The following is a 57,671-nucleotide window of genomic DNA, read 5'->3' on the forward strand; positions in this document are numbered from 1 at the left end:
ATGATTTATGAAAGAGGTCTATTATATTGATGTAATTTTTCTTGAGCTTTTTAAAGGTTGTGTTCATACAGTTTAATACCGTAAGTAATAGTGCCAATAATTAAAGTGTCCAACTTGCTGCAACAAAGGTTGCAGTCGGTTTGTTAATATAATGATTGATGTTTTTATCCTGAACGTATAATTGTTAGTTTTTTTATTTGAATGCAGATTGCATTTAATAAATCAATGGATTACCTCCTAAAAAGAAACCGCTGACTGGCAGCGGTTTTTTGAAAAAATTTATGAAAGGGAAATTTTATAAGCCCTGCTTAGCCTGCATTAACAAATCGAAGTTATATAGGCGTTTGTCAGTATCATAGATGTCACAAGTAAAAATAAACTCATCTACATCATATTTGGCTAAAAGTGCTTCCAGTCCGGCCTTGACTGTTTCCTTGGAACCGACCTGAGCCATGGCAAAGAAATTATCAACGGACATTTTTTCAGGTGGTGACCAGAGTCCTTCCATTGAATCAATAGGTGCTTTCAGTTTCAGGCTTTGACCACGAATCAGGGAAAGTACACGCTGGTAGGCGCTGGTTGCCAGATATTGAGCTTCTTCATCCGTATCTGCGACACAGGTCGGTACGCCCATAGAAACATAAGGACGATCCAGGTATTCAGACGGTTCAAAGTTTTCACGATATAACTGAATAGCCTGGCCCAGCATACGTGGGGCAAAATGCGAAGCAAAGGAATACGGCAGGCCAAGTTTCGCTGCCAACTGAGCACTAAACAGGCTAGAACCAAGCAGCCAAACCGGAACATGAGTACTTTGACCCGGAGTAGCTACAATACGTTGGCCCGGAATCGGATCTTTAAAGTACTGCAAAATCTCTAGTACATCTTGAGGGAACTGGTCTTCAGTTTCCTGACGACCGCGACGCAAAGCACGCATAGTCATCTGATCGGTGCCGGGTGCACGGCCCAGACCAAGTTCAACACGCTCAGGATATAAAGTCGCTAAAGTACCAAACTGCTCAGCTACGACTAAAGGTGCATGATTCGGCAACATGATGCCACCTGAGCCTAAAGTTAAGGTTTTGGTATTTGCCAGTAAATAGCCAAGCAGGACAGCGGTTGCTGAACTGGCAATACCATCCATATTATGATGCTCGGCTAACCACATGCGGCGGTAACCCAGCTTTTCTGCGGTTTGTGCCAGTTCCAGAGCATGTTGCAGGGAGAATTGAATGGTTTTATCGTCACGAACAGGAACCAGTTCAAGAATGGAGAACTGAGTATCGTTAAGCGTACGCATAATATTACTCTTTATTTGACATGACTAAGAGCATACGATGTTCAACCGAATTTGTATATCGAAAAAAAACGATATAAGTGTAAACGAAATGTATAGGCAAAAAAATAAGCATCCGAAGATGCTTAAAAGAGGGAAGGTTGTAAAAGAGATTAAGCTTTGTATTGAACGATTAACGACGGCCACGGTTGTTATAGCGGTAGTCGTTATAACGGTAATTACGTGAGGAATTATAACGGCGGTCATAGCGGTCATCATAACGACGGTCTTCACTTACTTTCTTGCCAAGTGCAGAACCACCCGCAGAACCCAATGCTGCACCAATCAGGCCACCATTGTTACCACCCATATTTTTACCTACGGCATAACCTGCACCGCCACCCAGTGCGCCACCGATAATGGCACCGTTGCGGTCACGTTTATTCGCTGAAATGGCTGCACCTGCACCACCACCGATTGCAGAACCGATTGTTGCACCAGTTGTGCCACCAACTCTATTACCTACTGCAGCACCAACTACCCCACCAAGTGCAGAAGCAAGAGCAGTATTCGTTGTATTACCCGCATTCGCTGCTGTCATACCCATGCCCATAGCTGAGGTAGCAACAACCGCGATTATTAGAGATTTGTAGTTCATGAGTACACCTTTTATATATATAGCTGTATTTGTCTATGAGTTAAATTTAATCTAGCAAGAGCGAAATAGCATGGAGAGTCTGTAGACGAAATGTATTTTTTCTTTCCTTAATTTATTCATAATTACTAAACAATATTTTTCAAGTATTACAATTGGTTAGACTCATTTGGAAGCAATTAAAAAAGCACCCGAAGGTGCTTTTTATGTCGAATGTAAGATGCGATTGAGACACTATAAGCGCTGAATTAACGGTAACGTTTTTTCCAATGTTTCGCACGTTTTTCAGCTCGACGGTCTGCTGTTTTGTCTTTGGCAATTTTATTACCTAAAGCTGCACCACCTGCTGCCCCTAACGCAGAACCAATGTAACCACCGTTGGAGCCACCCATGCTTTTACCTACGGTATAACCAGCACCGCCACCTAAAGCACCACCAATGGCAGACTCAGTACGGTTTTTCTTGTTACTTGCTACAGCTGCACCACCAGCACCGCCAAGAGCTGCACCAATTGTTGCACCTGTGTTGCCCCCCATGTTTTTACCCAAAGCTGTACCAGCCACACTACCTAATGCACTTGCAGCAGCAACACGAGCAGTGCTGTCGGCATGAGCATTAACGGTCATCATTGACCCTGCGGCTAAAGCGGTACTTAATAAAACTGCGCTCAGTTTCATGCTGGAACTCCATATCCGTGATCGGATTATATTGTGTATCGATGGCGGAAAATGTAACAAAAAATCGTCATTACATTGTGAAGAAAGATCTCCATATTTAGATGCTTTATTTGCGAGTTTGTAAAATAAGTAAAGAATGCGGATTAAATTGATTAAAAAAGAGGCGTTAGGTTGATTTTAATCGTATGGAAGTTAATTATCTGGATGCTTTAGCCGCAGAAAGCTTGTACTGAATAAAGATGTTCTTTATGCCTGAGAATCGTTAAACTAGGCACAATTTTTGATTTCGCTGTGCTAAGACCTTTATTTAGCTATAGCCTTAGTTTGAGATACTTTAAAAAATGAAAGAATCGTTACGTTTACGATTAGACCAGCTCTCCGACCGTCACGAAGAACTCACTGCCTTATTAGCAGATGCGGAAGTCATTTCAGATAATAAACGCTTTCGCCAGCTTTCCCGCGAGCACAATGATCTGACCGAAATTACTGAAGTATGGACCAAATATAAACAGGCTGAAGAAGATATCGAGACTGCTCAAGCCATGCTGAGCGATCCTGACTTTAAAGAAATGGCTCAGGAAGAGATCAAGGAAAATAAAGCCCTGATCGAACAGCTGGAAGCAGATCTGAACATTTTGATGATTCCGAAAGATCCGAATGATGCGAACTCGGCTTATTTGGAAATCCGTGCAGGAACCGGTGGTGACGAAGCAGCGATCTTCTCGGGTGACTTGTTCCGTATGTATAGTAAATATGCAGAGAGTCAGGGCTGGCGTATCGAAATCCTGTCCGAAAATGAAGGTGAACACGGCGGTTATAAAGAAGTGATCTGCCTGGTCAATGGTGAAGGTGTCTATGGTCGTCTGAAATTCGAAAGTGGCGCACACCGTGTACAACGTGTCCCAGCAACAGAATCCCAAGGCCGTGTACATACTTCAGCATGTACAGTCGCGATTCTTCCTGAGGTTGATGTGGATACTTCAGTTGACATTAACCCATCGGATTTGCGTATTGATACCTATCGTGCATCAGGTGCCGGTGGTCAGCACATTAACAAAACCGATTCTGCGGTACGTATTACCCATATTCCAACGGGGACTGTGGTGGAATGTCAGGATGAGCGTTCACAGCATAAGAACAAGGCTAAAGCGATGGCGCTTCTGGTGTCACGTCTGGAAAATGCCAAACGTGCAGCTGCAGATGCGGCAACGTCGGAAATGCGCCGTGACCTGGTGGGTTCGGGTGACCGTTCAGAACGTATCCGGACTTATAACTATCCACAGGGTCGTATGACTGATCATCGTATTAACCTGACTTTATATAAACTGGATGCCGTGATGGAAGGTGATTTGACAGAACTGTTAGATAGCCTGCACCGTGAATATCAGGCCGATCAGCTTGCCATGCTCGCACAGCAGAATGGTGGATAATGAATATTTTACAAGCACTGGCTTTGCGTGGTGAACCAGAGAGCTATGAACGTCAGGAAAATGCCTGGTTGCTGGAACACATTACCAAGATTGATTCTTTTGATCTGGTTATGAAAAAGGATCAGGAACTGACGCCTGAACAGGAACAGGCTTATGTTGATGGTCTGGCGCGCATTGCTGCGGGTGAGCCATTGGCTTATGTGACTGGTTCACAACCGTTCTGGACACTGGATCTGAAAGTCACCAAAGACACGTTGGTGCCACGTCCCGATACAGAAGTACTGGTTGAAACTGTACTTAAGCTGGACTTGCCTGAAGATGCCCGTGTGGTCGATCTGGGGACAGGTACTGGCGCGATTGCCTTATCCTTGGCTTCGGAACGTCCAGCGTGGTCTGTGACTGCAACGGATATTTATGAACCGACTTTAGAGGTGGCCAAGTTTAATGCTGAACAGCATGACTTGTTGCAGGTACAGTTCGTATTGGGTTCATGGTTCAAACCATTGGGGCGTCAGTTCTTTGATGTGATTGTTTCCAATCCACCGTATATTGATGCAGCCGATGAGCATATGCATGATCTGGCGACTGAACCAAAACGTGCTTTAGTAGCAGACAATAACGGTTTGGCTGATTTAGAGCAGATCATCGCTCAAGGCAAAAAACACCTGACTGTGAATGGTTGGGTAGTGCTTGAACATGGTTATGATCAGGGGGATGCAGTCCGTCATCTATTTACCCAGGCTGGTTATAAACAGGTGCGTACTGTTAAAGATTATGGCGGTAATGACCGAGTGACCTTGGCTCAGTGGCCACATTGATTTCCCAAATCTTATTTTTAATAAAAAAGCGACCCTCAAGGTCGCTTTTTTAGTTTCAGGATTTTTTGATGACATCGCGCCAGCGCAGCAGACGATGTTCAAACAACTTCATAATACTGTCAGTAATCTTACCCAACACTGCCAGTAGAATAATGGCAATAATTACAATATCCGGTCGAGAGGTCTCCCGGCCATCACTGAGTAAATAGCCAATTCCTTGAGTCGCTGCAATCAGTTCTGCTGCAATCATAAACATCCAGGACAAGCTTAAGCTGTTTCTTAAACCTGTGAGAATTCCCGGTGATGCCGCAGGTAACACAATCTGATGAATCTGTTGCCAATATTTCAGCCGGTAGACTCTGGCCACTTCAATCAGCTTGCGATCCACGCCCTGAATGGCAGCAACGGTATTGGTATAAGTAGGGAAGAAGGCACCAATTGCAATCAAGGTAATCTTGGAGCCTTCATCAATGCCTAACCATAGTAACAAAAGTGGAATCCAGGCCAAACTCGGAATAGATTTGATTGCAGAAAATGTTGGTTCCAGGAAGTCTTCGGCATGACGATTTAACCCGACTAAGATCGCAAAAACTAAGCCCAAGCCACTCCCAATGCCAAAGCCTAAAAAGACACGCCAGCTACTTGCCCAGAGATGCTGCCATAGATCACCTTCAGCCAGTTCGGTCAGCGACTGCCATAAACTGCTGGGTGCAGGCAGTAAATAAGGCTCAATTACACCATTGCGAACCAGAATTTCACATAACAAGATCAGGATCACCGGAATGGTGGTCCCTTTCAGCAGACGAATACCACGGGGAAGGGCAACAGATTTAGGTTGATCTGCCTTCACAAGTTGTTCGGAGATAGTGTTTGGTGCAGACATTACTTCTTAACAACCTTTTGCGCATATTTGCTATCAAAGAGCTGAGTTACGACCTGATTGACATTGGTGCCTTTACGTACCAAATCTTCTTCAGTCAGAATAGAACCTGCTTTTTGTAATGCAGCAATATGTTTTGCTGTTGGAATGTTTTGATCCAGATTGGTACGGCTTAGCTGTAATTTCGCCACTTCAATTGGCAGTTTGGCTTCACGAGCTAACAGTTCAGCCAGCTTATCCGGATTGGCTTTGGCCCATTTACGCGCCTGTTCATAGACTTTAATGACTGCATCAACGGCTTCAGGACTTTGCTGGGCGAAGTTTTCTTTAATACTGAGTACACTATATGAGTTAAAGCCGACATTGCGATACAGCAATTTCGCACCCGACTGCACCTGCGCAGAAGCCATCAACGGATCAAGACCCGCCCAAGCATCGACCTGTTTACGCTCTAAAGCTATTTTTCCATCTGGGTGTTGCAGGTGTACCAGCTCAACATCACGTTTACCTAAGCCGACGGTATCTAAAGCCTGTAGCGTAAACAGGAATGGATCGGTGCCTTTGGTGGCAGCAATTTTCTTGCCTTTTAAATCCTTGAGAGATTTGATATTGGAATCTTTGTTAATGACCAGCGCGGTCCATTCAGGCTGGCTTTGAACATAAACCGTTTTAATTGGGCTGCCATTGGCACGACTAAGTACTGCCGCTAAACCTGCGGTTGAAGCAAAATCTGTACTACCACTGTTCAGATATTCAAGCGAGCGATTACTGCCTTGGCTAAATACCCATTTAATTTTGGTTTTAGGCAGTGCTTTTTCCAGTAGTTTTTGCTCCTTAACCACCAAGCTGGTAGGCGCATAATAAGCATAATCCAGTTTTAATTCGCTTGGAATTGCCGCGACTGTCAACCCGCTCACTAGAGAGATAGAAATAGTAATTAAGCCTAATTTTGTTGTTGCTAAAGTTTTTTTCATGAGGAGCTCTAATTTATTTAGGAAATTTTCGACATAAATAGCGGTAAATGAATAAACAGACAAAAAAGAAAAACAGATAATCAAATCAACAAATAAAATATAAAGGTGTGAATTTTAATAAGTTATTGTTTATAATTAATTTAATTGTAATGAAGGTGATTTTTCTAGACTTAGCTGAAATTTCTACAAGATTATGGCTGGATTTGATAAGCAAATATTTTTAAATCTCATTGCATTGATTCTGCACAGGATAAACCTCTATAAAAAAGCGACCCTCAAGGTCGCTTTTTTATTTATATTTTTACATTGGATAATCTTGTAGACAGTCAGAAACTTCAACCTGATCCAGTGTATTGGTTTCCATTGCCAGACATAGGGTTACCACTTTCAATGTGTCTGCAATGAACTGCTCATCTTTCAGTGCAATCCCTTGTTTCAGGCTTTCAATACGTTCAGCAGAGATTTCAAGTGCCGCCGCTGCGTCAAGAACATCAATACGATTGAGGAAAGTCACCACTGCATCTTTCAAAGCTGAATCAGATGCGTTCAAAATCCCTTGATTGAGCTGTTCAGAAAGAAGGTCCGCAGAATGAAATAAAGCATTAGAGAAGTTTTGAACCAGGTTTTGGCCAAGAACATCAGTCATGTTTAACATAAGAGTACCTTAAGTAGGGAGAGGAATGAGCAACTAAATAGATGCATCAAATTGTGTGAAAAATAATCTAAATTAACGATAAATACAAAGGTATTGGGATGACCGTAGAGTCTCATTTTATTTGATGATATAGCTTGAAAACCAGATGTTCTGCAAAATTAAAAACTTAAATAGAAAAAGCTGATATTAATTGTTTTTAAGTCTAATAGAATATATTTAATTGATAATTAAACTGCTGCGGTCATAGTTTGATTTGCTTCCTATTTGGGCAAAGATTAGTCTAAGAAAAATTCAAAATGACATGGATGAGCTATGAATATTCAAAATAAAGTCTTTGTAGTGACGGGTGGAGCTTCAGGACTCGGTGCCGAAACATCACGCTATCTGGTGGAGCAGGGCGCTCAAGTCGTACTGGTCGATATGAATCTTGAACTTGGGCAGAGTCTCGCACAAGAACTTGGGGAACAGGCGCAATTCCAGCAATTAGATGTGACTGATGAAACAGCTGCCAGTGAATTTTTTAAGATATTAGAACAGACGCATGGGCAACTCAATGGATTGGTAAACTGCGCCGGTATTGCGCCGTCTGCTAAAGTACTTGGTCGTGATGGATTTCATGACTTGGCGATGTTCCAGCGTGTGCTGAATATCAATGTCACGGGCACCTTTAATATGCTGCGCTATGCTGCTGAGCTAATTTCGAAATATGAATTAAAACAGGGCGAAGAGGAACGTGGTGTGATCATCAATACCGCCTCTGTAGCTGCATTCGATGGACAGATTGGACAGGCTGCTTATTCCGCATCTAAAGGGGCAGTAGTTGCCATGACTTTACCACTGGCACGTGAACTCGCTAAAAATTCGATTCGTGTCATGACGATTGCTCCAGGAATTATGGAAACACCGATGCTAAAAGGTTTACCGCAGAATATACAGGATTCTCTTGGGCAGATGGTACCGTTTCCTCCACGTTTAGCTAAGCCATCTGAGTATGCAAAATTAGTCGGGCATATTCTTGAAAATACCTATCTGAATGGTGAAGTCATTCGTTTAGATGGCGCAATCCGGATGGCAGCAAAATAGCCTAAGCTATATTGATTCCTTAAGTTACCGTTTAATGTTGATCCTAAAATCATTGTAATGGATTAAAAGAAATTCAAACTTTTTTTCGAAATGTGAGCTTCTACTAAACTAAAAATATACTTTCAACATGCAAAAATTTAGCCTCTTAGATAAGAGGCTAAATAATAAATAAATTTGCTTTAATTTTTATAATTGTACTTTTGCATGATCAGTATCTGGCTCTTCAGGCTTGCCAGTAATATTGCCTTTTAAGACTTTCAGTAGATGAGTAACTTTATTGTCCTTCACATTCCAGTACTCTGCGCTGACTGCTTTGGCAATAAGCACACGTACACTCGGATCATCCTTGCCTTCGAACCAGTTTTCTGCCCAAGGGTTCCATAATTCTTCAATCAGGATACGGTCGGTACTGATTTCGCCATGAGCACTGATAGAGACATAGATATCATCTGATGGTTTGGCAAAGGATAAACCAAGATGCTGACGACCTGCATTAATTGCTTGGACAATATCATTGGTGTCTTTCATGATGAAATACAGATTCTGACTTTCATGCATTTTTTCTGAATTAAGCATAGTCATTGGCTGGGAGTGAATTTCTTGAGTTTCAGCTTGATGGCTGATCATAGTGAAACGTACATCTTTGATGAGTTCCCATAATTTTTCACGGTCATTGTGTTCTGAATATTGTTCTGTCATATGCTGCTCCATATTCTTGTTAAAGGTTAAATTTGGATAACGTTAAGCAGCTTAATCATATTTATAGCAGGATGCTGTAACTCTCACTGAACTCGTACATTTACATACTTAAATTGAGAAGAGCACTACACGAATTACCATTAAACAGGTTTTAGTTACAGCACAGTAAAAATTATCCGATAAATTTTTTAGATAGAAGCTAATAAGAGATTTGGAGCAAGCAAGGTCTAAAAATAATGATAAATTCTGCAACCTCATTGTAATTTAAATTAATTAGTTAATTTTGATATTGCATTGTAATTACAAATAATGGACGTTTTTGAGTGTTTCAAAATAAATACCTGATTTTATATTTTTCAAAAAGAGACTTTTAGCTAGTTTAAGTACTCATTCTTTAAGAAAGCATCAACCGAATTTTTGAAGCAAATAAACAGAAAAGGAGATCCGGATTAAGAATTCTGTCGATCCTATATAAAACCTAATTTAGGAAGAATGCAATATCTTTGGGGTCAATATAGTGCAGGGATTTTTGTTTTCCATTGACCATAAGAACGGCACAAAGATTTTGACCACAGAGAATTTTATAGGCTTCCTGATTTTCTTGAGATTTAAGTTGAACTTTTCTTAATTTTTCTGAGTAATTCATTAAATCATTTTGAGCACGTTGCTTTGCTTCAGTTTCGATATAAGATAAATATTTTACTGAGCCTAACAATAAGACCAGAATAAAGTAGGAGGCAAAAAGCTTACGATTAAATTGTCTTTCATTTTCTAATTTAAAAGAGCTGTTATGGATCACTGGTCTATGCTTTGTATCCGTATGAATAGCGACCCTTAAATTTTATAATTTTTTATGGAACCATATATTGCCTCCAAAATTATTAAAGATGGAAGGTACAGCAATAAAAAGTACAAATAAAGCCAAAGTAAAATACAGTGTATGAACAAGGCTCTTTAAAAAGCCATAATACAATTTATCTTGAACGGTAAGATTTAGTACAGTAATGTCGGCGCCAAATATACTGATATAACCTGCAAGAAATACCTGAGCTACAAGATAAAGTAGTGCAGTTAAAGCAGTAATGATCAAGGCAGCATCTAATGAAAAATTAAATTTCATTTTATCTAAGTTATTTTTGTTGAATGCTTTATTAAATGTTATTCATTATTTTAAATCAACAAGATGGATTGAAATTATAGATTCATCTTTTAAAGAACACGGACGGTATAGTGGTAGACGCTTTAAACACTGAATTCGAACTCACCGATGCGGAAATGCATTTGTATGCACGTCAAATCCTGTTAGAAGGCTGGGACATCGAAGCACAGGAAAAACTAAAATTTTCCGATATTTGTATTATTGGCTGTGGGGGAATTGGCTGCGCACTCGCGGAGTTGCTTGCCCGTGCAGGTGTGGGAAAAATTACCCTGATTGATCCGGACACGATTGAGATCAGTAATCTGCAGCGTCAACTCGCATTTACCCCACAAGATGTTGGCTTTTATAAAGCAGAAACGCTAGCGAAACGTTTGCAACAGATTAATCCGTATGTGCAAATTGAATATTATAATCAGGCAATATCTATCGATAATGCACAAGTCCTGATTCAGCACCAAGATTTGGTTTTGGATGGATGTGATCAATTTGAAACCCGTTATCTGGTGAATCAAACCTGCCGACAGTTTGATGTAGCATTGATCAGCGCCTCTGCGATTGGTCTACAAGGCCAACTGTTTATGGTGGAAGGTGATTCTGCCTGCTATAACTGCCTGTTCCCGCAAGAAGATCAAACTGATACAGCCATGCGCTGTGCGGATTCTGGTGTGCTGGCGACAACACCGAATGTCATGGCAAGTCTGCAAGCACATCATGCTTTGCTTTATCTGGGGCTTGGAAAAATGCCATTGCGACAAAAACTGCTGTTATGGGATGGTCAGAGTATGCAGCAACGTATTCTCAAATTTGAGAAAGATACGAATTGTCTAATTTGTCAGGCAAGATAGAACAGATCAGCCTGAATATTTGTTACACTCGAGAAAATTTGAAATTACGCTGACATTATGAAAAATAATATCTTCCTGGATGGTTTGCGTTCTGTGGCACGTGTCGGTGAAACCGCCGTCATTGCTGCACGTGCAGGCATCAAGTATGCGACTGAAAAACCAAGTAATGCTAAACTGATGCGTGAAACCTTTGAATCCTTAGGTTCAACATATATTAAATTAGGGCAGTTTATTGCCTCTACACCCTCTTTATTTCCTCGTGAATTTGTCGAGGAATTTCAGGGTTGTCTAGATCAAACCCCAAGCCTGCCATTTAGCTATGTACAGCAGGTGCTGGCATCTGAGTTTGAAGGCCGTAATCTGGATGAAATCTTTGCCTCGATCGAGGAAACGCCATTGGCTTCAGCATCTATTGCACAAGTACATGCTGCCAAACTGGTTTCTGGCGAAGATGTGGTGATTAAGGTACAAAAGCCAGGTGTAGAAACCATTCTTTATACGGATCTGAACGTACTACATTGGGCAACCAAGCTGCTTGAAAAAGCCGTGCCAAAAGTGAAATTTGCATCTTTGGCAGATATCGTTGAAGAAATTAAAACACGTATGGTGCGTGAAGTTGACTTTATTGAAGAAGCTAAAAATCTGGATGACTTCGTTAATTATCTGAATGTCACCAATAATCATGCAGCGACAGCACCAAAAGTCTATCATCAGTATTCCACGCGTCGTGTACTGACCATGCAGCGTTTGTATGGCGTGTCATTGACCGATTTTGATGTAGTGAAGAAAGTGGCTAAAGATCCTTCTCAGGTGCTGATTACTGCAATGAATACTTGGTTTGGCAGCCTGATGATGTGTGAAAGTTTCCATGCAGACTTGCATGCCGGTAATCTGATGCTACTCGAAGATGGCCGTGTTGGTTTTATCGATTTTGGTATTGTCGGTCAGCTGAATCCGGAAGTCTGGACAGCATGTATGGCCTTTATGGATGCACTGCAAAATACCAATTATGATCTGATGGCAGAAAACATGCTGAAAATGGGCATGACTGCAGTTGCCATTGACACGAAAGTATTGGCCGCAGATCTTGAGCGTTTATTTAGTGGTGTAATTATGGCAGATCCACAAGAATTGCTAAGTTCCAATCCAAGTGACCTTAATGATGTCATGATGGATATGGTCGCCGTTGGTGAACGTCATGGCATTCGCTTCCCGCGTGACTTCGCCTTGCTGTTCAAGCAAATGCTGTATTTCGACCGTTTCATGCGTATCCTTGCGCCATATACCGATATCTATGCGGATCAGCGCTTACAGATGATTCAGACAATTGACCCGAATTTATTGTTGAAGCATTAATTCTAAAAGATGAATTCCTCCCAACCTCCCTTTGAAAAAGGGAGGAGCTACACGCTCATAAAAATACTTCGAGATGTAGAATTCCCTCTTTCATAAAGAGGGACTTAGGGAGATTATTGAAGTGATTTTAAAACTCCTGAGCAGAAATATGGACGCAATTATCATTGAAGGTTTGAAGGTTGAAACAGTAATTGGCTGTTTTGACTGGGAACGTCAGATTATTCAGCCTTTAATGCTGGACTTGGCTATTCAGACAGATTTGGAACAGGCATCCAATTCTGATGCCTTGGCAGATACACTAAATTACGCCGAGATCTGTGAAATTTCCGCACAGGTAATTCAGCAGGCACAGCCAGAATTGATTGAACATGCAGCAAAGTTAGTGCTAAACGCACTTTTTACTACCTTTACAGCAATTGAATCGATTAAGATTACTATTCGTAAGCCTGCCATTATCGCGCAAGCCAATTCTGTAGGGATACGTCTTGAACGCCACCGAAACGATATTCGCCTTAGCACTGGCGAGTAATTGTCATCCTCAGCAACATTTTCAAGCTGCACAACAATGCATTTCTACTTGGGGAGAAGTTCAATTCTCTCCCATCTATATTATTCCGTGTCGTGACGGGATTGGTGAGAATTACTGGAATTCAGCATGTCTATTACAGGTTGAAATGACAGTTGAAGAAATGCTTCAGCAGCTTAAACAGATGGAAGTGGATTCAGGACGAGTGCGTCCCTCACATCAGATCAGCTTGGATATCGATCTGATTGCCTGGGGCAGTGATTTAAGTCAAATGCAGTTTAATCCAAAAAAGTTACCGTTGGCTTTAGATGTCAAAATTCCAATGCATGAGATCTGGTCACATCCGGCATTCGAATATGACCATCAACTACATTACCCACAGGTTAAACTTAACGCAGTGCTATAAATCCTGATGCTAAACCTTGTGCAAAATAGGGTTTAGAAAGAGGAGTGGAAGCATATGCTGGTATATTAAACGAAGTTTTTTCTAGGGTTAAACCTTTAGCAGTTGTGCTGATGTGTAGCACATGTTTTGTCGGTCTAAAACGGAGTTGCAATCAGATTAGTCCCTTATAAAGCAAAAGATAAATGGTTTCATAAATTAGAAAATTGTCAGATATATATGCTGGGTTAACAACTGTCCGAAGAGAAGTGCGATGGTGATATTGGCTATATGTATGAACTGAAAATTAAACCGGAACGGATCAAATTCAATTAGTATGACATGAGACCTAGACGGGCAGGTTTATAATTTAAGCTTGGCTAATCAACGCATTTTTTATATTAAATAACAAGAATTGACTAAAACTGGTTAAAGAAAAGCGCGCCGATTATTTTTTCTTGTTATAAAAAATAATCAGTAGTACAGTAATGATCGCTAATATGACAAGAATTATAACTGTTTCCATAACATGACCTTAATGAATATTTTTATTTAAGCTTTTAAATTAGCCATAAAAGGATGGGAATGACCAGCAACCTTATCTATTTTATTAGCACTCCCGGAAAAAACAGGATATTTAAAGATAGTAAAATTATAACATCTATTATCAACCCTCTTCTTTAAGAAAATGTGACGGTCTATGAAGAGGTGAGCTAGAAACTCGCTTATCTATATGACCTATAAACGAATAACAGAGCTTAACTTTTTATATTTGTTACTAAAATTACCAATACAAATAATAATTTAGAGCAAATTTATTGTTGAGCTGGCGTCACGATAAAGAGAATAATCATGAAAGAAAAAAATGCAACTTATCCATGCTTGGTATGTGGAAAATATTATTCCTTAAAAAATCTTACCCCGATGGGAACGGTGAGAAAAGTCATTACCGAAGAGATTGCTAAAGATATTCCAGACTGGTCACCTGACCATTATATTTGCCAGACAGACTTGACCAAATATCGCATACAGTATGTTCATGCATTGTTAAAGTCTGAAAAGGGTGAAGTCACTAATCTTGAATATGAAGTGATCAAGAGCATGCGCCATCATGAGCTGATTACCAAAGATGTAGAAGCCTCCCTGGAGCAAAAGTGGACTTTTGGTGAAAGATTGGCTGATAAAATTGCTTCTTTTGGTGGAAACTGGTCATTTCTGATCTGTTTTACTATTTTTATTACCCTCTGGATCGGAATAAATACGATGGTTATCGTAACCAAACCGGTTGATCCTTATCCCTTTATTCTTTTAAATCTGATACTTTCCTGTATTGCAGCGATTCAGGCGCCGGTCATTATGATGAGCCAAAATCGGCAAGAAGCCAAAGACAGATTGCGTTCCCAAAATGATTATCAAATCAACCTCAAAGCTGAACTTGAAATCCAGCATTTACATGAAAAACTCGATCATCTTCTTCAGCATCAGTGGGAAAGACTGGCCCAGATACAGGAAATACAACTCGATCTGCTTTCCGAGATGAGTAAGAAGTATTGAGTATAGGAGCCTAAAACCTTTGTAGTATTTACTTGATTGAATATGCATAAAAAAAGCCCACATCAGTGTGGGCTTGTTTAGCTAAGAGCTTAAATATAATAACTGGTCTTGGTCATTAATTTAGAAATGCCGGTCATGGCAATTTTGACCGGTAAAGGCAGATCTACACCACCCGCTGCTAATGCTGTATCACGGTGATGCAATTCATCTTCATTCATCTGTTCCAGAATACGGCGTGAACGCTCGTCATGCGGTGGTAACTGACTGATATGGTGTTGCAAATGCAGGCTGACCTGACGTTCTGTTTCAGCAACAAAACCAAGGCTGTATTTGTCGCCAGCAATTCCGGCAATGGCACCCATACCAAAAGAAAGACCGTACCAAACCGGATTCAGCAAGCTGGTATGACTCTCTAATTCTTTTAAACGATCTTCACACCAGGCCAGATGATCCTGTTCCTCAATTGCTGCCTGTTCCATTTCACGACGGACATTTGGCAGTTTGGCGGTCATCGCTTGACCATGATAAAGCGCCTGTGCACAGACTTCACCACTGTGATTCACCCGCATCAGACCCGCAACATGACGAGCATCAGAAACTGCTAGTTGGCTATCAGTATTTTCAGCAGGATTAGTGCGCTGTGCAGAAGTCGTACCTGGGACAAGACTACGTAATGCCTGGTCAAAAGAATGAATGAGCTTATCGACACCTGTAAATTGACGCATGCATTAATCCTCCAATGATGTTTGTGCAGAGTTGATCATCGGTTTAAGGCGCAGTAATAACCATAAGGTAAATATGCCGCTTAAGACCGCTGTAATACAGAAAAGTATTTTAAGATCAAACTTTAAGACACTTAAAATGATAATCGAAAATATAGCAGAAGATACCATGAAAACAGCATTCAGAATGTTATTTGCTGCAACCACCCGCGCACGATGTGAGCGGGGAGAATGTGCCTGCATCATGGCATACAGTGGAACAATATAAAAACCACCACTGATACCCAATAAGGTCACGGCAAACATGACATGGTAATAGCTCCCGCCCTGACGGAATACATCTGCCAGACCCAGCAGTTCGCCAGTACGCTCAGGTATAAATGCCATGCTGACAGCCAGATAAATGGCAAAGACCGTCAGTCCAACTGCACCAATTGGCACCATACGAATGTTAACTTCAGTCCCACCCAGTCTACGGCACAGATAAGATCCCAAGCCAATCCCGATCGAGAAGAAAGTCAGCAGTAAACTTGCAACATTTTCAGAAGCATGCAGGTTCTGCAGGGTCAGTTGTGGAATCTGGGTTAAATAGGTCGCGCCGTAGAACCAGTACCAAGAGTTGCCAAGCAGAATCAGAAAGATCAAAGGCAGGCTTTTAGCATATTTCAGGGTTTGAAAACTGGTACGGAAAAAGTTCCAGTCAATTTGAATATCAGGTGCAGGAATGCTTTGCTTTAAAATAAAGCGGCTTGATAAATAACCGAGGATGGCAATAACCACTACGGTTAAGCTAATCCAGAGTAAATTACCGTCAGAGGCTGCAATCACCGCACCCCCCAGAATCATACCGAACAGGATCGCCAGGGAAGTTCCAGACTGAAATAATGCATTACCAGACATTAATTCCTCTTTCTTCAGCACTTCTGGCAAAATTGCATATTTAATCGGACCAAAGAAAGTCGATTGCGTCCCCATTAAGAACAGCGCAAACAGTAGAATCCATAGATTACCCATCAGGAAACCGATAGTACCGAGAATCATCACCACGATTTCCAGGATCTTTAAATAACGAATCAATTGGGAACGTTCATATTTATCGGCAATTTGTCCGGCAGTCGCAGAAAAAATAAAATAGGGCAAAATAAAGAGTAATGCAGCGAGATTATTTAAGGTGCTAATGCCCGCGCTTTGCTGAATCCATCCATAGGTAATGACCAGTAATAATGCCTGTTTAAATACATTATCATTTAACGCCCCGAAGAATTGCGTCAAAAACATGGGTAAAAAGCGACGAGAGCTTAACAAATGTTCGTTATTGTTCATATTGGACGTGCTACATTAAGATTTATTAAGAAATGTCAGTGATGCGTGAACATCTTGAAAAATCATGTAAGATACCTTTGACCAAGGAAATGGCAAAATCCTATAGATTCAAGTTTCTTAGCTTATATTTTTCGGTCAAATAATCAATTAAAGAATGTATTTGTTTAGAGTTTGCTATGCCTGCAAAAATAAAATTTAAAGAAACGATACTGAATCAGAGCATGAGTCCACTCATATCTGCACCTACAGGCAGTTGCCTGTGCATGAGTATTTTCTTAATGATGTTGGCCCAACATGGCATGGCACAAACTCCAGAAACGGAAACTCCCGTGGCAGTTTCACAGGCAGAAATGATTGATGAACTGTCTAAGCAGGCGGTGCAACAGGGGGTAGCTAATTCCGAAGACGAAGCTGCCGAGAAAATTGAACAGGCTTTGCAGCCAGAAAATGAAATAGACAGCCTGGAAATGCTGCAACAGCAGGAACAGCAAGGCGCACAGCTGGATGTATTTAAGCCGATCGAATTTGAAGACCTAGAAGAATTGCCGGTTCAGCCGATTGATCAGGCGATGGCTGATGAAATTTACCGTGTGGCTGAGCAAGCCAAGCAGGAAGCACAAAGCTATCGCCAGACCCAGCAGACAGAAACCGTGGTTGCTGATATCAGCCAGCAGGAACTGGTGGAAATCAATCAGGCGCCAGTCAATGTTGATCAGCTGATGCAAAGTATTCAGTCTGACAGCCAGATTATTGTGCAGGCGAATGAAACAGGCAGTACCTTGCCGGAAATTTCTCCGCAGCAACTTACGCCGGCAGATGACAAGAAACCGAATATTTTTAAACGACTCTTTTATAAAATCCGTCCGCCACGCCAGATCATGACAGCTAGTGTGCCGCGGATTGATGCAGACGTGGTTATACGTAATGGTGAAAGCAGTACTCAAACGAGCAATGGATTAAGTTCGGCTGCACGTATACAGGCCTATGAAAACCTGGCAGAGAATATTGAAAATAAACTGTCGAGTTTCACTCAGGAATCCTTTAGCGATTTCCCATCCGCATTGCCACAATTGCGTAGTCTGTCTAACCAGGCTGCTCAGGCAGTTGGCTTCTATAATACCGAATTCCGTTTTGAAAAACTTTCTGAATCACGCGTCAGGGTGCATGTGACTCCGAATGAGCCAGTCATTATTCAAAGCCAGAACCTGGAATTTACCGGTGCTGGTGCTGAGCAACCACAGTTCCAGGTCATTAGTGTATTACCAGATCAGGAAGTGGGTGATGTGTTTAATCATGGTGAATATGAAAAAACCAAGGAACGTATAGTCGAAGCAGCGAGTAATAACGGCTACTTCGATGCGCACTGGCGGCTGCATGATGTCAAGGTCGCACAGCCACAGAATACGGCAGAAGTAAATCTGCGTTATGAAACTGGCGATCCTTATAAACTTGGACCGGTGACCTTCCGGATGAGTGATCCGGATGAGGAATTCCCGCTAGATCCAGATATCTTGCAAAGTCTGGTGCCTTGGGAAGATGGTGCCGATTACCGTTTCTGGCGGGTAAACACACTAGCCAATAACCTGACCAACTCACGATATTTTAACTATACCCTGGTTGATGCGGTGAAACCGGACCCAGTTGAAGCGGAACTTGAACTGGCACCTGATCTGCAGTTGCTGGTCGATCAGCAAAAAATCTCTGAAGGGGTTTTGGCCCAGGAGAAAAAAGCCGAGGCTTCTTCCAGGGAAGTTACCCAAAACGTGGTTGATGAAAGCCAGTTTGCTGGTAGCCGTGAGGAAGAAAACCCGGATGTACGCGCCATGCGTACTGCGCAGGAAACCAAGGCCAATGAGCAGGAACGTTTAAAAGCCCAGGCACGTGAAGAGAAAGAGATTCCGGTGATTGTGACTTTGAATGCTGACAAGAAAAACAGCGCTGAAGTCGGTCTAGGTTATGGAACCGATACCGGGACACGTCTACGGGGTCAGTACCGCCGTGCCATCGTTAACAAACGTGGCCATTCTTTTGATGCCAACCTCGAGCTTTCAGGAATCCGTCAGTCTATTGATGGCCGCTATAATATTCCGTATAAACACCCGCTCAATGATTACATCAGTATTGTCGGTGGTTATGAGCGTGAAGAACGTGATGATGTTGCACAAGGCGATGGACTCTTGATCGAATCTGCCGTAATTGGTGCCGATCGTTATATTAAAAATCCACGAGGAAGCTGGCAGCATACTTATGGCGTGCGTTACCGTCTGGATCAATTGACTCAGGATGGTACTGTGAATGCTGATGATATTCCGGATGCATTCCTGGTCAGTACTGCAGAAACCCAAGAGTCTTTATTATTCGGTTATGAAATTGCTCGTACTACCAGTGACCGTCGGGTAAACCCGACCAAAGGCTTTAGACAGACCTACAAGATTGAACTGGGAAGTGAGGCACTGTTGTCCGATGCAGATATGGCGATTGCCAATGCTGGCTGGCGCTTTATCTATTCACTGGGTGAAAATGCTGATCATCAGTTTGTCGGTCGTGCCGATGCAGGCTATATTTTTACTGAAGATTTTACCAAAGTACCGTATAACTTAAGATATTTCACTGGCGGTGACCAAAGTATTCGTGGTTTTGATTATAAGAGTCTGTCACCAGAAATCGATGGCTTTAAAGTAGGTGGACAGGCCCTGGCCATTGGTTCCTTGGAATATAATTATCAATTCAGGGAAGGCTGGCGTGCGGCAGTATTTGCAGATGCCGGAAATGCCTATGACAAGGACTTTAGTAATCCGACTGAATATGGGGTAGGTCTCGGCGTGCGTTGGGCATCGCCGATTGGTCCGATTCGTATTGATGTGGCCTCAGGCATTTCGGATGATAACCATCCAATCCGCGTGCATTTCTTTATTGGCTCACAGCTATAAAATAAACTGATTAAAAATTTTAGATATTTGGGAAGAACATGGTCGAGAACCAGCAACCACAAGAAGTAGAGCCGGAAAATACACCTTTACCTAAAAAGCGCCGTATTTTAAGAAGCATCTTACTGTCGGTGCTGTTTTCTATTCTGTTTTTACTCGCGGCATTGGCGATCATGTTCTCGACGGATCGTGGCAGCAAGTTTTTACTGGATCAGGTACTGCAACGTCAGCAGATTATTCATTATGAATATGAAGGCGGTAATCTGTGGCGCGGGATTATTGTGCGCAATGTGCTGGTGACGCTCAAATCGGTTGATGTCAAAATTGACCGTGCCGATGTCATTCTAGGCTGGCGGGCAATTCTCAAACGGGAAATTCATTTAAATAATGCAGATATGCGCAATCTGCAGGTCATTAGCAAGAATCCGCCAAGTGATAAGCCGTTTTCTTATAATGATATCCGTTTGCCATTTGTATTGCGGGTCGATCATCTGGATCTGGATCACCTGCTAATTAAAACACACAGTTCCTCAGTTGATTTTTATGATGTGGTGATTAATGAGGGACTTTGGTCGGGAACCAAGCTGACCTTCGAAAATTCGCGCATGAATATGGGCTATCTGTATGTTTATGATGCCACGGGTGATATGGACTTCCATGGTAAATATCCACTGAATGCGACCGGCGTACTGAATATTCCATCATTAAATAATAGTCTGAATATTCGTGATATTCGTGTAGCAGCCCGAGGTACCTTAGAGACTATTGAAGCCGGTGTTGCCACCTATACGCCAGACTTGCTGACTGGCTGGGCCGTGATTCATCCGATGAATTCACATGTGCCGATGTTTGGTAAACTTAAATTTGAGCAGTATCACTGGCCAATATTGGAAGATCAGAAACTATTCTCCAAAGATGGTATGGCGGAATTTAATGGCGATATCAAAAAACTGAATATTAATCTTAATACAGACCTGAGCGGCAAGGATATTCCGGAAGGCCAGTACAATGCCATGATGCATACAGATCTGGTCAATCAGTTGAATATTACTGACTTTAATGGACAATTAATGAAAGGTTCAGTCAGTCTGGCAGGTATGGTCGGCTGGCATGATCAGGTGACCTGGGATGTGTCTGGCCGTGTGAATCGTCTTAACCCTAAAGATAAAGTGATTCCGCAGGTCGTGCAGGACTTTCTGCCACCAAGTCTGGATGGAAATATTGCTTCTAAAGGGACATTGGAAAAAGGTTTACACCTGACAGCGCTGGTTGATTTCGATCGTTATGAAACCTGGAACATCAAGCTAGATCAGAACGAAGCGAAAAATAAAAAAGCCCAGCCGATGCTGATGAATGTGGCATGGAAGAATATCGACCGTGCAGCGCCTTATGTAGGCTGGTTAAAGAGCGAATCCGGAGATGTAAATCTGGCGCTAACTGAAGGTCAGCAGGACATCTTTGTGGCAACGCAGGTGGCTGCCCATGAGCAGGGTATGCTGCCAACAGGTATGTATCAGGCGAAACTGAATCTGAAGAATAACATTCTCAAAGTGCCAAGCTTTAGTTATGCTGCGCAAAGTGGTGGCCTCACCGGTAACGCCGTAGTAGAACTGCCGGATAAAAAACGCCAGTTAAAATGGAGCGCTGTGCTAAATGCCAAGGATCTGAATACGCAGGCACTGGCAGCAGCATCACCAGTCGATCGCCTCAATGGCCGCGTTACAGCGAGTGGTTATGCCAAGCCAAATCAGCAGATTATCAACTTAAAAGCGATCGATCTGACAGGACGCCTTGCTGGTCAAAATGAAACAGTGCGACTGACCGGTAGCAGTACGGCAGCATTGTTATTCCATGATGAAAAACGGGGCGGTGGCTTCAAGGGCTATGCAGTAAATTATGATGGCAATTTAAATGCCAGCCAGTTCGCTGCAAGTAAAGGTCTACTCAAATTCAAGGTATCCGGTACACCTGAATTATTGAAAATCAATGAATTCAGACATGATGGTATTGCAGGGAAGATCAATGCCAGTGGTCTGGTGAATCTGGCGAATGGTTTTGGCTGGGATATTAATGCTTCACTGGTTCGCTTTAAGCCACAATATTTTGCTTCCAGTGTCAAAGGTGAGCTATCGGGAAATGTGAAAACCCGTGGCGTATGGTCAGATGCGTTGAAACGTATTCAGATTGAACGTCTTAATCTTGCCGGAATACTGAATAACAAGCCGGTACGTGGTACAGGTAATCTGTCGATGATTATTGATAACAAACAGAGCGGATTTGTACCACAGCAGTTTGAAGCCAATAATCTGTTCCTGTCTTATGCCAGTAACCAGATTCAGGCAACCGGTAATGCACAGAATCTTCAACTCAAGGTGAATGCGCCAGCGCTCTATGAGTTATATCCGGGACTGCGTGGTCGTGCATACGGTTATATCAATATGCAGGCGCAGCCACGTTTGCGTGCTTCAACCAACCTGGCGGTTGATGATTTTGCCTTTAATAATCTGTTTAGCGTGCAGAAAATCCGGGTACAAGGCCAGTTGCCGACTTCACAAAGCACACCAACCTTGCTCACTGCAACCATGGATAACCTGCGTAGTGGTAATCGTCAGATTACCCGCGGTGAAATATCTCTAGCTGGGACACGTGCAGCGCATATCTTAAAAGTTCAGGCAGAAAACAAACTGTCCAAGTTCTATGTACAGTTGGCCGGTGGTTTTAATGCGCAAAATAACTGGCTGGGGCAGATTCAAAATGGTGATTTCGATTCCCTGCGTACGCGTCTGGTACAGCGTCAGAATGCCTCTGTAATCTATAACACAGCACAGTCAGATCTGTTTGTCGGTGCGCATTGCTGGATGAGCCAGCAAAGTCAGTTGTGCTTTGACCGGCCAATACGTGTCAACAAGACACGTGGTAGTGTCTCATTCCAGACCCAGAACCTGGATCTGAATGATTTCAGTGCGTTCATGCCTGAAGGGCTGGCAATTACCGGTAAGGTCAATGGCTACGCGCGTGCAACATGGGCGCAAGGTGCGAAACCGAAGATTGATGCCCGACTTGTCACCCGAAATGGTGTGGTGGGGCTAGCTGCTGAAGATCCGCAATATCTAGGGCAGACTCTGAAATATGATGAAGTCGGATTGGTCGCGAAAAGTGTTGCAGATGGCTTGCAAATTCGTCTGGATGTGAAAACACCGGATATCGGAACGGGATATGCCAATGTCATTATTGATCCATATCGTGACAGTAAACCGATGCGTGGTGAAGTCGCTTTTAACGAAGTACAGCTAAAAGTATTCAAGCCACTTATTCAGGATGTGCGTACGCTGGAAGGCACCTTATCTTATGCGGGTAAGATCGGCGGTACACTAACCCAGCCATTATTAAACGGTGAGATTCGCGTAAAAGATGGGGCGATCAGTATGATTTCCCTGCCAGTGAATCTGACCAATGTGCAACTGTATTCATCTGTACGTCAGGATTCTGCGACAATTAATGGTGCATTTAACAGTGGTCGTGGTGTAGGCCGCTTGACTGGTTCGGTGGACTGGAAAAACGATCCACGTGTTCAGTTACGTCTCAAAGGTGAAAATCTGCTGATACGCCAGGCACCACTGATTACAGCTGTCGTCACGCCAGATTTGGCTTTGGACCTTTATCCATTTAACAAGAAACTCAGTCTGAATGGTTCAATAGAAGTTCCACGTGCTTTGATTTCTATGCCGGAAGCGTCTAAACCAGTTGTTAATATTTCTTCAGATGTCCGTATTGTACAGGAAGGTCAGGATCAGCTGGCAATTCTAAAATCAGCACGTCCATGGGATATTCGTGCTGATGTTGCGGTGTCACTGGGTAACCAGGTGATCTTCCAGGGCTTTGATAGCCGTATTCCATTGATTGGACGGGTCAACCTGTCTCAACGTGGTCTGGAAACAGCGATGCGTGCCAATGGTGCGATTGGTGTGTCCCAGCGGGTAAAAATCGAAGCGTATGGTCAAAGTCTGGATCTGAACCGTGCCATTGCCCGTTTTAACGGTCCATTGTCTAATCCGACCCTGGATATTGATGCCAACAAATCTGTACAGGGTAGTGTCGTAGGTGTGCGGGTTACCGGTACAGCTTCAAGTCCTGCTATTCAGGTGTATAACGATGCCGGCTTATCAGAACAGGAAGCATTAAATGCCTTGATTACCGGCCGGATCAATGAAGGTAGTTCAGCATTAAGCCAGTCTGAAAGTTTCAGGTCTGATGTTAACAATACCATTGCCGCTGCGGGGATCAGTTTGGGTCTAGGTGGTACCCGCGCATTGACCAACCAGATTGGTCGTACTTTTGGTTTAAGTGGTCTGGCATTGGATGCACAGGGTACAGGCGATGATACCCAGGTATCAGTTACCGGTTATATTACGCCAGACCTGTATATTCGCTATGGTGTAGGTGTCTTTACCCCCGTGAATAAACTGACTTTGCGTTATCAGATGAATCAGCGTCTATATCTGGAAGCGAGTCAGTCTCTCGAACGAGCCATCGACTTGTTCTATAACTGGCGTTTCTAAAAGAAAAAAAGCCCTTCAAGTGAGGGCTTTTTTTAATTGTGGAGTTGAAGCAACTCTTGTCTTTTTAAAATGATAAAGATGTATAACATTTCTAGCCTTGATGTTGGGTTCCAATCTGTCATATCTATGGGTTAAGCATATTGAGTAAAGGAACACATATGACCAATCTATCAGAGCAATCAGATAAAGATGTTACGCCACATAAAGAATCCAACGATGACAAGGGCAATCAGGCTTCTTATAAGAATGTTAAGCCTGAGAAAAAACCCAATGCAGAACCTGAAAATCCGCTAAGAGAGCAAAAATAGACTGTTCTCATCTAAAAAAGCCTTCTTCATGAAGGCTTTTTATATTCGAAAAATAGCCTAAGTTATATTTTAAACCTTATTACTTGCTCTAAAAAATAAACATAATAGGAGATAAAACTTAAATTTTATTCCTTAAAAGTGTCATCTAATGCTTGCTGTACTGCATCGACACGTGTTTTACAGGCTTTATAGGCTGCCATGGATTCCTCAACAATCTTCATCAGATTATCAATATCCGGTTCCTGCTGGGCATCCAATAATTCCGCATTTCGTTTCAGAATTTCATAGCCTTCTTTAAAACTTAAAGTATTGTCATTATTCATGTGGATTTACCTGTGTGATATTGGCTACAAAAGTTCCATCCTGCATTTCGACCTGAACTTCACTTTCAAGTTCATGGACTGAACGCACAGCATGACCTTGTTGACGGACGATGGCATAGCCTTTGGAAAGTACTGTTTTCGGATTCTGGATCAGCGTTTCACGTAACAAGGCTTCAATCTGTTGTTGTGCAATTCGGGTTTGCTGGCGGGCCAAATTGCTGATATTAGATTTCAATTGAGTAACTTCTTTGAAAGCATCCGAGACTTTGGCATTGGCAATACTTTGAATCAATGTCATCAATTGATCATTCTGGTTTTGATAGGCCTGAATCTGCTGCCGGGAACTACGCTGAATAATTTGCAGATTGGTAATGACATCCTGCACACGCTCCACAATGTGATTGCGAATCCCAGCGATGACTTTACTCGGGGTATCATAGGAACGGTGTGCAATTTCATCCAGAATGGTCCTGTCTTTTTCATGACCAATACCAACCCAGATTGGCACACTACGTTTACACAGTAGGGCAGCCAGTTCATAGTCATTCAGGTAAGCCAGATCATTGACCGCACCACCACCGCGGATAATCACGATTAAATCAGGCGCCGTTGTGTAATCTTCTGCCCACTGTTTCAGCGCTTGTGCCAGGCTTTGGCGAATACTTTGCGGTGCAGTATTTCCCTGAAAAGTCGCCGAGTGATAAACAAACTCGCATACCTGTGCATCCGCTAGTGCATCTGCATCCTTTTTAAAGTCACCTAAACCAGCAGCATTTTCAGGAGCAATCACCAGAATCCGGTTTAGGTCGAATGGTGTTGGTAATTGCCGGTTGCGTTCAATCAAGCCTTCTGCCGTGAGTCGTTGTACGATTTCCTGATAACGTCGGGCGATATCACCGAGGGTATAACTGGAATCCATTTCAACGATATTCAGGGAAAAGCCATATTGCGGATCAAAACTGGCTTTGACCTTAATCAGAACATTTAAATCACGACTTAACTCAATCCCAGTTTCCCGTTCAAACGGGGTCACAATTTTCTGTGCAGCAAATTTCCAGATGGTGGCACGGCAACTGGCAATCACCTGATCATTGTCAGGATCTTTTTCTGCCAGTTCTAGATAGTAATGACCTGCCTTGATATTCAGGTTGCGTATCTCTGCCTTGACCCATACCGGTATATCGAAGGTGAGTTTAATCACCTCCTGCACGGTAGAGAGATATTCCTTGAGCGAGAATTGGGGATCTTGCATAGCCGCAGAAAAGTTTAAAATTCAAGCAAATTTTAGCTTAAACCTGCATATCACTCAAACCAGATTACTAAGTATTCTTGTGGCTTAATTGCAGCAGGGCAATATAAAAGCATCATGATTTATCGCTGATAGTAGCTTCAGCATTGATTTACATACATTTAGATAAACTTTCTTGAGTATGACTATGTTAAATTAAGTCGGAATGGTCCTTTAGAAGAAGATCGCCAATGAAAAGAATCATGTATCTGGGCATGTTGATCGCCGTATTAACAGGATGTACAGCACAGCAGCCAAGAGAAACACCGCGTATTGGTATGCCGAATCCTGCCAGTGCCTATTGTGTGGATCAAGGTGGGAAGCTTGATATCCATAATGAAGTAGATGGTCAGGTGGCCTATTGTCATCTGCCAGATGGTAAAGTGGTGGAGGAGTGGGCATTGTATCGTAGCAATCAGGACATCTGCCTGTCTGAAGCAGCACATAGTCTGATCGGCCAGTCTGGTCTGAGTGAGGCGCAAATCAAAGCCAAAACCAAAGCTAAGATTGTGCGTATGATACAACCGGGACAAGCAGTGACTATGGATTTCCGTGAAGACCGTGTTACGGTCACCGTAGATCCAAAAACTGGAAAAATTGTTCAGTCCAGCTGCGGCTAAATCATTTTGACAACAAAGCCCTGTAGAGGGCTTTTTTGTTGCAGCCGGACTTGGCAAATTAAATGACAAATACGCTGTGATCTTTTATATTGCCCTGCGTAAGGAGAAGTTCATGAAAAAGTTATTTGCTTTATCTGTTTTGGTGGCTTTGGCTGGCTGTGCCGAAAAGAAACCACTCACCCCTGAAGAGCAGTGGCAAGGTTATTGTCGTAGTGTGGGCAATGCTGCACGCAGTATCATGCTGGACCGTCAAAATGGCATTGAGAAAGAAAAAGCTGTTGAACATGCCAGCAAGGTTGAAGATGAAACTACCAAAGCATTCGTCATGACCATTATTGATGACGTTTATAAAATGCCATTGGATGAAATCACCAAAGATGTGAAAGAATCGCGTGAAAAAATCCGTGCTGAATATACTGAAAAATGTATTGCGACACCGCATGACGAATTGCCAGATTATAAACCGTTCTAAGGAACGGTTTTTTTATAGCTTTGCCATATTCAAATTATTTTATGCAAGCGTGAAGAAGTTATTTATCTAATACTAATTTCTTATAAAAATAGCCTAAGCTTTTTGTACAATTTGTGACAAATTCTAAATCTAAAATATAGCAATACTTATCTAAATATCGAATAATGAAAATATCTCCAAAATAATTAAAAAGGAGCAACATTATGAACGTTGTGGGATATTTACATCACGCAGATCTGTTGCTTGAAGATGAACAGGGCATGGCGATCATTGGTGGTGGAAACTACGTGCTAAGCGTTGGTGATAAAGTCAGTTTAAAACGTATTCTCGATCAAAATAAAAAACTCTATCTGGTCGATATTTCCTTTGCCAGTAATAATCATAACGGCACCTACGAAGACCAATGTGTACTCAAATTTGAAGGCTGTCGTGATGCATTTAACCAATATTTGAGCACAAGCACAGTACACTAAGGTGGAGTATCTTTTTTCTTATAACTCAGGCAACATTCGTGTTGCCTTTTTTATAAGTGAAATTCAGCTAAAAGTGCTCAATTAGAGCTTAATTTATGCAAGAAAACAGATTTTTGATTATCAAATAATCATTATGCACATCATTTATTTACAAAATAATGAGCATCACAAAGAAACACTTTACTTGCATTAACTTTTAACTGGAATTTTAGTAAAATTTGAGAGTCCATATTATTTGTGAAGCTTTATAAAGTAGGAATTCACAGATAATTTTTTAAAAAAGAGGAATAAACCGTGCTAGAAGCTTACCGCCAACACGTTGAAGAACGTGCCGCACTCGGAGTCCCACCGAAGCCACTTGACGATGCTCAAACTGCTGCATTAGTTGAATTATTAAAAAATCCACCAGCGGGTGAAGAAGCATACCTAGTTGACTTGCTTGAAAACCGTGTTCCTGCAGGTGTTGACCAAGCTGCATACGTAAAAGCTGCGTTCTTAGCTGCATTGGCAAAAGGCGAAGCGACTTCTCCACTAGTTTCTAAAGAACGTGCGGTTTACTTACTGGGCACTATGCTTGGTGGTTATAACGTTGCTCCTTTAGTAGAACTTTTAGACGACGCTGCACTAGGTGAACTTGCTGCAGAAGCGTTGAAGAAAACTCTTCTTGTATTTGATGCGTTCCATGACGTTGCCGACAAAGCACGTGCAGGCAATGCAAACGCGAAAGCAGTTCTTCAATCTTGGGCTGACGCTGAATGGTTCACAAACCGTAAAGACGTTCCTGAAGAAATCAAACTGACAGTTTTCAAAGTAACTGGCGAAACGAATACTGATGACCTGTCTCCAGCACAAGACGCATGGAGCCGTCCAGACATTCCATTGCACGCAAATGCAATGTTGAAAAACGTACGTGATGGCATCAACCCAGAAGTTCCTGGTGAAGTTGGTCCATTAAACCAGATCAAAGAACTGATCGCGAAAGGTAACCAGGTTGCTTACGTAGGTGACGTTGTTGGTACAGGTTCTTCTCGTAAGTCTGCTACTAACTCTGTACTTTGGTTCTTCGGTGACGAAATTCCGCACATTCCGAACAAGAAAGAAGGCGGTTACTGCTTAGGTTCTAAAATTGCTCCGATTTTCTTCAACACCATGGAAGACGCTGGTGCATTACCAGTTGAAATCGATGTAGCAAACATGAACATGGGCGATGAAATCACCCTGAAGATCGACAAAGCTGCTGCTAAAGTAACTGCGTTCAAAGACGGTGCTCAAATCGCTGAAGCTGAACTGAAAACTCCAGTACTTCTAGACGAAGTTCGCGCTGGCGGCCGTATCAACCTGATCATTGGTCGTGGTTTGACTACTAAAGCACGTGAAGAATTAGGTCTTCCTGTTTCTACATTGTTCCGTACACCAGTACAACCTGCTGCAACTGGCAAAGGCTTCACCCTTGCTCAGAAGATGGTTGGTCGCGCTTGTGGTCTTCCAGAAGGTCAAGGTGTTGTTCCAGGTACTTACTGTGAACCACGTATGACTACTGTTGGTTCTCAAGATACAACTGGTCCAATGACTCGTGACGAACTTAAAGATCTTGCTTGCCTAGGCTTCTCTGCTGACCTAGTAATGCAATCTTTCTGTCACACAGCTGCGTATCCAAAACCAGTTGACGTTCAAATGCAACATACGCTTCCTGATTTCATCATGAACCGTGGTGGTGTTTCTCTACGTCCAGGTGACGGTATTATCCACTCTTGGTTAAACCGTATGCTTCTTCCAGATACAGTAGGTACTGGTGGTGACTCGCATACTCGTTTCCCAATTGGTATTTCATTCCCAGCGGGTTCTGGTCTGGTAGCGTTTGCTGCAGCAACTGGTGTTATGCCACTTGACATGCCAGAGTCTGTTCTTGTGAAGTTCAAAGGTAAAATGCAACCTGGTATCACGCTTCGTGACCTAGTACATGCGATTCCTTACGTAGCGATCCAAGAAGGTGACCTGACTGTAGAGAAGAAAGGTAAGAAAAACATCTTCTCTGGCCGTATCCTTGAGATCGACCTGACAGAAATGGAAACTGACCTGACTGTTGAGCAGGCATTCGAACTTTCTGATGCTTCTGCTGAACGTTCTGCGGCTGGTTGTGCGATCACGCTTTCTGAAGAGAAAGTTGCTGAATACCTGCGTTCTAACATCACTATGCTGAAGTGGATGATTTCACAAGGCTATGGCGATGCTCGTACTATGGCGCGCCGTGTTGAGAACATGGAAAAATGGTTGGAAAATCCATCACTTCTTAAAGCTGATGCTGATGCTGAATACACTAAAGTGTACGAAATCGACCTTTCTACGATTACTGAACCAGTTCTTTGCTGCCCGAATGACCCAGATGATGCAAAACTTCTTTCTGACGTTCAAGGCGTGAAAATTGATGAAGTATTCATCGGTTCTTGTATGACTAACATTGGTCACTTCCGTGCAGCTGGTAAACTTCTAGACAAAGTTCCTGGCGGTTCTTTATCTACTCGTCTATGGTTGGCTCCTCCAACTCGTATGGATGAACACCAGTTGATGGAAGAAGGTTTCTACAATACTTATGGTAAAGCTGGCGCTCGTACAGAAATGCCAGGCTGTTCATTATGTATGGGTAACCAGGCACGTGTAGCACCGAACACAACTTGTGTATCGACTTCTACTCGTAACTTCCCGAACCGTCTAGGTCAAGGTGCGAACGTTTACCTGGCGTCTGCTGAACTTGCTTCTGTTGCTGCTGTATTAGGTAAATTACCTTCTCCAGAAGAATACCAACAGTACGCTGCTCAAATCGACAGCATGTCAGCTGATATCTACCAATACTTGAACTTCGACAAGATGAGCGAGTATACAGATGCTGCTAAAGACATCGATACTAAGAAAATTGCTGCTGCTCAATTAGCTTAATTTGTTGAAAAATAAATTAAATTGAGTTAGAAATAAGGGCTGATTAATCAGCCCTTATTTTTTTGAGTATAAAAATGCATAAACCGAATATATTTACATATGCAACAAAAGAATTATCACAAGATGCTTTTATTTTTTGGCTATTAGATCATGCAAATCCTAAATATAATAATATTAATCAGGATTTAAAAAATTGTGCTTTAAACTTAATATCAGAATTTTTTAAATTAGAAAATAAGGAAATGCCAAAGAATATTGAAAAATTTAGTCTTTCAAAACAATATCAAAATATAGATATCTTATTAAAATTAAATAATTATTCTATTGTCATTGAAGATAAAACTGCAACAAAATCTCATGGAGATCAACTAACCAGATATAGAAATATTATTTCTTCAGAGATGGGTGAAGAAAACGTTTTAGCAATATTTTTTAAAACGCATGACCAGTCAAATTATAAAAAAGAAATAGCAGATGGATTTAAGATTTTTTCTAGAGATAGATTAATTTCTGTATTAGACAATTATACGTCTATACCAAGTGATATTTTTAATGATTTCAAAGATTATATATATTCTATAGAAAATGAAGTTAATGCATATGTTCATAAAGAAGAATGGAATCATAAAAATTGGGTAGGATTTTTTAAGTATTTGCAAAAAGAATTAAATCGTGGTGATTGGGGATATGTCCCTAATCAAAATGGTGGGTTTATGGGGTATTGGTGGGCTTTTCAAAAAAATGAGAGCTGTTGGCAATACCTTCAAATTCAAGAAGATAAACTTGTTTTGAAAATAAATGCTTTGAAACCTGAAAATTACACAAAATTTAGAAATTATTGTTATAAATATTATATAGAAAAGGCTAAGCAAGAGAACTTAAGTTTTAAAAAACCAGCACGTTTTGGTAACGGCGAAACAATGACAATTCTTACGGCTGAATACTTGACTAAAGATAAGGACTCAAAATTAATTGATATCGAAAAAACTATTCAAAATTTAAAGTCATATACAGATTTTATTGAAAAATATGCTTTAAAAGAGAATGATTTTACATCTTTATAATTTTAATTAATAAACTATGCCCAAACAATCCCGATTCCTCTGTATTGGTGGTTTCCTCAATGGAACTCAAGTCAAAAACCAAGGTGACAGCTTTGTCTGTGTCGAAAATGGTAAACAGGTGACTTACCATAAAAAAGAAATCTTCCATCAAGACGCTTGGGATCACGATTACTATGTCTGTGAAGCCATTACAGATCAGCAAGCGAAAAACTGGGTCTATGATATTCCATCCTAATAATTGCATCTATTCAGGCTATAAATTAAACAATTACTGGAAACAGTAACTTGCATAACATTTCTAAAATTGATTTTTCATACTGTTTTCCTAAAACTGTATAAAAATAAAGCCAATAGGGAATGTTATGAATTATGAGATCGATGCCTTTGGCACTTTGGTAATTGCGGTATTTTTTCTTTTTATTGGGCGGTATCTGGTTAGTAAAATTGGCTTCTTTAGAAACTATAACTTACCTGAACCCGTGATCGGCGGTTTAGTCGCAGCGATTGCGGCTTTTATTCTCTATAAATTTTTTAATATCAGTGCCACATTTAATTCAGAGATTCAAACCATCCTGATGCTGATGTTCTTTACCTCCGTTGGTTTGAGTGCAGACTTTTTGAAGCTTAAAGAAGGCGGAAAATCACTCTTGATCTTTCTGGTCTGTGTCATTCTATTTGTAGTCGTACAAAATGCGGTTGGTATGAGCTTAGCGACAGCACTTGGACTTGACCCATTAATCGGACTAATTGTCGGCTCGATTACGTTAACGGGTGGACATGGTACTGCCGGTGCCTGGGGTGAAGTTCTGGAAACTCAACATGGCATTCAGGGGGCGATTGTCCTCGGTATGGCAAGTGCTACCTTTGGATTAATTATTGGTGGACTTGTCGGCGGTCCGGTTGCCAAATACCTGATTAAACGCAATCAACTGGCTGAAACGGTGCCGCAAGAGACTAATGAACAACAGCTTGATGCGAATATGAATACCGCACCCTTTGAATATCCAAAGAAGACCCGACTCATTACAGCCAGTAATGCGGTATCAACTCTGGGGATGTTTGCACTATGTATTTTTGTCGCCAATCAGATGACAGAAATCAGTCAGGGAAGATGGTTTGAACTGCCAACCTTTGTTTGGGCTTTAGGGACAGGGGTGATTGTGCGTAACATCCTGGAGCATGTGCTAAAAGTCGATATCTTTGATCGCGCCATTGATGTATTTGGGAATGCCTCATTATCCTTATATTTATCTATGGCTTTACTGTCACTGCAACTCTGGTTATTGGCCGATCTGGCAGGCCCGCTTATTACAATTTTATTGGTACAGACAGCGGTACTAATCCTATTTACTGCAATTGTCACCTTTAGAATTATGGGGAAAAATTACGATGCAGCGGTATTGGTGGCAGGGCAGTGTGGTTTTGGTATGGGGGCAACACCGACCGCAATTGCGAATATTCAGGCAGTAACCAATAGCTATGGTCCATCACATAAAGCCTTTTTAATCGTGCCACTATGTGGTGCATTTTTTATTGATATTGTGAATGCTGTGGTGATTCAGAGCATCATTGCATTTTTTGGTTAAAGGTTAATACGACTTTAATATCATGCAGACATGAAAAAGCCCCATGGTTAGGGGCTAGTCGTATGCACATCTAAGGCACATACTGTAAGAGGCTCATCTCATACTGTAAGCATTAAAACATAAATCTTCAGTAAAAGATAATGAAACATCAACTGTTTAAAATGATTCAATGTAGGAACATCATTTTAATTTAAGTTTGTTCAAACTATAAAATTCAATTTAAATACTTTAGCTTAATATTGAAAATGCTTTTTACATTCTCTGCCAGCAAAGGTTCGGATACTGAGCCGTACCAATTTCAATCAAAAGATTGAGAGAGATCATATTTCTAAAATTTAAATGAAAAGAATTGCTTTTAAATTAAACAATAACATCAAAAGTTTGCTATACAAAGCCTGACCGAGTTCTTAGAATAGCGGCTATTTTTCAATCTTAAAGCGCATTGATGCCAACGCAAGAACAGCTTTTATCCGTCATTTATACCCAAACAGAAATTATAAAACTAGGCCATGATCTGAATGCAGTCATGACACTGATTGCAGATAAAATTCAACAGATTACTGGTGCTCAAGGTGCTGTGGTGGAATTGGATGAAGGCGAAGATATGGTCTATCGCGCAGTGTCGGGCGGGGCAGCACATTTATTGGGTTTACGCCTTGCAAGAGAGAATAGCTTGTCCGGCTTATGTATCGCAGAAAACCGTATTTTATATTGTGAAGATTGTGAAAATGATCCACGGGTAGATCGTCAAGCTTGTCATCGAGTCGGCCTACGCTCTATGGCAGTCGTGCCTTTAATTCATGCCAATGAAGTAGTCGGTGTACTTAAAATCTATTCTGATCAAGTTGCAGCATTTAAACTTCGTGATTTAAAATTATTAAGCTTGATGTCCGAAACATTTGCCGCAGCGATGTATCATGCCACCAAATTTGATGCACAAGTATTATATAAAATGGCAACTCAAGATAGTCTAACCGGACTTGCCAATCGGGCATTATTTTTAGATTGTCTACGGCAACGCATGAGCTTGGCGGAACAGCAACAGCAATCATTAAACGTTTGTATGCTGGATATGGATAGACTGAAATCGATTAATGATCAGTATGGGCATCGAGTAGGAGATGCAGCATTAAAAGAAATTGCAACACGACTAAAAGCAATACTAGACGATGAGGTTGTCATAGCTCGGCTGGGTGGGGATGAGTTTGCACTTATCTTAGATATGAATACTGACCGAAATCAGGCTCTATTAACGATGCAAGATATTTCTCAAGCCTGTGATGCAGTTTTTAATTTTGAAGAAATGAGCTTACAGATTGGTTTAAGTATCGGACTGGCAGTTTATCCTGAAGACGGTGTGGAAATTGAGACATTATTAGAGTGTGCCGATTTACGCATGTATGCGCAAAAACACCAACGTAAGCACCAGGGCATAAATAAAAACCATCAGGTTGGGTTACAGGCCTGATGGTGAAAACAAAAAAAACTGCTTTATAGAATTCTTTTAAAATGTATATTTCACCGTAAAACGGTAACTCCGATCTTCACTTGAATGAACATGTTTGTCCAGAATACCTTCACGGCTATCTGACAGTGGGTCACATTCAGCCGTGTTAAGGTCGTTTGCTAGACAGGATTCATACCAGTACTCGATATCATTTACCTTACGGTTAAACAGGTTTAAGACATCCAGTTTCGCTTCCAGATTTTTGCTGAACTGATAACCCGCTTGCAAGTTAACCAAAGTTGATGAACTGGACTTTACGCTATTATCTTCAATCAGTGAGCGCGGACCAAAATAGCGCATCCGCAGTCCTAAACTCCAAGGTTGGGCGGGTGTGTAAATCACACCGGCAGAAGCTGTTTTATTGATTGCACCCGGAATATATCGGCCCTCTTCAGCATGATCTTTATAACGTGCCTTAGACCAAGCTAGATCGACATCAATCATCCAGTGTTCATTGGGCTGATAAAAATTACTGAACTCAATTCCTTGACGACGGCTTGGGCGGCTGGCTTCCGTGGTACCTGCATCACCGACAAAGAGCAGCTCAGAATCGGAATCCAGTTGCCACAAGGCAAAGGTAGTGCTCAGGTTAGGTAACCATTGTCCACGTATCCCGATTTCAGCATTCTTGGTGCGTACCAGTGGATCGACCGGATCAATGGCTTGCAGATAAGCTTCATCACGCGGATCTGGATTAATTTGAATGGTCGTGCCACGAGCATCATTACTATGAAAGCCATAAGCATAATTTACATAGTATTCAGTATTCGCCCATGGACCAAAAGCCAGATTCAGCTTTGGACTTAGAATATGGTCATCAGTTTTGCCAGAATTTGCTGCCAGGTCTGAATCTACATCAAAATTAAAATAGTCGGCGCGTAAACCTAGAATGCTCTTCAGCCAAGGTGTCCATTGCACCTGATTTTGCCCCCATAGGCCCACATTATATTCTTTCACCTGGTCTTCACGAATGGTATTAAAACGCTGGCGATACTGGGTTTGATACAATCCTAAGCCATCAATATCATCATAGCGAGTAGATGCACCAACCGAGTTAATCACATGGCGGTCTTGCCAGTGTGTCAGCCAGCTGTGTTCAATAGCACCACCAACAATATATCGGTCTTCTGCCTGTTCAAACTGATCACCACGTTTGGCATCAGTCAGATAATAGGTAAAATTGGAAAATAAGTTCAGTTTTGAATGAATACCATAAAGGTTAAATTGAGTCTGCCAATTCTCTTGATTCACCACTTTTTCAAAAGCCAGTGAAGTACGACTGGTTTCTCCACCATCACTGTTATCCAGACTGCCAAAGCGGCCAATCAAATTGTCATCTATTGCACGTTGTGGCACCTGATCAGTCGAATTCCATTCGGAATCATAATGATTAGCCGTCAAGCTCCAGCCACTTTTACTGCTACCTTGAGTATATTTCAGTAAATAGTTCTGTTTTTTTAAGTTCTGTTCATGCTGCCAAGGGCCATCATGACCCAGAAGTTCCATGCCACCAGTCAATTTTCCGCTTTGCAATTCAGTGGTACCTGCAGCGACAACACGCTGGTAATCATTTGAACTCAGTGTGGCCTGAATAAAAGGTCGGTCTAGCTCAGTCACAGTTTTTAAATGGACACTGCCGGCAGAAGCAAAGTCACCATCACGGGCATTGGTAGCACCTTTATGATAGTGCAGATTTTCAATGAGTTCAGGAATCAGGAAATTCAGATCGGTATAACCCTGACCATGCGCATGCGTCACCATATTTAATGGCATTCCATCTACAGTCGTGGCGAAATCTGTGCCGTGATCCAGGTTAAACCCGCGTAAAAAATACTGGTTGGCTTTGCCATCGCCACTATGCTGGGTCACGATCAAACCAGGCACAGTTTCTAATACTTCTGCCGGGCGCAGTAAGGGACGATGTGCTAATTGTTCTCGGGTTACGGTGCCTTGGGATGCCGAATGCGCAATGCCACTATGATCTTCTGCAGTATGTGCAAAGATATGAATCGTTTCTAGCTGCGGATAGAGTGTTCCCCCTGCATGAGCAAAGTTTAATAGCTGACCCGAAGCAAGCAGCATGGCGGATAATACTTTGATCTTCATTTTTAACCCTACAAATCTAATGCACCGCTGTAGAGCAAAATAAATGCCAAGATTCTTGAATTATCAATTAAATGTTATTTTTTAGAGCCTTAAATTTATTGTTGAGTATAAATTTCAATCATTTTCTATGGGTAAAAATAAGGTTGCCGCTTTCTGTCATGGCAACATGATTTAAAGAATAGGGAGACTGACTAGATAGATGAATAAAAAAAGAACTTGAGAAGCTAAATAGCTTAGAAATAAGGATAAATGATCGAAAACGGTGAAAAATGATTTGTTTTGGTGCATTTTTCTTTCATGGATAAGTTCTGAATTATTTAATCTTTTGAGTTAATTTTAAAATAAAAACCATCAGGTTGGGTTGCAGGCCTGATGGTATAAATCAGCAATTTGAAAAAACATCAGATTGAAGCTATTTCCCGCTCAATCACAGGCCATAAATTCTGATGGCTACGTTTAAACATCAACATATGACCAATGGCCTTATGCGCATAACTTTTAGGTTTGAGCTCAATCATCTGGGTTTTTGCGTTCGGGTATAAACGCAATAAATCTTTTACATTGGCTTCAGTGGCGATTTCATCATCCGAAGCCCAGATTGATGTGATCGGGCAGGTGATCTGGGCATGATAGTCATGTGCCGGTGAGATCTTTTTACCAATCGCATTGATGACATAACCCGGTTTACTACAAAATTCTGCCCATTCACGTGCCACATCTTTTGGCAGGTTTTCACCCATACCAATCGCTTGGGTTGGGCCATAGCCTTTGGTGATACGTGCCAATGGGAAAATGATATTGAACATCACTGGCGCTAGTAATTTGGTGCGGCCCCTTAAACCTTTAATATGACCCGTCGATCCGGCAATTGCCACGACTTTTTCCACTTTGACATAGTTTGGGACAATACCCAGCAGCTGTCCACCAGCACTATGACCAAGTAAGATGACCTTTGCTGCCTGAGTTTTAGCTAATAGCGCATCTATCGCAGCCGGAATGTCCAGTTGTCCCCATTGCACAATACTGGCTTTAGACTGCTTAACCGAACCTTTTAAAGATTCCCCAATACCTCGAAAATCAAATACCATTACGGCATAACCCTGAGCTTGCAGCCAACAGCTAAAAATATGATAAAACTGTTTGGTAATGCCAGTCGCAGGACAAATTAATATGGGAGATTTCTTACTTTCAGTCTCAGTGACTGGATAAAAACGTGCACTTAATTGATAGCCATCCTTGCACTTAATGGTCAATGTTTCAAATTCGGACATGCGCTACACTATATTTTTGGGATCATTATCAAGAATTAATCTACACCAGTTCCGGGCAGGAGCGGTTTTAAAACATGACTAAAAAGTCAAAATAATGAACATAATGGAATTAGGATATGCAGCCAATCGAACTTAGTCTGGCAGTTAAACTGGCAATTTTATTTAGTGGAATTTTCTTATGGGTAGGGATGCTGACAGGAGTGTTGAAATATCTGCAGATCCGCAATTCAGCCCAGTCACGGGCACATTATTATGTCGATATTGCCCATCGTAGCAGTTTGTTGTATGCACCAGCCACACTAATTCTTGCGGTATTGGCTTATTATTCTCAATTTTCAGAAACTATAAATCTGATCTGTGTAGTATTGAATCTGGCTTTTTTCAGCTTCTCAATTGGGGCTTATATTCTGCATGGCGTGCTGAAAGACACCACCAACCAATTCAAAAAACCGCATCAATTGGGCAAGGTTCAGTTACCGGGCATATTAATGACTTTGGCGATGATCGGGTTAATTGTGGCAGAACTAGGTGGAACAGGAATCTTACTTTGGGGCGCAACACAGGGGCTGTTTTAGATTATTTTTATTCTGATTGGAAGGAGAAATACTTGAATTGGACTTTTCTTTTTCTTCTACCACATGGATGAGTGGTCAAGTCATCCATGTGGTTCAACATCAAGGTTAATTAGCGATATTTCTGGTCAATGACCACCCATAGGTAAAATGCAGCCGAGACGATCAGCGCATACGCTAAATACTCTGGCTTTAAATTGCCTTGAATTACGCAGTGAACGATTAAAGTCAACATTAGCGCAAAGGTAGTGCTTAGAAACACCACAAGGTTAGAATTGGCTTTAAGAGCGTCAATGAAGACTTGCTTTTTGAAATGTACTGATAACATCTCCATCCCTCCTATTTTTAGTGTTATTGATGTCCAAAACTGAGTGGATTGATCAGAATTGAACATACAGTTGTACTTCGAATACCAGAACTTTTCAATAGCTCCGGATGACTGTTCTGGTGAAATACAGCAACTTTAGTCGTAGAGCTATAAAAATTGTCAAAGTACAGTAATTTACCTGGACCATTTAAATGCTTAAATTAGGGTTTAAGGCGGTGTTGGGTGATAAAACTTAAATGGCACAAGCAGAAAAATGCAAATTTTACGCCAAAATATGTAGTTTACTCGGCAGAGAATGTAAGCACGTGTATGTGGGATGCTGAAGAATTATAAAATTTGTTAGAATATTGATATAAGTAAATGAAATTGAATAATTTTGGAAATGATTAGGGTAGTTTAGCTAAACGAATGGTTAAATTGTGTATCAGCTAAATTTTTATCTACTTTTAATTGAGCGCTTGCTTAGCGATAATCATGCAGTGAATTGAACCAATAAATGTCCGTTTGGGTAAAACCTGACAAATATTGATCACGCTTAAATCGTATTCTGGGTAAAAAGACGATTTATTGACACTGCGCAGAAAGATTAGTTTCTGATACGGTCAATCACAGCTGAAATCACGAGAACAATCAGGGCTGGGATAAGCCATGCCATGTTTTGCTCAGAAAGCGGCAAATTCTGAAGTGCAGCAGGTAAATCAAAACCGGCAACTTTAAGACCATCAAATATACCGAAAATAAATGCAACCAGTGTGGTTGGTGCAACAACTTGAGCGGGCTTTTTAAAGAAATGTCCACAGAAACTCAGCAGGATCACTGCAATTGCAGGCGGATAAATCGCGCTCAGTACAGGCACAGAAACGGCAATCAGTTTGGTCAAACCAAGGTTTGAAATCACCAGCGAGAAGCCAACCAAAACAAATACAAAGGCTTTGTATGGTAAACGGGTAATCGATGAGAAATATTCAGCACATGCACAGGTCAGGCCGATCGCAGTTACCATGCAGGCAACAAAGATCATGATTGCAAGGAAATAGGCACCCATATCACCAAAGGCATGTTGTACGTAAGCATGCAGAATAATCGCACCATTGGCAGCATTTGGGGCAACTTCATGACTACCCAGACCCAATTTAAACAGGCTAAGGTAAACTAGGGTTAAGCCGATCCCGGAAATAATGGCAGCATTTACCGCATATTTGGTAATCAGCTTACGGTCAGTGACCCCACGAGAAGTAATTGCACGCACAATCACGATACCAAAGACCAAGGCACCCAAAGTATCCATAGTCAGATAGCCATTGACGATGCCTTCAGTGACCGGGCTAGAAACATAATTACCAATCGCAGCAGGTGGATTACTGGCAGGAATAAGAACTGCAGCTACACCTAAAATGACCAAGGCAATAATTTTCAATGGAGACAGGAAGTAACCCACAGTATCCAGAATTTTATTTGGGTACAGCGAAACCAGTGTCACTACAGCAAAATAGATCACACTATAGATCAGCAGATTACTTGGCTCATTACCAAAATAAGAGGAGAAACCAATTTCATAGGAAACGGTTGCAGTACGTGGTGTTGCGAATAAAGGTCCAACAGTGAGATAACAAACCACGGTCAGTAAAAGACTTGCGGCTTTACCTAAAGGTGAACTTAAGATCTGGATTGAACCTTCAACACGAGACAGTGCCACGATGGTGATAACAGGCAGGCCAACTGCAGTAACCAGGAAACCTAGAGCAGCTAACCATACATGCTCACCGGCTTGTTGAGCCACAATCGGTGGAAAGATAATGTTGCCGGCACCGATGAACAGTGCAAAGGTCATAAAACCTAAGGCAACAATATCCCGAGTACGGAGACTTGTCATAGAGGGAGAATAAACGCACAAAAGAAAGCGATTTTAAAGGAAATATGCTGATTTTTGGAGCACCTTTTGGCTTGAGCCTCGATGAATTTCCTTGAGTAATTTTCTGTTTAACTGATAGGTAGAACTTTGGTGAAAATAAATTTATGAATTCAATCAAATAAATTTATAATTCATAAAAATCATCATAAATTATCAATATTTTTAAAAAATCCTGAATAGTTTTATTTGTTTAATCTATAAGCAATACATGTTTTAAATATACATTTTCCGATCACTGTTATTGAAGGAATTCACCGCATCTTTCGAAAAAAGGGTCTATAATTCAATGATTGACCAAGAGGATGAACACATGAGAGCTTCGACGATAAGTCTTAAAACTGAACAGGATATCGAAAAACTTCGTATATCGGGCCGTCTGGCTGCTGAGGTTTTAGCAATGATCGGAGAGCATGTGAAGCCAGGTGTCACGACAGAATACCTGGATGACATCTGTAATGATTTTATTGTGAATAAACTCCATGTTATTCCGGCGAATGTGGGGTATTACGGTTATACCAAGACTACCTGCATTTCACCTAATGAAGTGGTGTGTCATGGCATTCCATCAGCAACTACCGTATTAAAAGATGGCGATATCATCAATATCGATGTTGCGATTATTAAAGATGGCTATTTTGGTGATACTAGTAGAATGTACTATGTTGGTACGCCTTCGGCTGAAGCGAAAAAACTGGTTGAAACCACTTATGAAGCAATGGTCGCCGGTATTCATGCGGTTAAACCGGGTGCAACCTTGGGTGATATCGGTTATGCAATCCAGTCTGTGGCACATCGCGAAGGTTATAGTATCGTACGTGAATACTGTGGTCATGGCATAGGTAAGGTGTACCATGAACAGCCAAACATTCTGCACTATGGTCAACCGGGTCAGGGTCTGGTGCTAAAAAAAGGCATGGTATTCACTATTGAGCCAATGGTGAATCTGGGTAAAGCGCGTGTTAAAGAACTTAAAGATGGCTGGACAGTGGTGACTGCAGATAAATCGTTATCTGCGCAGTGGGAGCATATGGTTTATGTGACTGACACTGGCTTTGAATTGTTATCTCCATGGCCAGAAGGCACGGGCTCTTATCCTACAATTTAAATAAGAGACAAATCTCTGATTGTGAAACACTGATTTTTAAAAAATCAGTGTTTTTTTTAATTGTAAATGAGCATACACATACGTTTTCAAAACAATACAAAATACTACGACTTGTAGTGGTGCAAATGAGATTCATTCTCTATATTTATATGAGTTAGATAGATAAGTTGTATCAATCTCTTTTATTTATTCTTGCTCGTATAATTAACTGATTAAGAACCAAGAGAACGATCTAAGCGATATATTTTTTGATTTACAGAGTAAATATTGTTACCCCTTAATGCTGTAGTGACTCTGACTAGCTCATCCTCCTTAGATGAGCTTTTTTTTACCTATCTATTAATAAGTACAAATTCATATTAGTTGTGATGCAGGTGCTCAACCAGATAATCGATAAAGACCCGAACAGCAGGTAACAAGCCACGACGTGACGGATAAACCATATGGAAAATACCATGTGCTGCTTTCCATTCCGGAAGTACACGTACCAGTTCACCACGTTCGACATATTGCTGCACGACGTTATCAGGTAACAGGGTAATACCACACCCTGAAGCAGCCAGTTGTGCCAGCATGCTTAGATCGGAGCCCAGTACTGTTGGCATAACGCGGATCTTTTTCTGTTGTTGAATATGATTGTGTAATATCAAAAACTGTTCAGTATGTTCATCCGCCATGCTCAGGATTTTATGCTCGGACAATTCTTCCGGATTTTTCAGATGACCAAATTCATTCAGATAGCCCTGACTGGCAAATAGATGCTGTTCGATCTGGTCAAACTGACGGATTACCAGATTTGGATCATCATCCAGACTGGAACGGACGCGTAGGGCAATATCAAAACCTTCATTGATGATATCCACACGACGGTTCGTGACCATCATCTGAATTTTGATTTCAGGATATTGTTTCAGGAATGCAGGGAGAATCCGCGCGATTTCGTTTTGTGCAATGGATACTGGCAGGCTGAGTTTAATAATGCCGCGTGGTTCAGTACTGAGATGATCGACCAGATCATGGGCGGCTTGGGCGGCACTGAGCATAACCTGGGCATGACGGTAAATGTTCATACCGATATCAGTCACAGCAAAATGACGTGAGCTACGTTGAATTAGCCGAACACCGAGACGTTCTTCCAGATTATAAACCCGGCGACTGAGTTTGGATTTGGGAATGTCAGTGGCGCGTTCTGCTGCACTAAAGCCACCATGTTCCACCACTTGGGCAAAACAATAAAAGTCATCCAGATCTGTCAGCATGAGTTCATTCCATATACGCAACAATAAGGTGATTAAAGAATTATTGTTGCAATGTGTCAATGCTGACTTTGTCTTTTTATTGACTATCTAGCTTCATTGAGCAATTTATCTTTCAGATATTGCATGCCTTGGGTAGCAGTCATGGCAATTTTCTCAAATTGAGGAGGTAAGTGCTGCTGATTGGCTTTAGGATCAATATAGTAAGCGCTGCAATTTGATGGAATCTCATGAATCAAGCCAGCAACCGGATAAACCTGCAAGCTGGTACCAATCACAATAAAAATATCAGTATTCTGCACACAGTCCTGTGCTTCTGCATAAGCAGGTACAGCTTCACCAAACCATACAACATGCGGACGCAGTGGATAGCCATCTGTACAGAGGTGTTTATTAAGATCCAGTTCAGCTCCATCAATTGGATAAAACTCGGTGGTGTATTGCGCTTTTGGTCCAGACGTTTTTGCCAGCCGGATATTGCCATGCAGGTGAATGACTTTTGAACTTCCAGCACGTTCATGTAGATCATCAATATTCTGGGTAATCACATGTATGTCATAAGCAACTTCCAATTCAGCAATCATTTGATGCGCAGCATTGGGTTGTGCAGCCAGAATCTTTTTGCGCCGTTCATTATAGAAGCGCTGTACCAGTTCGGGATCACGTCGCCATGCTTCTGGTGTTGCCACATCTTCTACGCGATGCTGTTCCCAAAGACCATCACTGTCGCGGAAGGTATTGATTCCGCTTTCAGCACTCATACCTGCACCAGAAAAGACCACCAGTTTTTTCATTTTGTTTCTTTTTTCCTCTAAGCTGCGTGATTGCTGTGCTTAGCACTGGCTTTTAAGAATGCCGCGATTTCCTTGCTAAATTTTACCGGTTCAGTCAAAAGTGGAGTATGCCCGGATTTTTCAAAACGTACCTGTTTGGCATGTGGAATGCTTTGGGTAATCAGGGTTTGACCTTCAACTGGATAAAGTTTGGATTGTGAGCCGCTAAGGAAAGTCACCGGGCATTTTAGTTTTTGAATCGCCGCACGGTAATCTTCTCGATGGTAAAGATAATTATTGATATACCAGGCCATATAGTCGACCCGGTTTGATGGTAATAGCAGACTTTGCAGGCGTGGCTGATTCATAATCCATTCAAAGGCTTTCAGGCTGTATTTATTGTTATTTTGCAAGCCAATAAACTGCAGCCAAAGTTTGGCAATCTGATGGCGAGTGTTACTGTCCAAATCTTTAATGTATTTTACATTCTGATGTGGTGCCAGTAATTCTGAAATCTGGGTCAGAATAGAAATAAATACCGGATGATGTTCACCAAACAGGCCATAGCCCCAACTGTCATCTACCGGGATTTTTGGGGTCTGGTCAATATGCAGATAAGCAGTGATATGCTCGGCGAAATCAGCATAGTGCATACCATGCATGGCCGTAGTAGCACCCATGGAATATGCAATCACCATCACCTTATCAAGATGTAATTGCTGGATTACCGACTGCACATCCAGCCAGTGACTGGAAATCGCATCCATATCTGGAATCTTGCAATCACTGGAAGCACCAAAACCGCGCCACTCCGGAATAATAAATCTGAACTGATGCCGATGCGGATAGAGGAAAGCCGCCCATTGCCAGCTCAACATCCCCAGGCCGGACAACACCAGTACCGGCTGACCCTGTCCATATTCGCGTACAAAAAGCATTTCGCCATCGGGCATTTTGTAATATGACATCGACTGAGTCCTTATTTTTATATGCTAGCCAGCAGCTGCATTATTAAATTGTTTTAATTTTGGAATCATGATTTCTAACCAGCTAATCCAGCCTACTTCCAGATCGATACCCAGTTGCAGAATCATTTTATGAATATACAGTGTGCGGTTATTTTCGTCAGCTGTTGCAAAATCTTTGGCAAAAATCTGTCGGTAAATATTCAGTTTTTCCCGGTGCAACTCTAGGTGCCTTTCCAATTCTGGCAAAATAGTATTGCTGCCCATTTGGGCTTCAGCACGTAAGCGTACCATTAGTTCTTCACGCAGTTGAGCCGGTGGACTTTGTTCCAGCATCCAGTTGGCCAGTTCTTCACGTCCTGGACGTTCTACCTGATAAGTCTTTTTACGTGAACCGCTATCTTCATCTTCTATGGTAGAGATCCAGCCTTTTTGTAACATGGCATTCAGTTCACGATAGATCTGCTGATGGGTGGCATTCCAGAAAAAGCCCATCGAACGGTCAAAACGGCGTCCTAACTCAATACCGGTACTTGGTTTTTCCAGTAAACTGGTCAATAGAACATGCGATAAAGACATAAACGTCTCAAGAAAAATGACTCGAGATTATTATGCAACATGTTGCATAAAAATCAATTCTGAACTATAAATTAATGCAACAAGTTGCATAAAAGCTGATGACTGAGGGGAATTTCACATCAGCCGATATAAAAATAGCCAGCTGACAGGCACGCTAAGGAGTCGAAATGTCAAAGTATCCGCATTTACTTGCCCCATTAGATCTGGGCTTTACCACATTAAAAAACCGGGTTCTGATGGGTTCTATGCACGTTGGGTTGGAGGAAGCTCCAGGTGGTTATGATCGTATGGCGGTATTCTATGCTGAACGTGCCAAAGGGGGGGTGGCCCTGATTGTGACTGGTGGCATTTCGCCAAATGATCACGGTGTGACTTTCCAAGGCGGCTCCAAGCTCGACACGATAGAAGAAGCTGAAAAGCACAAGGTAATTACTCAAGCAGTGCATGAAGCTGGCGGCAAGATCGCCATGCAGATTTTGCATACCGGACGTTATTCCTATCAGGCTGAAAATGTGGGGCCGTCTGCGATTCAGGCGCCAATCAATCCGGTCAAACCGCATGCCTTAACTTCGAGTGAAGTCCAGCAGACTATTGATGATTTTGCCAACTGTGCACGCTTAGCCCAATATGCCGGTTATGACGGTGTGGAAATCATGGGATCGGAAGGCTATCTGATCAATGAATTTATTGCCGCGCGTACCAACCACCGTGATGACGAGTGGGGTGGCAGTTATGAAAACCGTATCCGCTTCCCGATTGAAATTGTGCGTCGGACCCGTGAAAGCGTAGGTGAGAATTTTATTATCATCTATCGTCTGTCCATGCTGGATCTGGTTGAAGGTGGTTCAACGCTGGAAGAAGTGATTCAGCTGGCACAGGAAATCGAAAAAGCAGGTGCAACGATTATCAATACCGGGATTGGCTGGCATGAAGCGCGTATTCCAACCATTGCGACCAAAGTGCCACGTGCAGCTTTTACCTGGGTAACTGAAAAGCTAAAAGGTTCAGTCAAGGTTCCTTTAATTACCTCAAACCGTATCAATACCCCAGAAATGGCAGAATATGTCCTGGCTGCCGGTCATGCGGATATGGTTTCCATGGCGCGGCCGATGCTGGCGGATGCAGAGTTTGTGGTAAAGGCGGAGCAGGGCCGTAGTGATGAAATCAATACCTGTATTGGCTGTAATCAGGCTTGTCTGGATCATATTTTCTCGATGAAAATTGCGACCTGTCTGGTTAATCCGCGCGCCTGCTATGAAACTGAACTGATTTTTAAAGAAGTGTCTACACCAAAAAATATTGCAGTAATTGGTGCGGGTCCAGCTGGTTTAAGTTTTGCGATTTATGCTGCAGGTCGTGGTCATCGTGTTACTGTCTTCGAGGCATCTAATCAGATTGGCGGTCAGTTTAATATTGCCAAAACTGTTCCAGGCAAAGAAGAATTCTACGAAACCATTCGTTACTTTAAACGCCAGATCGAATTGCAACCCCGTATTCAGCTCAAACTGAATCATACAGCGACTTTTGAGCAGCTGGTATCTTCAGAATTTGATGACATCGTCGTAGCGACTGGGGTGAATCCACGTCAGCTGGATATTCCAGGCATTGATCATCCAAAAGTCCTGTCTTATCTGGATGTACTAAAAGAGCGTAAGCCTGTGGGCCAGCATGTTGCCATTATTGGTGCAGGCGGTATTGGTTTTGATACAGCGGAATATTTAAGCCATGAAGGTGAAAGTGGCAGCGTTAATCCGCAGAAATTCTATGATGAATGGGGAATCGATACCGATTATGACAATGTTGGTGGTTTAAAACAGCCAAGTGTAGAACAGCCAAGTCGTGAAATTTACTTGATGCAGCGTAAAGCAAAATCCGTGGGCGCAGATCTGGGCAAAACAACCGGATGGATTCATCGTACAGGCCTGAAACACCGTCACGTAAAAATGATCCCTGGTGTCAGCTATGAAAAAGTGGATGATCAGGGCTTGCATATTACAGTCAACGGTCAGCCAACGTTGCTTGAAGTAGATAATGTCATCATCTGTGCAGGTCAGGAATCTTATACTGCCATGTTTGATGAACTGAAACAGTCAGGCAAGAGCGTGCATCTGATCGGGGGGGCTAAAGAAGCCGGTGAACTGGATGCCAAGCGCGCGATTCGTCAAGGTGCTGAATTGGCAGCAGTGATTTAAAAATATTAAAAACTGCATTTCCGTTTTTTGTTTGCAAACTAAGATTTGTAGTGATGTAAACAAATGGATATGTAATTTTCCCTCTCCTTTAATAAAGGAGAGGGTTAGGGAGAGGATTTAACTATTAAATATATGACTCCCCCTTGCGAAGTAGAACTTCTCACCTTTAAAAAAGGGCGAAACTGCTTTCTAACAGAAAGGGGATCATATTTAAAGGCATCAATCTTTAGCGTTTCTATGCGGAAATTTAAAAAACAACAAAGGACCCAAAAATGACTCTACAAACCACCAAAGCTTCACTCGCATTCTGGCACGAAATGTTGGAAAGCCGTGACATGAATATTCTGAATGAATTACTCGCAGATGAAGTGGTATTTCGTTCACCAGTGGCATTTAATCCATACTCAGGTAAGCCTGTAGTCTTTTTTATTTTGACTAATGTGATTCAGGTCTTCGAGAACTTTACGTATCACCGTACTTTCTGTTCAGAAGACGGTAACCATGTTGTACTTGAGTTTTCTGCCAATGTGGGGGATAAGAAATTAAAGGGTATCGATATGATTCAGTTCAATGATGAAGGAAAAATTATCGACTTCGAAGTGATGATTCGGCCGAAGTCAGGTCTTGAAGCGCTTGCTGCACAAATGGGACAGCGGATGATGGCCTTCCAAAACTAGTCTGATTCAGGAGCCATCATATAACCCGGCATGAAATTTGTAAGTCACTGAAGGACAACTGGATGGAAAGACAAATGAAAATGTTGATAAAAAAAGTAGTTCAGCTTTCAGGTGAATATTTGGACCGTGTGATTGGTGCGGACACGCCTACTTTATATTACAACCCAAATGGCGTATTTCAGAACCTGATTGATCATTTACCACAATTAAAGCAAAAATACCGTCCTACACCGTGGCTATGCAATGCGCATGCCCATATTCTGTATTTTGACTTGATCAAAAAGAAAACTATCAAACTAAAATATGATGCAATTGAGCAGCTGAACATGTCTGATGGCGGAATCACTGGTATTGCCTGGTATGGACTCGACCTGCCAGTAGATACGCCAACGATTGTTTTACTGCATACCATTACCGGTTCACCAGAATCAATGGGTGAGCTGGTCAGAGATCTGCATCTGTACACGGGTTGGCGAGTGGCATTATGTTTACGCCGTGGTCATGCCAATTTGCCGATGCCTGTTCCGAAAATGAACCTGTTTGGCTCCACTCAGGATTTACGTGAACAGTTACTTTATATTCAGGATAAATTCCCGCAATCTGAACTATATGGTGTAGGTTCTTCCGCTGGCACAGGTTTGTTGGTACGCTATCTGGGAGAAGAGGGTGAGCAAACTCCACTCAAAGCAGCCTTTGCACTGTGTCCGGGCTATAACACTGAAAGTGGTTTTGCTTATGTGCATCCATTTTATAGTAAGGTTATGGCTAAAAAATTACTGAAAAAATTTATTCATCCTTATCAGGACACCTGGAAAAATATACCTTCCTGGGAGCAGATTCTTTCCGTTCAAAATCTGGCCGATTTTGAGAAGCTGTATTTTCAGCTGGCTGGCTATGAAGACTATGAAACCTATACCAAGGCCACGAACCCAATTTATGTCTTTGAAAATGTCAAAATCCCATTGATGATTCTGAATGCAGAAGACGACCCAGTCTGTCATATTAATAATCTGCATCCATATAAAGACCGTATCCGTGCCATGCCGAATATTATTGTAGTTACTACGAAAAGGGGCAGTCATTGCGGTTTTTATCAGGGCTTAACCAGAACTGAATCATGGGCTACTCGTCTTATGGCACAGTATCTGAAGCAGCTTTCTATGGCCGCGGCAGCAATAGAAGAAGCAGAACCTGAATACGTAGCATTAAAAAACCCAGCATAAGCTGGGTTTTTAACTGAAAAATAATCAGTTTTCAAGTGCTGGCGTAGCAGCTGCAATGGCTTCTGCCACAGCATCATCCTCTGACTGTTCTGCACCTGAATTGGTTTTAGGCTTGTATTCAGTCTCAGAATCCTGGGTGTTTGGTGCTTGAGCAGGTTGTGATGCTGCCGGTGCTGTAGCAGGAGTACTTTGAGCAGGTCGAGTTTCACGACGAATTTCAGTTGTGGTATTCGGCGTTTCTTCACGAATCACTTCAACTGTTTCAGGAATTTCCTCAATTAAAGGCTGATCTTGTTCTGCTGGTTCCAGTGTTTCGAAATTCGGCTGTTCTACTGGGGTTGCTTCCGATGCTGCAGCAACTTCAGTCTGTTCCTCTTCCTTTGGAGCTTCTTTCTTTACACATGCAGTAAGTAAAAGTCCGGTTGCAAGCGCGCCACAGATTAAAAGTTTCTTATTCATCATTACTTCATAGGTAAATGTAGAGGGGATTACAATATTATAGCAGTAAATTAGCAGATAGAAATGATCTGAACTTACTCTAATTTTTTATCGGAAATGCTGCTAGAATAGTCAATTGTTTATTGTTCTTTGAATTGATGCGGATTGACTTTGCTTTCTAGGTGCAAGGTAAAGTAAAATTGCGCAACATTGCAGGCCTATTTAGGCTCGATTGTACGAGAAACCCAATGACCCATTTTATTTTCGTTACTGGTGGTGTTGTATCATCACTAGGTAAAGGTATTTCAGCTGCTTCTGTTGCTGCACTTTTAGAAGCCCGTGGTTTAAAAGTGACCATGGTAAAAATGGATCCATACATTAATGTCGATCCGGGGACCATGAGCCCATTCCAACATGGTGAAGTTTTTGTTACAGAAGACGGTGCTGAAACAGACTTAGACTTGGGTTACTACGAACGTTTCTTACGTCGTGCGAAAATGACCAAACTGAATAACTTCACATCAGGTCGTGTTTACCAGGATGTTCTGAATAAAGAACGCCGTGGTGACTACCTGGGTGGTACTGTGCAAGTTATTCCACACATTACTGATAATATTAAAGAACGTGTACTTCGCGCTGGTGAAGGTTATGACGTTGCGATCGTTGAGATCGGCGGTACAGTAGGTGACATTGAATCTCTCCCATTCATGGAATCTGTACGTCAGTTAATGGTTGAACTTGGTCACAAGCGCACGATGCTTATGCACTTAACGTTACTCCCATACATTAAGTCTGCAGCAGAATTAAAAACCAAACCAACACAGCACTCTGTTAAAGAACTTCTGTCGATTGGTATTCAGCCAGACATTCTGATCTGTCGTACTGAACACGATGTTGATGCAGATACTACGCGTAAAATTGCACTGTTCACTAACGTTGAAGCACGTGCCGTTGTGGTATGTAAAGATGCACGTTCGATCTACCAGATTCCACGTACTTTCTATGAACAAAATGTTGACGATTTAATCTGTGAACGTTTTGGTTATAACGACCTTCCTGAAGCTGACTTAACAGATTGGGATAACGTTGTAGAAGCTTTACTGAACCCTGAATACACAGTGCGTGTTGCAATGGTCGGTAAATACGTTGAACTTCCAGATGCATATAAATCTGTGAATGAGGCACTTTTACACGCAGGGATTCAAAATCGCGTTAAAGTTCAGATCGACTATGTTAATGCTGAAGAGCTTGAAAGTCAGGATGTAAGCGAAGTACTGAAAGATGCTGACGCGATCCTGGTTCCAGGTGGTTTCGGTGAACGTGGTACTGAAGGCAAGATGCAGGCAATTAAATACGCCCGTGAAAATGGCGTACCGTTCCTGGGCATCTGCTTGGGTATGCAGTTGGCAGTAATTGAATATGCACGTAACGTTGCCGGTATTGCTGACGCAACCTCGACTGAATTCAACCGTTCAACCAAATCTCCATTGATTGGTCTGATCACTGAATGGTTAGATGAGCGTGGTGAAGTGCAACAGCGTTCTGTAGATTCTGACCTTGGCGGTACAATGCGTCTAGGTGCACAGAAGTCTGAACTGGTACCAGGAACCAAGACTGCTGCTGTGTACGGCTCTGATGAAATCATCGAACGTCACCGTCACCGTTACGAAATGAACAACCGTTATATCCCAGTGCTGGAAGAGAAAGGCATGAAGATTTCTGGTTATTCACCAGTACAACATTTAGTAGAAACTGTTGAAATTCCTGAACATCCTTGGTTTATTGCGGTACAATTCCATCCGGAATTTACAAGTTCACCACGTGATGGTCATCCATTATTTGCTGGCTTTATCGACGCTGCGAAAAAACAGCATCAAAAAGCGCAATAATCGGTGTCAGGACACAACTAGGAAGTTTAAATGTCGCAGTTAAAACCACAAGAGATTGTATGTTTAGGCGATATACAAATGGCAAATCATTTGCCATTTGTACTATTCGGCGGGATGAACGTACTCGAGTCCAAAGACTTGGCTTTTGAAATTGCAGAAACTTATGTAGATATCTGTAAACGTTTGGGAATCCCATACGTATTCAAGGCAAGTTTTGATAAAGCCAACCGTTCAAGTTTGAACTCTTTCCGTGGCCCAGGTCTGGAAAAAGGTCTCGAGTGGTTAGCGGACATTAAAAAACACTTTAATGTGCCGATCATTACCGATGTACATGAGCCGTATCAAGCAGCTCCTGTGGCAGAGGTTGCCGACATTATTCAGTTGCCGGCTTTCTTAAGTCGTCAGACTGATCTGGTTGAAGCAATGGCAAAAACCGATGCTATTATCAACATCAAGAAAGCGCAGTTTCTTGCTCCACATGAAATGCGCCACATTCTGCACAAGTGTCTGGAAGCCGGAAATGACAAGCTGATTCTTTGTGAGCGTGGCTCTGCATTTGGCTATAACAACCTGGTTGTAGACATGCTGGGCTTCGACATCATGAAAGAAATGAATGTGCCAGTATTCTTCGATGTGACCCATGCGCTGCAAACGCCGGGCGGTCGTGCTGATTCTGCGGGCGGTCGCCGGGCGCAAATTACCACTTTGGCTCGTGCAGGTATGGCCACTGGTCTTGCTGGTTTATTCCTGGAAGCTCATCCAGATCCTGAACATGCCAAATGTGATGGTCCTTGCGCACTTCGTATGTCGCAACTTGAGCCATTCCTGGAGCAGCTGAAAGAATTGGATACCTTGGTCAAAGGTTTCAAAAAGCTAGATACACACTAAATTAGATATATATTGATGCCTTCTAAAGCATCGCGTTATTCATCAACTGAGGAATTGTTCATGAGTCAAATCGTTGACATTCGTGCACGTGAAATTTTGGACTCTCGTGGTAACCCAACCATCGAAGCAGACGTAATCTTGGCATCTGGCGTAGTTGGCCGTGCATGTGCACCATCGGGTGCTTCAACTGGTTCTCGTGAAGCTTTAGAACTTCGTGACGGTGATAAATCACGTTACTTGGGTAAAGGCGTTAAAACTGCTGTTAACAACGTTAACACAGTAATTCGTGATGCATTATTGGGTAAATCAGTCTTTGAACAAAAAGATATTGATAACACCATGATCGCGCTTGACGGTACGGAGAACAAAGAAAAACTAGGTGCAAACGCAACTCTGGCTGTATCTTTGGCTGCTGCACGTGCTGCTGCTGACGAAAAGAAAATTCCTCTTTTTCAATATATCGCAGACCTTCGTAACAACAGCATTTTAACCATGCCTGTTCCAATGATGAACATCCTGAACGGTGGTTCACACGCGGACAACAACGTTGACATTCAAGAGTTTATGATTGAGCCTGTAGGTTTCACTTCATTCTCTGAAGCACTTCGCGCTGGCGCTGAAATCTTCCATTCACTTAAATCAGTACTTAAAAAACAGGGTTTAAATACTGCTGTTGGTGATGAAGGTGGTTTTGCTCCGAACTTACGTTCAAACGAAGAAGCGATCACTGTTATTCTTGAAGCAATTGAAAAAACTGGCTACAAAGCGGGTTCTGACATCATGCTTGCGCTTGACTGTGCGTCTTCAGAATTCTACAAAGATGGTCAGTACATTCTTGCAGGTGAAGGCAATAAAGCATTCACAAGCAACCAGTTCTCTGACTACCTTGCAGGTCTGGTAAATCAGTACCCGATTATCTCGATTGAAGATGGTCTGGATGAATCTGACTGGGAAGGCTGGTCTTACCTGACTTCGATTCTGGGTGACAAGATCCAGCTGGTTGGTGATGACCTGTTCGTTACGAATCCTAAGATTCTGCAACGTGGTATCAACGAGAAAGTAGGTAACTCTATTCTAATCAAGTACAACCAGATCGGTACTTTGACTGAAACTTTAGATGCAATCTACCTTGCAAAAGCAAACGGTTACTCTACTGTAATTTCTCACCGTTCAGGTGAAACTGAAGATTCAACTATTGCGGATCTTGCAGTAGGTACAGCAGCAGGTCAAATCAAGACTGGTTCACTTTGCCGTTCTGACCGTGTAGCGAAATATAATCAATTACTTCGTATCGAAGAATTGACTAATGCTGCATATCGCGGTAAAGCTGAATTCAAAGGTTTGAACTAAGCGATTATCGTTGATGTTAAATGTATTCGACTCTTTGATGAGTAAAGTACTGTTGGGCCTTGCGATCCTTGTGATCGCAGGGTTTCAATATTTATACTGGTTTGGTGAGGGTGGCTATCAAGACCATCAGGCACTGACACAGAAAATACAACAACAAGTAGAACTGAATGAAGAGCTGAAAGAGCGCAACCGTGTGCTGGCAGCTGAAGTTTATGATCTGAAAAATGGTGATCAAGCCATTGAAGAACATGCACGTCTGGATCTGGGTTTAATTAAGCCGCATGAGACTTTTGTGCAGATGAGTACTATCAGTACCCAATATAAACCGATTTATCTCGATCAAAATTCTAAAGTAGACCTGCGTACCAATGAGTCAGCTGAAAATTCAAGCACACCATAAATTATGGGCTATCATTCCAGCTGCAGGTTCGGGTAGCAGATTCTCTAAAACAGAACTAAAGCAATATCAAATGATTCAGGAGCGTACTGTTCTTGAACATACGGTTGCACGTCTGAATCAACTTCCGCTGACCGGTTATGTGTTGGCGATCGGTAGTCAGGATGATGTTGCTATAACCTTGCCATTTTCAAATCAGGATAAAGCCCATTTTTGTGCCGGCGGTACAGAGCGGGTCAATTCTGTCCTCAATGCCTTAGCTTACCTAACTGAAATCACTTCAGAAGAAGATTGGGTATTGGTACATGATGCGGCACGTCCATGTGTCAGTCAAAATGCATTGATTGATCTGGTCAATACGGCGACTGAAACTGATCAAGCTGCTATTTTGGCAATTCCAGTCCGCGATACCTTAAAGCGCGTCGTACAAGGTCAGGATATCGAAACTACAGTAGACCGTTCGACTCTCTGGCAGGCTCAAACACCACAAATGGCCAAACTAGGCCGGTTAAAACATGCCATTGAACAGGCATTACAAGATGGTGCCAATATTACCGATGAAGCCAGTGCACTTGAGCATGTAGGTGAAACCGTACGTGTGGTACAGGGGCGATCTGATAATCTCAAAATTACCTATCCGGATGACCTAGAACTGGCTCGTCTGATTCTGGCAGCACAAGCCTAAATTTATTTGAAGAAATACATAATAAATAGAGCACTGGCGATCAATTCTCCGCTGCTTTCACTTATAATTTCGCCATTGTTAGTTTTGAACCTTTTGTCACAATGATACCTTCACAGCAGTATCGTTTTTTACGACAATCCGCACGTGATGGATTGAGTATAAAACACGATTCCTCAAGATGGACCAAGCTACATCTGGACCCGTGGTTGCTATGCTTCCTGTTACTGAATGCTGCCTTGGGGTTGATGGTAGTTTATAGTGCGACCTCTGAAAACTCAGGCATGGTGATCCGTCAGGCGATCAGTTTTGGTGTCGGTTTTGTGGTGATGTTTATCTGTGCGCAGGTTCCGCCAAAAGTGTATCAAGCCGCAAGCCCGTATTTTTATGCCTTCGGGATTTTTATGCTGCTGCTGGTCTTTGTGATTGGTGAAAGACGACTCGGAGCAACACGCTGGATTACTTTGCCGGGCGTGGGAAGTATGCAGCCGAGTGAAGTGATGAAATTTGCCATGCCACTGATGATGGCTTGGTACTTTGCCCGCAAACCATTTCCACCGAAGTTTATGCATATTGTTGGTGCCTTGATTTTACTAGGTATTCCATTTGTGCTTGTGGCATTGCAGCCTGACTTGAATATCGGTCTGGTGATTCCGGGGATCTTTGTTTTATTTCTGAGTGGTATGTCCTGGCGCTTGATTGGCGGTGCAATGGCAGCATTAGCTGTGGTCGCACCATTAATGTGGATGTTCTTGTTACAGGAATATCAGAAAAAACGTGTCCTGACGCTATTTGATCCTGAATCGGATGCACTCGGTGCAGGCTGGAATATTATCCAGTCTAAAATCGCCATTGGTTCTGGAGGAATGACTGGCAAAGGTTATTCGCAAGGGACACAGTCACATCTGGGTTATCTGCCAGAGCATCATACTGACTTTATTATGTCGACTTATGCCGAAGAATTTGGTTTTATCGGTGTATTTTTATTATTTAGTCTGTTTACCGCTATTATTATTCGTTGCTTAATGATCGGAATGAACAGCTTTCATAACTTTGGCCGTCTATATGCGGGTGCTACAGGTCTAACCTTTTTCTTTTTCGTATTCCTGAACTCAGGCATGGTGAGTGGTATCCTTCCAGTGACAGGAGATCCATTACCACTGATGAGTTATGGCGGAACCGCTGTGATTTCTTTGCTCGCCGGTATGGGTATTGTGATGTCAATCCATACCCATCGCTAAATAATAGAAGAAAAGAAAATGCCAGATTTATTCTGGCTTTTTTATTGCTTGAGATTTTATGTTATAAATATTCAATAACTTAGATAAATAACTATATTTGCATATTGGGGTCGAGATGAAGAGGTTAATGCTGGTGATTGGACTTGTAGGATTGTCAGCAACTGTATGGGCAAAGCCATTGAGTTCAGCGGAATTTAAATCTCAAGTTAAGCAACATTATGATGCATTAGAATTGAAACAGGCTGCACTCAATGTGTCGGTGGATCGTCGTGAGCATCCAGCAATTATGATTGCGAAAGCATGTGAATATTCTAGAGGTCTAAAACAGCTTAAACAGTTTTCCGAACAAAATCTGCATCTGGCTGAAGCCAAGGATGAACTGCAATTTATTCGTTCATTGGATACAAGCTTTAATCAGTCCTTCATTGATTTGGGTATTACTTATGAAATGGGGTGCCTAAAACGGTAGGAGGTGAATTCTACCTATACGGTTCACAAAGGCTATAAAGACGCTTTAAAAATGGCATTTTTATTTGATTAAAAGTTAGGCTTTGCATTGGTTGGTTTTTTCCGGTCTATGATTTTGCTTTAGTCGCCATCCAGCAAAGCAGTGAACCAAAACACACCATCAATGCACCTTTCCAGAAGCTGAAGGTTAATTGTGTGCTCAAAATCAATGCTGAAACCACAGAAGAAAAAACCGGGATAAAGTATGAAGCTGTTGCCAATACAGTCACATTTCCATGCATAAT

At 42.0% G+C, this 57,671-nt stretch carries 53 protein-coding genes (1 of these 53 running past the window's edge); 31 read left to right on the forward strand and 22 right to left on the reverse strand.

Annotated features, from left to right (window positions below; genetic code table 11):
* Positions 1-295: 295 nt before the first annotated feature.
* The 3 genes from B3D47_RS04760 to B3D47_RS04770 all read right to left on the reverse strand — a co-directional run bounded on the left by B3D47_RS04760 (position 296) and on the right by B3D47_RS04770 (position 2,608).
* Complete coding sequence (locus tag B3D47_RS04760) at positions 296-1,300, reverse strand: LLM class flavin-dependent oxidoreductase (RefSeq protein ID WP_071320049.1); 1,005 nt, start codon at positions 1,298-1,300, stop codon at positions 296-298.
* Positions 1,301-1,469: 169 nt separating this feature from the next.
* Positions 1,470-1,934, reverse strand: a complete 465-nt coding sequence (locus B3D47_RS04765) for a hypothetical protein (protein ID WP_286860227.1) — start codon at positions 1,932-1,934, stop codon at positions 1,470-1,472.
* 245 nt (positions 1,935-2,179) lie between these two features.
* Positions 2,180-2,608: a glycine zipper domain-containing protein gene (locus B3D47_RS04770; RefSeq protein WP_004892936.1), complete on the reverse strand. Its 429-nt coding sequence runs from the start codon at positions 2,606-2,608 to the stop codon at positions 2,180-2,182.
* Between the two features lie 341 nt (positions 2,609-2,949).
* Between B3D47_RS04770 and prfA the strand changes: the two genes are divergently transcribed.
* Together prfA and prmC are read left to right on the forward strand one after the other, a co-directional pair.
* The gene (gene prfA / locus B3D47_RS04775) at positions 2,950-4,038 is read left to right on the forward strand and encodes a peptide chain release factor 1 (RefSeq protein WP_004815719.1); all 1,089 of its coding nucleotides are present in this window, start codon (positions 2,950-2,952) and stop codon (positions 4,036-4,038) included.
* Positions 4,038-4,856, forward strand: a complete 819-nt coding sequence (gene prmC, locus B3D47_RS04780) for a peptide chain release factor N(5)-glutamine methyltransferase (RefSeq protein ID WP_004892942.1) — start codon at positions 4,038-4,040, stop codon at positions 4,854-4,856. The genes prfA and prmC overlap by 1 nt, the downstream gene beginning before the upstream one ends.
* 55 nt (positions 4,857-4,911) lie before the next feature.
* Here prmC and B3D47_RS04785 read toward each other — a convergent pair whose 3' ends face one another.
* The 3 genes from B3D47_RS04785 to B3D47_RS04795 form a co-directional block, all read right to left on the reverse strand.
* Complete coding sequence (locus B3D47_RS04785; protein WP_004892943.1) at positions 4,912-5,739, reverse strand: ABC transporter permease; 828 nt, start codon at positions 5,737-5,739, stop codon at positions 4,912-4,914.
* Complete coding sequence (locus B3D47_RS04790; RefSeq protein ID WP_004892944.1) at positions 5,739-6,710, reverse strand: aliphatic sulfonate ABC transporter substrate-binding protein; 972 nt, start codon at positions 6,708-6,710, stop codon at positions 5,739-5,741. The genes B3D47_RS04785 and B3D47_RS04790 overlap by 1 nt, the downstream gene beginning before the upstream one ends.
* Before the next feature lie 301 nt (positions 6,711-7,011).
* Entirely contained in the window at positions 7,012-7,365 is a 354-nt protein-coding gene (locus B3D47_RS04795; RefSeq protein ID WP_004815725.1) for a hypothetical protein, read from the reverse strand.
* Positions 7,366-7,677: 312 nt separating this feature from the next.
* Between B3D47_RS04795 and B3D47_RS04800 the strand changes: the two genes are divergently transcribed.
* Entirely contained in the window at positions 7,678-8,448 is a 771-nt protein-coding gene (locus B3D47_RS04800; protein WP_286860233.1) for a 3-hydroxyacyl-CoA dehydrogenase, read from the forward strand.
* A gap of 186 nt (positions 8,449-8,634) precedes the next feature.
* Here the strand turns inward: B3D47_RS04800 and B3D47_RS04805 are convergent, their stop codons facing one another.
* Together B3D47_RS04805 and B3D47_RS04810 are read right to left on the reverse strand one after the other, a co-directional pair.
* A complete protein-coding gene (locus B3D47_RS04805; RefSeq protein WP_004815728.1) occupies positions 8,635-9,147 on the reverse strand; it encodes a pyridoxamine 5'-phosphate oxidase family protein in 513 nt (170 codons plus the stop codon).
* 478 nt (positions 9,148-9,625) lie between these two features.
* Positions 9,626-9,946: a hypothetical protein gene (locus tag B3D47_RS04810; RefSeq protein WP_004892952.1), complete on the reverse strand. Its 321-nt coding sequence runs from the start codon at positions 9,944-9,946 to the stop codon at positions 9,626-9,628.
* A gap of 476 nt (positions 9,947-10,422) precedes the next feature.
* On the opposite strand from B3D47_RS04810, the gene B3D47_RS04815 reads away from it, so the two are divergent.
* The 5 genes from B3D47_RS04815 (at position 10,423) to B3D47_RS04835 (ending at position 14,969) form a co-directional block, all read left to right on the forward strand.
* Complete coding sequence (locus B3D47_RS04815) at positions 10,423-11,151, forward strand: HesA/MoeB/ThiF family protein (RefSeq protein WP_171058611.1); 729 nt, start codon at positions 10,423-10,425, stop codon at positions 11,149-11,151.
* Positions 11,152-11,208: 57 nt separating this feature from the next.
* A complete protein-coding gene (locus tag B3D47_RS04820; protein ID WP_004892962.1) occupies positions 11,209-12,507 on the forward strand; it encodes an ABC1 kinase family protein in 1,299 nt (432 codons plus the stop codon).
* A gap of 148 nt (positions 12,508-12,655) precedes the next feature.
* On the forward strand, positions 12,656-13,036 hold the full coding sequence (gene folB / locus B3D47_RS04825; protein WP_004892964.1) for a dihydroneopterin aldolase: 381 nt from the start codon (positions 12,656-12,658) through the stop codon (positions 13,034-13,036).
* Positions 12,993-13,439 (forward strand): 2-amino-4-hydroxy-6-hydroxymethyldihydropteridine diphosphokinase, encoded by a 447-nt coding sequence (locus B3D47_RS04830; RefSeq protein ID WP_004892965.1) that lies wholly within the window; start codon positions 12,993-12,995, stop codon positions 13,437-13,439. The genes folB and B3D47_RS04830 overlap by 44 nt, the downstream gene beginning before the upstream one ends.
* Positions 13,440-14,267: 828 nt before the next feature.
* Positions 14,268-14,969: a DUF1003 domain-containing protein gene (locus B3D47_RS04835; RefSeq protein WP_004892968.1), complete on the forward strand. Its 702-nt coding sequence runs from the start codon at positions 14,268-14,270 to the stop codon at positions 14,967-14,969.
* Between the two features lie 89 nt (positions 14,970-15,058).
* On the opposite strand, the gene coq7 is transcribed toward B3D47_RS04835, so the two are convergent.
* Positions 15,059-15,694 carry a 2-polyprenyl-3-methyl-6-methoxy-1,4-benzoquinone monooxygenase gene (gene coq7, locus B3D47_RS04840; protein ID WP_004815744.1) on the reverse strand — a complete coding sequence of 212 codons (636 nt, stop codon included), beginning with the start codon at positions 15,692-15,694 and terminating at the stop codon, positions 15,059-15,061.
* Between the two features lie 3 nt (positions 15,695-15,697).
* Entirely contained in the window at positions 15,698-17,014 is a 1,317-nt protein-coding gene (locus B3D47_RS04845) for an MFS transporter (RefSeq protein ID WP_163171226.1), read from the reverse strand.
* A 176-nt stretch (positions 17,015-17,190) separates the two neighbouring features.
* Between B3D47_RS04845 and B3D47_RS04850 the strand changes: the two genes are divergently transcribed.
* From B3D47_RS04850 to B3D47_RS04860, 3 genes are all read left to right on the forward strand, one after another.
* The gene (locus tag B3D47_RS04850) at positions 17,191-19,944 is read left to right on the forward strand and encodes an autotransporter assembly complex protein TamA (protein ID WP_286860238.1); all 2,754 of its coding nucleotides are present in this window, start codon (positions 17,191-17,193) and stop codon (positions 19,942-19,944) included.
* Positions 19,945-19,982: 38 nt separating this feature from the next.
* Positions 19,983-24,500, forward strand: a complete 4,518-nt coding sequence (locus B3D47_RS04855; RefSeq protein ID WP_286860240.1) for a translocation/assembly module TamB domain-containing protein — start codon at positions 19,983-19,985, stop codon at positions 24,498-24,500.
* Positions 24,501-24,658: 158 nt separating this feature from the next.
* The gene (locus B3D47_RS04860) at positions 24,659-24,808 is read left to right on the forward strand and encodes a hypothetical protein (RefSeq protein ID WP_004892982.1); all 150 of its coding nucleotides are present in this window, start codon (positions 24,659-24,661) and stop codon (positions 24,806-24,808) included.
* 125 nt (positions 24,809-24,933) lie between these two features.
* Here the strand turns inward: B3D47_RS04860 and xseB are convergent, their stop codons facing one another.
* Together xseB and xseA are read right to left on the reverse strand one after the other, a co-directional pair.
* Positions 24,934-25,131 carry an exodeoxyribonuclease VII small subunit gene (gene xseB, locus B3D47_RS04865; RefSeq protein ID WP_004892985.1) on the reverse strand — a complete coding sequence of 66 codons (198 nt, stop codon included), beginning with the start codon at positions 25,129-25,131 and terminating at the stop codon, positions 24,934-24,936.
* The gene (xseA, locus tag B3D47_RS04870; RefSeq protein ID WP_286860242.1) at positions 25,124-26,383 is read right to left on the reverse strand and encodes an exodeoxyribonuclease VII large subunit; all 1,260 of its coding nucleotides are present in this window, start codon (positions 26,381-26,383) and stop codon (positions 25,124-25,126) included. Before xseA ends, xseB begins: the two co-directional genes overlap by 8 nt.
* Before the next feature lie 227 nt (positions 26,384-26,610).
* Here xseA and B3D47_RS04875 point away from each other — a divergent pair, with 227 nt between their 5' ends.
* The 8 genes from B3D47_RS04875 (at position 26,611) to B3D47_RS04910 (ending at position 35,036) form a co-directional block, all read left to right on the forward strand.
* On the forward strand, positions 26,611-27,039 hold the full coding sequence (locus B3D47_RS04875; RefSeq protein WP_286860265.1) for an I78 family peptidase inhibitor: 429 nt from the start codon (positions 26,611-26,613) through the stop codon (positions 27,037-27,039).
* A gap of 112 nt (positions 27,040-27,151) precedes the next feature.
* Positions 27,152-27,511, forward strand: coding sequence for a hypothetical protein (locus tag B3D47_RS04880; RefSeq protein WP_004892990.1), 360 nt, complete (start codon positions 27,152-27,154; stop codon positions 27,509-27,511).
* 203 nt (positions 27,512-27,714) lie between these two features.
* Positions 27,715-27,984, forward strand: coding sequence for a hypothetical protein (locus B3D47_RS04885; RefSeq protein WP_004815762.1), 270 nt, complete (start codon positions 27,715-27,717; stop codon positions 27,982-27,984).
* Positions 27,985-28,278: 294 nt separating this feature from the next.
* On the forward strand, positions 28,279-30,918 hold the full coding sequence (locus tag B3D47_RS04890; protein WP_004815764.1) for a bifunctional aconitate hydratase 2/2-methylisocitrate dehydratase: 2,640 nt from the start codon (positions 28,279-28,281) through the stop codon (positions 30,916-30,918).
* Between the two features lie 74 nt (positions 30,919-30,992).
* Positions 30,993-31,982, forward strand: a complete 990-nt coding sequence (locus B3D47_RS04895) for a PD-(D/E)XK nuclease family protein (protein ID WP_286860269.1) — start codon at positions 30,993-30,995, stop codon at positions 31,980-31,982.
* Between the two features lie 16 nt (positions 31,983-31,998).
* Complete coding sequence (locus B3D47_RS04900) at positions 31,999-32,217, forward strand: hypothetical protein (RefSeq protein WP_286860271.1); 219 nt, start codon at positions 31,999-32,001, stop codon at positions 32,215-32,217.
* A gap of 127 nt (positions 32,218-32,344) precedes the next feature.
* The gene (gene gltS / locus B3D47_RS04905; protein WP_286860274.1) at positions 32,345-33,568 is read left to right on the forward strand and encodes a sodium/glutamate symporter; all 1,224 of its coding nucleotides are present in this window, start codon (positions 32,345-32,347) and stop codon (positions 33,566-33,568) included.
* Between the two features lie 445 nt (positions 33,569-34,013).
* Positions 34,014-35,036, forward strand: a complete 1,023-nt coding sequence (locus B3D47_RS04910) for a sensor domain-containing diguanylate cyclase (protein WP_286860276.1) — start codon at positions 34,014-34,016, stop codon at positions 35,034-35,036.
* Between the two features lie 36 nt (positions 35,037-35,072).
* Here the strand turns inward: B3D47_RS04910 and B3D47_RS04915 are convergent, their stop codons facing one another.
* Both B3D47_RS04915 and B3D47_RS04920 read right to left on the reverse strand, forming a co-directional pair.
* Positions 35,073-37,181 (reverse strand): TonB-dependent receptor, encoded by a 2,109-nt coding sequence (locus B3D47_RS04915; protein ID WP_286860278.1) that lies wholly within the window; start codon positions 37,179-37,181, stop codon positions 35,073-35,075.
* 401 nt (positions 37,182-37,582) lie between these two features.
* Positions 37,583-38,452, reverse strand: coding sequence for an alpha/beta fold hydrolase (locus tag B3D47_RS04920; protein WP_286860281.1), 870 nt, complete (start codon positions 38,450-38,452; stop codon positions 37,583-37,585).
* A 116-nt stretch (positions 38,453-38,568) separates the two neighbouring features.
* Here B3D47_RS04920 and B3D47_RS04925 point away from each other — a divergent pair, with 116 nt between their 5' ends.
* Positions 38,569-39,027 carry a hypothetical protein gene (locus B3D47_RS04925; protein WP_286860284.1) on the forward strand — a complete coding sequence of 153 codons (459 nt, stop codon included), beginning with the start codon at positions 38,569-38,571 and terminating at the stop codon, positions 39,025-39,027.
* A gap of 109 nt (positions 39,028-39,136) precedes the next feature.
* Here B3D47_RS04925 and B3D47_RS04930 read toward each other — a convergent pair whose 3' ends face one another.
* On the reverse strand, positions 39,137-39,352 hold the full coding sequence (locus B3D47_RS04930) for a hypothetical protein (protein ID WP_004893017.1): 216 nt from the start codon (positions 39,350-39,352) through the stop codon (positions 39,137-39,139).
* 586 nt (positions 39,353-39,938) lie between these two features.
* A complete protein-coding gene (brnQ, locus tag B3D47_RS04935) occupies positions 39,939-41,225 on the reverse strand; it encodes a branched-chain amino acid transport system II carrier protein (RefSeq protein ID WP_005222381.1) in 1,287 nt (428 codons plus the stop codon).
* Between the two features lie 349 nt (positions 41,226-41,574).
* Here brnQ and map point away from each other — a divergent pair, with 349 nt between their 5' ends.
* A complete protein-coding gene (gene map, locus B3D47_RS04940; RefSeq protein ID WP_286860285.1) occupies positions 41,575-42,369 on the forward strand; it encodes a type I methionyl aminopeptidase in 795 nt (264 codons plus the stop codon).
* Positions 42,370-42,728: 359 nt separating this feature from the next.
* Here the strand turns inward: map and B3D47_RS04945 are convergent, their stop codons facing one another.
* From B3D47_RS04945 to B3D47_RS04960, 4 genes are all read right to left on the reverse strand, one after another.
* Positions 42,729-43,628: a LysR substrate-binding domain-containing protein gene (locus tag B3D47_RS04945; protein ID WP_286860288.1), complete on the reverse strand. Its 900-nt coding sequence runs from the start codon at positions 43,626-43,628 to the stop codon at positions 42,729-42,731.
* An 83-nt stretch (positions 43,629-43,711) separates the two neighbouring features.
* A complete protein-coding gene (locus B3D47_RS04950; protein ID WP_005222375.1) occupies positions 43,712-44,419 on the reverse strand; it encodes an SIR2 family NAD-dependent protein deacylase in 708 nt (235 codons plus the stop codon).
* A 17-nt stretch (positions 44,420-44,436) separates the two neighbouring features.
* A complete protein-coding gene (locus B3D47_RS04955) occupies positions 44,437-45,366 on the reverse strand; it encodes an alpha/beta fold hydrolase (RefSeq protein ID WP_004893031.1) in 930 nt (309 codons plus the stop codon).
* A 24-nt stretch (positions 45,367-45,390) separates the two neighbouring features.
* Positions 45,391-45,942: a PadR family transcriptional regulator gene (locus tag B3D47_RS04960; RefSeq protein ID WP_004893032.1), complete on the reverse strand. Its 552-nt coding sequence runs from the start codon at positions 45,940-45,942 to the stop codon at positions 45,391-45,393.
* A 167-nt stretch (positions 45,943-46,109) separates the two neighbouring features.
* Here B3D47_RS04960 and B3D47_RS04965 point away from each other — a divergent pair, with 167 nt between their 5' ends.
* The 3 genes from B3D47_RS04965 to B3D47_RS04975 all read left to right on the forward strand — a co-directional run bounded on the left by B3D47_RS04965 (position 46,110) and on the right by B3D47_RS04975 (position 50,034).
* The gene (locus tag B3D47_RS04965) at positions 46,110-48,134 is read left to right on the forward strand and encodes an NADPH-dependent 2,4-dienoyl-CoA reductase (protein ID WP_163171241.1); all 2,025 of its coding nucleotides are present in this window, start codon (positions 46,110-46,112) and stop codon (positions 48,132-48,134) included.
* Between the two features lie 272 nt (positions 48,135-48,406).
* Positions 48,407-48,811 carry a nuclear transport factor 2 family protein gene (locus B3D47_RS04970; protein ID WP_286860295.1) on the forward strand — a complete coding sequence of 135 codons (405 nt, stop codon included), beginning with the start codon at positions 48,407-48,409 and terminating at the stop codon, positions 48,809-48,811.
* A gap of 74 nt (positions 48,812-48,885) precedes the next feature.
* A complete protein-coding gene (locus B3D47_RS04975) occupies positions 48,886-50,034 on the forward strand; it encodes a YheT family hydrolase (protein WP_286860297.1) in 1,149 nt (382 codons plus the stop codon).
* 24 nt (positions 50,035-50,058) lie between these two features.
* Here the strand turns inward: B3D47_RS04975 and B3D47_RS04980 are convergent, their stop codons facing one another.
* Positions 50,059-50,493 (reverse strand): hypothetical protein, encoded by a 435-nt coding sequence (locus B3D47_RS04980; RefSeq protein ID WP_008304156.1) that lies wholly within the window; start codon positions 50,491-50,493, stop codon positions 50,059-50,061.
* A gap of 227 nt (positions 50,494-50,720) precedes the next feature.
* On the opposite strand from B3D47_RS04980, the gene B3D47_RS04985 reads away from it, so the two are divergent.
* The 7 genes from B3D47_RS04985 (at position 50,721) to B3D47_RS05015 (ending at position 57,388) form a co-directional block, all read left to right on the forward strand.
* Positions 50,721-52,361, forward strand: a complete 1,641-nt coding sequence (locus tag B3D47_RS04985; RefSeq protein WP_286860302.1) for a CTP synthase — start codon at positions 50,721-50,723, stop codon at positions 52,359-52,361.
* A gap of 30 nt (positions 52,362-52,391) precedes the next feature.
* On the forward strand, positions 52,392-53,249 hold the full coding sequence (gene kdsA, locus B3D47_RS04990) for a 3-deoxy-8-phosphooctulonate synthase (RefSeq protein WP_286860304.1): 858 nt from the start codon (positions 52,392-52,394) through the stop codon (positions 53,247-53,249).
* A 60-nt stretch (positions 53,250-53,309) separates the two neighbouring features.
* Positions 53,310-54,599, forward strand: a complete 1,290-nt coding sequence (gene eno, locus B3D47_RS04995; RefSeq protein WP_286860306.1) for a phosphopyruvate hydratase — start codon at positions 53,310-53,312, stop codon at positions 54,597-54,599.
* 13 nt (positions 54,600-54,612) lie between these two features.
* A complete protein-coding gene (locus B3D47_RS05000; RefSeq protein WP_004815804.1) occupies positions 54,613-54,999 on the forward strand; it encodes a septum formation initiator family protein in 387 nt (128 codons plus the stop codon).
* On the forward strand, positions 54,968-55,681 hold the full coding sequence (gene ispD, locus B3D47_RS05005; protein WP_286860308.1) for a 2-C-methyl-D-erythritol 4-phosphate cytidylyltransferase: 714 nt from the start codon (positions 54,968-54,970) through the stop codon (positions 55,679-55,681). Before B3D47_RS05000 ends, ispD begins: the two co-directional genes overlap by 32 nt.
* Before the next feature lie 101 nt (positions 55,682-55,782).
* Complete coding sequence (gene rodA, locus B3D47_RS05010; RefSeq protein WP_004815808.1) at positions 55,783-56,919, forward strand: rod shape-determining protein RodA; 1,137 nt, start codon at positions 55,783-55,785, stop codon at positions 56,917-56,919.
* A 115-nt stretch (positions 56,920-57,034) separates the two neighbouring features.
* Positions 57,035-57,388: a hypothetical protein gene (locus tag B3D47_RS05015; protein ID WP_286860312.1), complete on the forward strand. Its 354-nt coding sequence runs from the start codon at positions 57,035-57,037 to the stop codon at positions 57,386-57,388.
* Between the two features lie 106 nt (positions 57,389-57,494).
* Here B3D47_RS05015 and yddG read toward each other — a convergent pair whose 3' ends face one another.
* Positions 57,495-57,671: the final stretch of an aromatic amino acid DMT transporter YddG gene (yddG, locus tag B3D47_RS05020; RefSeq protein WP_286860315.1), read on the reverse strand. 708 nt of this gene lie beyond the right edge of the window; 177 of the gene's 885 nt are visible here — the last part of the coding sequence; the start codon falls outside the window, past its right edge; its stop codon occupies positions 57,495-57,497.

The sequence above is a fragment of the Acinetobacter sp. UBA3461 genome (assembly GCF_002381195.1).
In the GTDB taxonomy this organism is placed as follows: domain Bacteria; phylum Pseudomonadota; class Gammaproteobacteria; order Pseudomonadales; family Moraxellaceae; genus Acinetobacter; species Acinetobacter schindleri.

Bases quoted from the DNA above. Each gene is read 5' to 3' on its own strand.
- B3D47_RS04760 (WP_071320049.1), bottom strand. From the start codon at position 1,300: ATGCGTACGCTTAACGATACTCAGTTCTCCATTCTTGAACTGGTTCCT.
- B3D47_RS04765 (WP_286860227.1), bottom strand. From the start codon at position 1,934: ATGAACTACAAATCTCTAATAATCGCGGTTGTTGCTACCTCAGCTATG.
- B3D47_RS04770 (WP_004892936.1), bottom strand. From the start codon at position 2,608: ATGAAACTGAGCGCAGTTTTATTAAGTACCGCTTTAGCCGCAGGGTCA.
- prfA (WP_004815719.1), top strand. From the start codon at position 2,950: ATGAAAGAATCGTTACGTTTACGATTAGACCAGCTCTCCGACCGTCAC.
- prmC (WP_004892942.1), top strand. From the start codon at position 4,038: ATGAATATTTTACAAGCACTGGCTTTGCGTGGTGAACCAGAGAGCTAT.
- B3D47_RS04785 (WP_004892943.1), bottom strand. From the start codon at position 5,739: ATGTCTGCACCAAACACTATCTCCGAACAACTTGTGAAGGCAGATCAA.
- B3D47_RS04790 (WP_004892944.1), bottom strand. From the start codon at position 6,710: ATGAAAAAAACTTTAGCAACAACAAAATTAGGCTTAATTACTATTTCT.
- B3D47_RS04795 (WP_004815725.1), bottom strand. From the start codon at position 7,365: ATGTTAAACATGACTGATGTTCTTGGCCAAAACCTGGTTCAAAACTTC.
- B3D47_RS04800 (WP_286860233.1), top strand. From the start codon at position 7,678: ATGAATATTCAAAATAAAGTCTTTGTAGTGACGGGTGGAGCTTCAGGA.
- B3D47_RS04805 (WP_004815728.1), bottom strand. From the start codon at position 9,147: ATGACAGAACAATATTCAGAACACAATGACCGTGAAAAATTATGGGAA.
- B3D47_RS04815 (WP_171058611.1), top strand. From the start codon at position 10,423: ATGCATTTGTATGCACGTCAAATCCTGTTAGAAGGCTGGGACATCGAA.
- B3D47_RS04820 (WP_004892962.1), top strand. From the start codon at position 11,209: ATGAAAAATAATATCTTCCTGGATGGTTTGCGTTCTGTGGCACGTGTC.
- folB (WP_004892964.1), top strand. From the start codon at position 12,656: ATGGACGCAATTATCATTGAAGGTTTGAAGGTTGAAACAGTAATTGGC.
- B3D47_RS04835 (WP_004892968.1), top strand. From the start codon at position 14,268: ATGAAAGAAAAAAATGCAACTTATCCATGCTTGGTATGTGGAAAATAT.
- coq7 (WP_004815744.1), bottom strand. From the start codon at position 15,694: ATGCGTCAATTTACAGGTGTCGATAAGCTCATTCATTCTTTTGACCAG.
- B3D47_RS04845 (WP_163171226.1), bottom strand. From the start codon at position 17,014: ATGAACAATAACGAACATTTGTTAAGCTCTCGTCGCTTTTTACCCATG.
- B3D47_RS04850 (WP_286860238.1), top strand. From the start codon at position 17,191: ATGCCTGCAAAAATAAAATTTAAAGAAACGATACTGAATCAGAGCATG.
- B3D47_RS04855 (WP_286860240.1), top strand. From the start codon at position 19,983: ATGGTCGAGAACCAGCAACCACAAGAAGTAGAGCCGGAAAATACACCT.
- B3D47_RS04860 (WP_004892982.1), top strand. From the start codon at position 24,659: ATGACCAATCTATCAGAGCAATCAGATAAAGATGTTACGCCACATAAA.
- xseB (WP_004892985.1), bottom strand. From the start codon at position 25,131: ATGAATAATGACAATACTTTAAGTTTTAAAGAAGGCTATGAAATTCTG.
- xseA (WP_286860242.1), bottom strand. From the start codon at position 26,383: ATGCAAGATCCCCAATTCTCGCTCAAGGAATATCTCTCTACCGTGCAG.
- B3D47_RS04875 (WP_286860265.1), top strand. From the start codon at position 26,611: ATGAAAAGAATCATGTATCTGGGCATGTTGATCGCCGTATTAACAGGA.
- B3D47_RS04880 (WP_004892990.1), top strand. From the start codon at position 27,152: ATGAAAAAGTTATTTGCTTTATCTGTTTTGGTGGCTTTGGCTGGCTGT.
- B3D47_RS04885 (WP_004815762.1), top strand. From the start codon at position 27,715: ATGAACGTTGTGGGATATTTACATCACGCAGATCTGTTGCTTGAAGAT.
- B3D47_RS04895 (WP_286860269.1), top strand. From the start codon at position 30,993: ATGCATAAACCGAATATATTTACATATGCAACAAAAGAATTATCACAA.
- B3D47_RS04900 (WP_286860271.1), top strand. From the start codon at position 31,999: ATGCCCAAACAATCCCGATTCCTCTGTATTGGTGGTTTCCTCAATGGA.
- gltS (WP_286860274.1), top strand. From the start codon at position 32,345: ATGAATTATGAGATCGATGCCTTTGGCACTTTGGTAATTGCGGTATTT.
- B3D47_RS04910 (WP_286860276.1), top strand. From the start codon at position 34,014: ATGCCAACGCAAGAACAGCTTTTATCCGTCATTTATACCCAAACAGAA.
- B3D47_RS04915 (WP_286860278.1), bottom strand. From the start codon at position 37,181: ATGAAGATCAAAGTATTATCCGCCATGCTGCTTGCTTCGGGTCAGCTA.
- B3D47_RS04920 (WP_286860281.1), bottom strand. From the start codon at position 38,452: ATGTCCGAATTTGAAACATTGACCATTAAGTGCAAGGATGGCTATCAA.
- B3D47_RS04925 (WP_286860284.1), top strand. From the start codon at position 38,569: ATGCAGCCAATCGAACTTAGTCTGGCAGTTAAACTGGCAATTTTATTT.
- B3D47_RS04930 (WP_004893017.1), bottom strand. From the start codon at position 39,352: ATGTTATCAGTACATTTCAAAAAGCAAGTCTTCATTGACGCTCTTAAA.
- brnQ (WP_005222381.1), bottom strand. From the start codon at position 41,225: ATGACAAGTCTCCGTACTCGGGATATTGTTGCCTTAGGTTTTATGACC.
- map (WP_286860285.1), top strand. From the start codon at position 41,575: ATGAGAGCTTCGACGATAAGTCTTAAAACTGAACAGGATATCGAAAAA.
- B3D47_RS04945 (WP_286860288.1), bottom strand. From the start codon at position 43,628: ATGCTGACAGATCTGGATGACTTTTATTGTTTTGCCCAAGTGGTGGAA.
- B3D47_RS04950 (WP_005222375.1), bottom strand. From the start codon at position 44,419: ATGAAAAAACTGGTGGTCTTTTCTGGTGCAGGTATGAGTGCTGAAAGC.
- B3D47_RS04955 (WP_004893031.1), bottom strand. From the start codon at position 45,366: ATGTCATATTACAAAATGCCCGATGGCGAAATGCTTTTTGTACGCGAA.
- B3D47_RS04960 (WP_004893032.1), bottom strand. From the start codon at position 45,942: ATGTCTTTATCGCATGTTCTATTGACCAGTTTACTGGAAAAACCAAGT.
- B3D47_RS04965 (WP_163171241.1), top strand. From the start codon at position 46,110: ATGTCAAAGTATCCGCATTTACTTGCCCCATTAGATCTGGGCTTTACC.
- B3D47_RS04970 (WP_286860295.1), top strand. From the start codon at position 48,407: ATGACTCTACAAACCACCAAAGCTTCACTCGCATTCTGGCACGAAATG.
- B3D47_RS04975 (WP_286860297.1), top strand. From the start codon at position 48,886: ATGAAAATGTTGATAAAAAAAGTAGTTCAGCTTTCAGGTGAATATTTG.
- B3D47_RS04980 (WP_008304156.1), bottom strand. From the start codon at position 50,493: ATGAATAAGAAACTTTTAATCTGTGGCGCGCTTGCAACCGGACTTTTA.
- B3D47_RS04985 (WP_286860302.1), top strand. From the start codon at position 50,721: ATGACCCATTTTATTTTCGTTACTGGTGGTGTTGTATCATCACTAGGT.
- kdsA (WP_286860304.1), top strand. From the start codon at position 52,392: ATGTCGCAGTTAAAACCACAAGAGATTGTATGTTTAGGCGATATACAA.
- eno (WP_286860306.1), top strand. From the start codon at position 53,310: ATGAGTCAAATCGTTGACATTCGTGCACGTGAAATTTTGGACTCTCGT.
- B3D47_RS05000 (WP_004815804.1), top strand. From the start codon at position 54,613: ATGTTAAATGTATTCGACTCTTTGATGAGTAAAGTACTGTTGGGCCTT.
- ispD (WP_286860308.1), top strand. From the start codon at position 54,968: ATGAGTCAGCTGAAAATTCAAGCACACCATAAATTATGGGCTATCATT.
- rodA (WP_004815808.1), top strand. From the start codon at position 55,783: ATGATACCTTCACAGCAGTATCGTTTTTTACGACAATCCGCACGTGAT.
- B3D47_RS05015 (WP_286860312.1), top strand. From the start codon at position 57,035: ATGAAGAGGTTAATGCTGGTGATTGGACTTGTAGGATTGTCAGCAACT.